The organism is Aphanothece sacrum FPU1, assembly GCF_003864295.1.
Classification (GTDB): domain Bacteria; phylum Cyanobacteriota; class Cyanobacteriia; order Cyanobacteriales; family Microcystaceae; genus Aphanothece_B; species Aphanothece_B sacrum.
Genome location: NZ_BDQK01000017.1, coordinates 115,343 through 173,013, shown reverse-complemented (window position 1 = coordinate 173,013; position 57,671 = coordinate 115,343). Strand labels below are relative to the sequence as shown.

Below are 57,671 nucleotides of genomic sequence, written 5' to 3'. Positions count from 1 at the left end.
AAAGTATCGGTTGTTAGATTAGAAGAAAAAGTCGAAGGCTTGAGTAAACGGGTTGAGTCTCAAGAATTTGTCAGTCGAGGAGTTTTAATTGGATTAATTGTTGCTATCTTAGGAGGGGCTGCTAAATTATTGGGATTTGTTGGCAATCCTTAAATTGATCAAATCCTAATGGTTAAGTAATTATTGTATATTGGAGTCTAAAAAAATGTCAGTCACTATTGAATCAGATTTAAAGGAAATTCTTAATAAGTTTGAGCAAAAATTAGATAAGTTAGATAGCAAAATTGATAAGCTTTCTGAAAATATTGACAAGAAAATTGAGCAACTTTCTCAAGATGTTAATAGTGTCAAAGTATCGGTTGTTAGATTAGAAGAAAAAGTCGAAGGTTTGAGTAAACGGGTTGAGTCTCAAGAATTTGTCAGTCGAGGGGTTTTAATTGGATTAATTGTTGCTATCTTAGGAGGGGCTGCTAAATTATTGGGATTTGTTGGCAATCCTTAAGTTTATCATACCCTAACGGTTAAGTAATTATTCTGTATTGGAATCTAAAAAAATGTCAGTTACTATTGAATCAGATTTAAAGGAAATTCTCAATAAGTTTGATCAAAAATTAGATAAGTTAGATAGCAAAATTGATAAGCTTTCTGAAAATGTTGACAGAAAAATTGATCAGCTTTCTCAAGATGTTGATCAGAAATTTAATAAACTGAGTGAAGATGTTAACAGTGTCAAAGTATCGGTTGTCAGATTAGAAGAAAAAGTCGAAGGTTTGAGTAAACGGGCTGAGTCTCAAGAATTTGTCAGTCGAGGGGTTTTAATTGGATTAATTGTTGCTATCTTAGGAGGGGCTGCTAAATTATTGGGATTTGTTGGAAATCCTTAAGTTTATCAAATCCTAATGGTTAAGTAATTATTGTATATTGGAGTCTAAAAAAATGTCAGTCACTATTGAATCAGATTTAAAGGAAATTCTTAATAAGTTTGAGCAAAAATTAGATAAGTTAGATAGCAAAATTGATAAGTTATCTGAAAACATTGACAAAAAAATTGAGCAGCTTTCTCAAGATGTTGACAAGAAGATTGAAAAATTAGATCAAAAAATTGATAAACTCTCTGAAGATGTTAACAGTGTCAAAGTATCGGTTGTCAGATTAGAAGAAAAAGTCGAAGGTTTGAGTAAACGGGCTGAGTCTCAAGAATTTGTCAGTCGAGGGGTTTTAATTGGATTAATTGTTGCTATCTTAGGAGGGGCTGCTAAATTATTGGGATTTGTTGGCAATCCTTAAGTTTATCATACCCTAACGGTTAAGTAATTATTCTGTATTGGAATCTAAAAAAATGTCAGTTACTATTGAATCAGATTTAAAGGAAATTCTCAATAAGTTTGATCAAAAATTAGATAAGTTAGATAGCAAAATTGATAAGCTTTCTGAAAATGTTGACAGAAAAATTGATCAGCTTTCTCAAGATGTTGATAGGAAAATTGATCAGCTTTCTCAAGATGTTGATAGGAAAATTGAGAAGTTAGACCAGAAAATTGAGAAGTTAGACCAGAAAATTGAGAAACTTTCTGAAGATGTTAACAGTGTCAAAGTATCGGTTGTTAGATTAGAGGAAAAAGTCGAAGGGTTAAGTAAACGGGTTGAGTCTCAAGAATTTGTCAGTCGAGGGGTTTTAATTGGATTAATTGTTGCTATCTTAGGAGGTGCAGCTAAATTATTGGGATTTGTGGGAAATCCTTAAATATTAACTAAATAAACGATGAATAATCATAATTTAATCATAGAAGAAAAAGCTACATTTAGAGTTGGAAATGCTTTCTATCGTCCTCAGAGTAAAGTCACTAGAGATTTAGGGGTTTTAGCTGCCACAATTTATAAACATAAACATGGACAATTACGGGTTTTAGATGCTATGACGGGTTGTGGTATTCGTGCTTTACGTTATTATTTAGAAAGTGGGGCAGATGAGATTTTAGTTAATGATAGTAATCTTGATATTAAACCTATTTTAGAAGACAATTTACAAGATATTTTATTTTTAAATAAAGTTAAAATAAGTTATAAAAATGCTAATCATATCTTTTTTGAATGTTATAACAATAAAGATTATTATGATTTAGTAGATGTGGATGGTTTCGGTTCTCCTTCCCCTTATTTAAGCACTATGTTATGGGCAACAAAAATAGGCGGATTAGTTTATTTAACCAGCACAGATGGACGAACAGGAACAGGACATTTACCAGAAAAAAGTTTACAAGTATATGGATCTTATGCCAGATCACACCCTGCTTGTCAAGAACAAGTTTTACGGTTATTAATTGGGAGTGTGTTACAACAAGCGGCGACAATGGAGTTAGGAATTAAACCAATTTTTTCCCTATTTACAGGTCAAACTTATCGAGTCATGTTACAGTTATTAAATAAGTCTAATTTGACGTTAGATAATTATGGATTTATTGGTTATTGTCATGAATGTGGTCATTATAAAAGAATTTCTTGGCATCAATTAGGTAAAGTTCAGTGTGTTCAAGAAAAAAATATTAATCCTTATGTAATATCGGGGCCAATGTGGTTAGGAAATTTACATGATCGAGACTATTTAGGAGAGATGAAAACTTTAGCTAAAGAATGGAGATGGTTAAAGAGAGTAGAGTTATTGTCAGTGATGGAAAATGAGTTAGATTTTCCTCCTTATTTTTATACTTTAGGGGAAATTGGTAAGCGAGGTAAATTAGATGTTCCCAAGCGATCGCAACTTATTCAATCTTTAAATGATCAAGGATATCGTGCTGCACCAACTCATATTAATGCAGAAGCAATTAAAACTAATGCTGATTTAAACATATGTATTGAGTTTAGTAATGCGATTTCTCGGCAAAAAACTCTGTAGGGGCATGACATTAATAAATTATATAGTCCTACCATCAGATTAATTTTGCCATGCCCATTTAATTTAGGTTGCTAGATATCAACCATATGGACATGGCCTCTTTTAAATTCTGGTTTGGGTGACAAGGTTATGATTGCCATCCCTACAGGGGGAAAAATTGATGTACAAAACCCTAGCACTAGATATTTTTGTCCTGTTTTGTCGGTCATCTTTGGGGTCAAAACCCTAGCACTAGATATTTATCTACTATTGTCGAAAGGGCGATCGCTGATTAAAGGGTTTGTCATAGAAGAATACCGCTAAACATATCGTAGGGTTCAACGGCCGTTGACCCCTACATAACGGGAAAATTTATGCAAAAAAACCCTTGTCAAACTTGACTTGACATGATATTATATAGATAATGGAAAAGCCTTGCGCCTATAACCCCAAACTATAGGGTAAAAAAGTCAAAGAAAAAAACAGCATTTAAGATAGATATATCCAGGTCAAAATGCTGTAGGGGCATGGCATTAGTAACTGATAAAATCCTACCATTACATTAATTTTGCCATGCCCATTTAATTTAGGTTGCTAGATATCAACCCTATGGACATGGCATCTTTTAAATTCTGATTTGGGTGACAAGGTTATGATTGCCATGTCCCTACAGGATGGAGAATTAATAGTTTTTTCAACAACTTTATAATTTATAATTTATAATTCATAATTTATAAATATCCTTCAATTAAAATATCCTCATCAATATGACGTAAACTAATATTTTTTAATAATAAAGCATCCGTCATTTTTTCTAATCCTAAATCTCCCATAGGAGAAGGAGACAAAACACCCCCAATAATTTTAGGAGCAATAAATGCTAAAATTTTCTGGATGCACCCTTGAGCGATCGCTTGTGCGCCTAAAGTTCCGCCACATTCCCATAAAACCGTAGAGAGTTCCCGTTCATAAAGAACCTGCATCACCTCAGCAGGAGTCAAAGGGGTTAACTCAATCACTTCTACCCCTTTATTCCGTAATTTTTCCTGTAATGGTATATTTTTGCCCCATTCCGTAAAAACTACCGTAGGGGCCCCCTCTGTATCCCAAAGATGGGCCTCAGACGGTAAATGCAGGTTACGAGTCATCACCACCCGTAACGGGTTAGGGCCAGATACCTGATGAGTGGTTAAATGAGGATTATCCCGTCGAACCGTATTACCCCCAACAATGACCGCATCACAAGCGGCCCGCAACTCATGCACTACCTGACGAGAGGCCGGCCCCGTCACCCATGCACTATGACCCGTTGTCGTGGCAATTTTCCCATCAAGAGTCATGGCATACTTAAGAATACCAAAAGGCTGTTTATGGACGATACGATGAATAAAACCTTCATTTAACTGACAACAGGCCGCTTCTTCCACCCCGACAATGACCTCAACCCCATTTTGTCGCAATTTTTCCATACCTTGACCCGATACCAAAGGATTCGGATCAATCATCCCTACCACCACTTTAGCCACTTTAGCAGCCAGTAAAGCTTCCGTACAGGGTGGCGTTCGTCCATAATGATTACAAGGCTCTAGATTGACGTATACAGTCGCTCCTGTGGCATTTTCTCCAGCTTGTCGAAGAGCAAAAATTTCTGCATGAGGTTCTCCCGCTTTCGGGTGAAAACCTTCCCCAATAATGGCCCCATTCTTAACGATAACAGACCCCACCAAAGGATTAGGAGAAGTTCGTCCCAAAGCTTGACGGGCCAATGTTAGACATCGTTGCATCATCTGTTGGTCAAAGTTGTCGTGATTCATCCCCCCATTAACCTCATACTTGTAGTAACATATACAAAAAAACCAAACTCTATCGATAGAAATATGACTCAAAAATAATATTTTAGCGTCACACATCAAATGAACTTGACGAAATCTAATTATTATTTGTAAAGTTCATATATTAAGACCATACAAAAGGTTATGTCTAAAAAAATGATATCAACAAGAACGAAAAAAGAGGTTCCCGAAACTTCCTCTTTGTTTTGGGAACAACCTTACTGGCAACCCTTTAGAACAATTGCTAAAAGCTTTTCTGGCTACTGGATAGCTTGTATTCCCTTAACAACAATTATTACCATTGTTTGGCATCAAGCTGTTCTGGCCCAGAATACAGAAATTAAGATCCTCGAAATCACAGAAGTTACTCCTGAAGCCATTATTCAACTTCAGGGAACTTTAAATACTATTTGGGTATTAATTGCCGCGATTTTAGTCATTTTTATGAATGCTGGTTTCGCCATGCTAGAAACTGGTTTCTGTCGTCAAAAAAATGCGGTTAATATTCTCACCAAAAACCTGATTGTCTTTGCCTTAGCTACCATTGCTTATTGGGTGATGGGCTTTTCTTTGATGTTTGGGGGAGATCACCCTATTATCGGCAGTGGGGGTTGGTTTTTGGCTAGTCAAGATCCGGCTACTTATAACCTTAAACCCTTTCCCATCGGACTGCCCATCTCTGTGTTTTTCTTATTTCAGGTAGCATTTGCCGGAACTGCCGCAACTATTGTATCTGGTGCAGTTGCTGAAAGAATTAAATTCGTTGATTTTTTAGTATTTAGTCTTCTTTTAGTCGGTATTGCCTATCCCATTACAGGTCATTGGGTATGGGGTAGCGGTTGGTTAACAACTCTAGGGTTCAAAGACTTTGCTGGTTCGACTGTGGTTCATTCTGTTGGAGGTTGGGCGGCTTTAGTCGGGGCAGCTATTCTTGGCCCCAGAATGGGTAAATACGTTGATGGTCGTTCTCAAGCCATTCCAGGTCATAATATGAGTATTGCTACTTTAGGCTGTCTCATTCTCTGGATAGGTTGGTTTGGCTTTAACCCCGGTTCCCAGTTAGCTGCAGATAGTAGTGTTCCTTACATTGCCGTTACTACTAATTTAGCAGGTGCAACGGGCGGAATTATCGCTACTGTGGTTTCTTGGAAAAAAGACGGTAAACCTGACTTATCTATGGTCATTAACGGAATTTTAGCGGGTTTAGTCGCTATTACGGCCGGTTGTAATGAGGTATCCTATTGGGGTGCTGTAATTATCGGTGCGATCGCCGGGGTTCTGGTAGTATATGCCGTCAGTTTCTTTGACAGTGTTCTCAAAATTGATGATCCGGTGGGTGCGCTTTCTGTTCACCTAGTTAACGGTATTTGGGGAACTTTAGCGGTTGGCTTATTTAGTCTAAAAACCGGCCTATTTTATGGCTATGGTATGGGTCAACTAATTAATCAAGTCATTGGTATTATTGCGATTGCCGCTTTTACCGTTGTCTTTAGTGTGGTTGCATGGATGGTTCTCAAAGCTACTTTAGGTATTCGTGTTAGCCGAGAAGAAGAAATCAAGGGGTTAGATATTGGCGAACATGGCATGGAAGCTTATCATGGTTTCGTCAAGGAACAAGATAGCTTTTCTGGGGGTAGTGACAAAGGGATCAACGATGTAGATGTTCGCGCAAAATCAGGTGTCTAAATTTATGTGAGGTGGGCATTGCCCACCCTACCTTTTCCTCTATAATCAATGATTAATAACCCATAATTAATCATTGATAATGGATACGAAAGCCTTTAAACGTTCTCTACAACAATCCGAACATTACCATCGTAAAGGATTTGGTCATGAAGATGAAGTAATGACGGTAATGAATACAGAGTATCAAAGTTCTCTGATCCAAAAAATTCGTCAAAATAATTATCAATGGCAACAAGGAAATGTAACTATTCGTTTAGCAGAAGCTTTTGGTTTTTGTTGGGGAGTAGAAAGGGCAGTAGCAATGGCTTATGAAACTCGTCAACATTTCCCTCAAGAACGGATTTGGATTACTAATGAAATTATTCATAATCCTTCGGTTAATCAACGCTTAGAAGAAATGAATGTGGGTTTTATTGAATTAGTAAATGGTCATAAAAATTTTTCCGTGGTTGAAAAAGGTGATGTGGTAATTTTGCCAGCCTTTGGAGCAAGTGTAACAGAAATGCAGCTTTTAAATGATAAAGGTTGCACAATTGTAGACACCACTTGTCCCTGGGTTTCTAAAGTTTGGAACTCGGTAGAAAAGCACAAAAAACGTAATCATACCTCTATTATTCACGGTAAATATGCTCACGAAGAAACCGTTGCTACCAGTTCTTTTGCCGGAATTTATTTGGTAGTTCTTAATTTAGAACAAGCTCATTATGTCTGTGATTATATCCTAAATGGAGGCAATAAAGAAGAATTTTTAACTAAGTTTAAAAATTCTCATTCTCAAGGATTTGATCCAGATCTAGATTTACAATGTCTTGGTATTGCGAATCAAACCACTATGCTCAAAAGTGAAACAGAACAAATTGCTAAACTTTTTGAGGGAACTATCCTGAAAAAATACGGTCCGACAGCTTTAAATGACCATTTTATGAGCTTTAATACTATCTGTGATGCCACTCAAGAACGTCAAGATGCAATGTTAAAATTAGTGGAAGAAAAATTAGATTTAATGGTAGTTATTGGGGGATTTAATTCTTCTAATACAACTCATTTACAAGAGATTACTGTTGACAAAGGAATTCCTTCTTATCATATTGATAGTGAAACTCGTATTATGTTAGATAATCGTATTGACCATAAACCGTTAAATAAAGACTTAGAAATTCAAGAAAATTGGCTTCCTGATGGCCCCATTGTTGTTGGTATTACCTCTGGTGCATCCACTCCTGATAAAGTGGTTGAGGCAGTCATTGAACGCATTTTTGCGGCAAAACAAATTGCTGTTACTGTTTAATTTACTCTTAATTTTTAAGATGTGATCAGTCAACAACTAACAATTTTGTATTTATCAAATGTTGACTGATCACTTTCTTAGAAAGCTTGTTCTACTTCAGAAATTTCAGGGATCATTTCTCGTAAACGTCTTTCAATGCCCATTTTAAGGGTCATGGTGGAACTAGGACAAGAACCACAAGCACCTTGGAGACGGAGTTTAACGATGGGGCCGTCTATTTCTACTAATTCAACATTACCACCATCGGCCATCAAATAAGGGCGCATTTCGTCTAAGACTGTTTCGACATTATCGGGATTCAATGTCATAGTTGCCATAATAACCTCTCTTACTGATGATTTCTTGATTGTTCTTTTTATCTTAGCGCAAACCGCTCAACTAAACATTAATTATGTTCAAAGATATCTTTATAATACATTAAATCTAAAGAAACAAAAACAGGAATACAGTCAAAACATTTTTGAGTTAATTCCCAGCGATCTTCTCGTTGTAACATGGTCATTAATTTTTCTCGCATCTTAACCAAATATCTGACATCATTAGCTGCATAACTTAATTGTGCAGGGGATAAATTATTGGCATTTCCCCAATCAGAACTTTGGGAACTTTTGTCTAATTCAATACCTTCTAATTCTTGAACTAAGGATTTTAATCCGTGAGAACCTGTATAAGTTCGAGCGATTTTACTGGCAATTTTTGTACAAAAGATAGGATTAGTTTCAATCTCAAAATTATAACGAAATTGAGCTACATCAAACCGTGCATAATGAAAAATTTTGACAATATTTTTAGCTTCCATTAATTGCTTTAAATTAGGGGCTTGAGTTTGTCCGGGGGCAATGCGAATAGCAGTTACAAATCCACTTGGATCGCATAATTGAACTAAACATAACCGATCTCGTTGAGGAACTAATCCCATTGTTTCTGTATCTACAGCCATAGCTTCAGCAGTTAAATAACGAGATAATGTTTCAGCAGAAAGATCTTGATCACAAACTTGAAAATTATCTAAATTAGTCATGATTTTCAGTAAAGTTTACACTATTATAATAAGCTTAACGCTGTAATAAAAACAACTGAGTAAAATAATATTCGCCTTCAGAATTTTTAGCAATACCCACCCCGGTTAAATTAAAATTACCTTCCATATTTTTACGATGGCCAGGACTATTGATCCAACCTTTAACAGCGACGGATGCCAAATCAGGATATCCTTTAATATAAGCTAAATTTTCAGCAAATGTTTGATAAGGAATCTTTGCACCTATAGTTTTGGCCCGTCCTTCAAACCCATCATGACTAAAGGTTGCTGTTTTATTAGCCATCTTTTGACTATATTGTCTAGCAACATAACTCATTTGGGCATTCATTTGTAACGGAGGTAAATTTTTAGAGAGACGATATTGATTAACTCGTCGATTAATTTCTTCCTCTAAAGCAATTAATAACCCACCATCTTGACCAGCTTTTTCTAAGAGAATATCCCTATTTTTTAAAGGTTCAAGGAATGTATTAATTTCTGGTTCATTCTCAAGAGGAGAAGGAATTATTTTAATAAAAATTTGTGTAAAATAATACTGACCTGTTCGATTTTGAGCAACTCCAATTCCGGTTTCGTCATAATTGCCTTCAATATTTTGACGATTTTGTGCATTTTTTAACCATTGTTTTAGGGTTTCTTTAACCGGGTCATCTCCATTTTTATGAACAATTAAATTTTCAACGCCTTTTTCCAAAGGCAAACTAAGACTAATAATTTTCAGTCTTTCTTCTAATTTATCATGACCTACCGGAATTATTCCGGCCGCCATTCGTTCACTATGAATTCTTGCTTGTTGACTGATTTGGGGGTTAAGCTGAAGGGGAGAAAGATTACGAGACAAACGATATTTATTAATCTCCCGATAAGTTACTTCCTCGATCGCAGTAAGAAAGCTAGGATCAACTAAAGTAGATGATTCAGTATTTTGAGGTGTTTGTGTCTGAGAACTATTTTCCAAAATGGGTAAATTTTCCAAGGACTGACATCCTACAATTGCAGGGATTAGCAAAGGAATAATCATTAATACTCTTGATACACGATAACTCATAGGAATAGGGAAAAGGCAGAACTACTAAGATTCTTGATATGATTAATAATGGTTATAGTTTAACGTTACTTGCAATGAAAACGATCGCACCTCTAATCAAAACTTACCCTATTGTAGAAACCTTCCATTCTATTCAAGGAGAGGGGGCCTACATGGGTGTTAGTGCCTTTTTTATTCGACTCGCTGGATGTGATGTCTATTGTCCCTGGTGTGATCAAAAAGAGACTTGGAGTGTTAAACCCTATGCACAACAGTCTATTGAAACGTTAGGAAATATGGCTAAAAATGCGAAAGCTGCTATTATTATTATTACGGGAGGAGAACCCCTAATGCACGATTTAAACCCCTTAACAAAAGAATTACAAGACTTAGGGTTAAAAGTCCATTTAGAAACCTCTGGTTCTCATCCTTTTACCGGAGAATTTGACTGGGTAACGTTTTCTCCTAAACCGTTTAAATCTCCCCATGATACTATCTACCCTCATGTTAATGAATTAAAGATAGTAATTGCTCAGGAAAAAGATTTACAATGGGCCCAACAACAAGGGCAAAAAGTACCCGTAGAAACACTTAAATATTTACAACCCGAATGGAATAGTCCCATCAGTCAGTCATTAGTATTTGACTATGTTTTACAACATCCTGAATGGAGAGTGAGTTTACAAATTCATAAGTTTTTAGGGGTTCAATGATCAGTCTGACCCCAAAATTGTCTGTTTACTGTGTCGTAGTTGTTCCCACAATGCCTCAATTTGAAAATAAGCTTCCTCACCGGACATTTTACCTCCTGTATAGAGATTGGAGATAAAACCTACTTTTTGCGAGAATTCTTGTAAATTAGCGTTAAAAATCAAATTTTCTGCGGTTAATTTACCATAATAAGAACTTCGAGGGTAGAGAAAGTTCTGTTTGTTGATGACTCTGGGATCTTCCATAGTATGTTGGGTAGACAATTATCCCATTGTAATCTAAATTTTATTAACCGCAAGTTAATCTAATCTTAATTTGATGACAATTTTAATCTTTCTTTAAGTTTAGTTAAATCATACTTGAATTTTTACGGGAGAAAGGACAGGAATTGGCTCATCTTTTGCACTACCCTCAGTAAGGACTAAAACTACACCAAATAACATCAATAAAGCCCCAATAATTCCTTGATATCCAAAGGTTTCACCCCGCACCAAAAAGGCAATCATTGCCCCAAATAAAGGTTCTAGGGCGATAATAAAAACAGCTTGGTAAGCAGGAACCCATTGCATTCCTACGGTATAAAGTAAACACAAAACGGCAGTGGCTATAATACCTAAATAGTGAAGAATCTGCCAATGTTCTTGAATTAAATGAAATTGTTGTACAATATCAGGAGCCGCCCATAATAACCCTAGAATGGCCACACACCAAACCCGAACAGCTGATAGGGAAACCGCCGAATATTGAGGGGCAAATTTTTCGAGTAAAATGATACTGGTGGCATCACATATAGCCCCAAGGAGTAACCAAAGATTACCAATTCCGGGTTCTCCACCTTCCCAAGACATCAAGGCAATGCCACCAAATGCTATCCCACTTGCGACAACTACCCGCATAGTGATTCTTTGGCGAAATAATAGTTCAAATAAGGTAACAAATACGAAATTTAAGCCAAAAATAAAGGCGGCGCGGTTGGCAGAAATTGTTTGTAATCCCAGGGTTTCGCAAGCAAAACAACCAAATACTACTAATCCAATCATTGAACCGTCTCGTAATAATCGTAGATTGAACTCACGAACAAAAGGAGTTAAAGCGACGGCCCCAATTAAAAATCGAATTGCTAATTGTACTGAAGGATAAAAATCGACCATTGCTGCTTTGAGTGCGGTGGGAATTGAACCAAAAATTAGACCAGCACAAAGCAAAGACAAAACCCCTAGAGGATAACGAAATTTCTGTACCATAGGAATTTTATTACCTTAATTTTACTTGACTTGACATAAATAAAACATTATGTAACTTTTCTTATAATCTCATAAATTAGGTTCTACCGAACCTAGTATGTAAAACTATTAGAAATTATGGGCTTAAACCCGCTCAGAGTTAAGCTATAAAAACAAAACCCGCCTACGCGGGTTTAATTTAGCCGGACGAAGGGAGGCTTTGTTTCTATAGTATCAGACATAAGGTCTGTGGTGTAGACGTTGATTTAACATAACTTGTCCGGTAGAACAATATTTGTTGGGTTTCGTGCCTCAACCCAACCTACAATTTATTCATGAAAATAATTATAAATTTCTCTTGCTAATTTTTCCCCAATTCCTGATACTTGTTGTAATTGTGCTAAAGAAGCTTCTCGAATATAATCAACGGAATGAAAATGAGCTAATAACTCTTTTTGTCGTTGAAAACCGAGGCCAGGAATCTGATCTAAACGCGATCGCCGACTCTGTTTAAGTCGTTGTTGACGATGAAAACTAACCGCAAAGCGATGAGATTCATCTCGAATTCTTCGTAATAATTGAACTCCAGGTTGTTCCGCATCAGTTGCTAAGGGTTGAGACTCTCCTGGTAAGAAGATTTCCTCTCGTTTTTTAGCTAAACTAATTACTTGTAATGGCGGGAAAATATTCATATTTTCTAATATTTTAATAACTGAAGAAAGTTGTCCTTTACCCCCATCAATCATAATTAAATCGGGATAATCTTCTAACCTTAATAAGTCTGCTTCTGATTTATTCTGATAAGCCCGAAAGCGACGACTAATCACCTCAGCTAAACTAGCAAAATCATCAGAATGACCGCTCGTCACATTAGGATTTTTAATCTTATAATGACGGTAATTTTGTTGAGCAGCAACTCCATCAATAAAAACCACTTGAGAAGCTACTGCATTTGACCCTTGAATATGAGAAATATCATATCCTTCAATACGTCGAGGTAAGTCAGGTAAATCTAACAGTTGGGTTAAATCTTCTAAAGCAGTTAAATTACGAGAATTGGTTCTTTGTATACGTTCCAATTCATAATTAGCATTCCGTTCCACCATCTCAATTAAATCTGCTTTTTGTTGGCGTTGAGGCACAGTAATAGTCACTTTACGCCCCTTGCGATCGCTCAACCATTCCGTGAGAATTTCTGCCTCTGGTAAGGCATATTGCACTAAAATTTCTTTAGGAATTTCTAGGGGGTCAGCTTGCCAATAATGTTCTTCTAATACCCGTTGTAAAATTGCGCCAGGAGATTGAGATTGACTATCCGCAAAAAACCCTAAACGCCCCACTAAACGACCCGCCCGAATTTGAAATAATTGAATACAACTATGTTGATCATCGGCAGCCAATCCTATAGCATCCCGTGATATAGTATCATCAGATAAAGAGACTTTTTGTTCAGTATTTAGGGATTGAAGCGCATTAATTTGATCTCGAATTAATACAGCTTGTTCAAAGTTTAATTCACTGGCCGCTTTTTCCATTTGTTCCTTCAAAGTATTGAGTAGTTCTTCACTTCTTCCCTGAAATACCATAGCTACTTTTTCTACAATTTTATGATAATCAGAAGAAGTGATTAACCCTTGACAAACCCCTGGACATTTACCAATATCATAATTCAGACAAGTACGCTCTTTAAATAATGGTTTAGGGCGTTGACGTAACGGAAAAATATTCTTAATTAAATGTAAAGTACGACGCAATAGATAAGTATCCACATAGGGGCCATAATAGCGATCGCGGGGATTATTTAACCGTCGTTTACGAGTGATGAAAATGCGCGGATAATTCTCAGACCAAGTAATACAAACATAGGGATATTTTTTATCATCCTTGAGTAAAACATTAAAATAAGGTTGATGTTCTTTAATCAGATTTGCTTCTAAAGCCAAGGCCTCGGCTTCCGTATCAGTAACAATAAACTCAATATCTCTTACTTGTTGCACCATCAAAGCAATGCGAGGACTGTGGGGTTGAGAATCTCGAAAATAAGAACGAACCCGCGATCGCAATTTTTTTGACTTACCAATATAAAGAATTTGTCCTTCAATATCCCGCATTAAATAAACTCCGGGTTCGGAGGGGAGAGACTTGAGACGATTTTCTAAAGTTTCCGAAATGGGTGGTAAAAAAATAAAGTTAGTCACTTAAAATATGGGAATATAGTAGTAAAATTAGAAAAACTATTCTAACTCAGAACTGAAAATAAAGATTTTGCGTCATTGCGATCGCTAGGGAAGCAATCTCAAACCCTGATTAAATATAACTTAACAGTTCAAGTAATGGCCTTTAACTGTACCCAATTTCAGAAAAATGAATAATATAGATTAAACTGTATAATCAAAAGTGTGATCAAATCTCACCGCTAACACTAAGACTATGCCAAGAACTCAGCGTAATGATAACTTTATCGATAAAACCTTCACGGTAATGGCAGATATTCTTCTCAAAATTCTGCCCACTAACCAAAAGGCAAAAGAAGCATTTGTCTACTATCGAGATGGAATGTCAGCACAAGCTGACGGCGAATATGCCGAAGCTCTCGATAATTACTATGAGGCCTTAAACTTAGAAGAAGATTCTCATGATCGCAGTTACATTCTCTACAATATCGGTATTATTCATGCCAGTAATGGAGAACACGAAAGAGCTTTAGATTATTATTATCAATCTATTGATCTTAATCCTCAAATGCCTTCAGTTCTTAATAATATTGCCGTTATTTACCATTATCAAGGAGAAAAGGCCAAACAAGAAGGGCAAGAAAACGAAGCTGAAGCCTTATTTGATAAAGCGGCTGAATACTGGAAACAAGCTATCCGGTTAGCTCCTAATAATTATATTGAAGCTCAAAATTGGCTCAAAATCACCGGACGTTCAGAAATGGATATCTTTTTCTAGAGGAATAACTAATGCTTGATCGTCAACAAGTTGAAAAAATAGCTCATTTAGCTCGTTTGGAAATTACAACTGAGCAAGAGGAGCAGTTTGCTGGTCAATTAAGTAGTATTTTGCAGTATTTTGAGCAGTTGAGTCAATTAGATACGGAAAATGTCCCCCCAACAACTCGGGCCATTGAACTTAGTAATATTACTCGTAAAGATACTTTTGAACTTTATGGTGATCGTGAATCTTTACTTAAGGAAGCTCCCGCTCAAGAAGGAGATTTTTTTCGGGTTCCTCAAATTCTCAATACAGATGAAGACTAATCACTAATAAGTCGGATTTGTGTGTTATACTAGCAATTGACTCGGACTTACGCGATTATAACGCCCAAACTTTGTCAGGACCGGAAGGTAGCAGCAATACGGGATGCTTGTAATAGGCGTAAACTCCGGGTCTTTTTGTTTTTGCCATACTCTAAGCATACAATCACGGATTATGAGAGATGGGTTAAGTAATTTAAACAATTCCCCATCAAAAAATATACCACCAGCATAGCAGCCGCCGCTAAAGCGACCAAAGTACCAGCCAGCATTAAGGAAAATTCCTGCTGTTCAATGGCTTCCTGCATTAGATGTAGCGACCAGGCGACTAGGGCTACGTCGAATATTAAAATAGGGATCAACATATTTTAAAAAATGTTAAGTTTTTTCTATTTTACTACACAATTCTAAGGTAGGAATCCCATTTATGATAAGTCTGTTAAGGATCTCTGTAGATTAGACTTCTTGTAGAAGTCTAAAGTGTTGACTCCAGATATTGCCCTAAATCTTCAATCAGTCGGGTCAATTCTGCTTCGGTAGTCAGTCGAATCCGTTCATCCCGAATCGTTAATAAGACTTTAGCCGCAAAAGGGCTAGGATATATGTTCGGATTACAAAAAACTTCTAAAAACACTTGTCCTGTGTATTGATATTCCATTGATTTTTGAGGTTTTGGCCGGCCACCTGCAGTCATATTAGCGGCGTTCGCTTTGAGACTCTGCATTAATTGATCAATTTCTGCTTTGAGTGCGATCGCTCCTTCTGGGCTAAAACTAAAGGTAACAGCTCCTTGAATCAAGTTTAGTGTAAGTTGGGCCATGAGTTAATAAATGTTAATCCTTCGTCTTGGTGAATTAATAATCCCTGCTAGAGTGACTGTAACAAAGAATCGACCCTCTAGAAAAGTTTTTGAGCATATAATTGTCCCCACCTTCCCGTAGGGGCGGGTTTCTAACAAAATTTTCATATTGTAACAAGCGTGTTAGACAAACCCGCCTCTACACACTCCCCCTCAATAGATACTTTAAATGTCTAACAGCTTATTAGGGGTTTTTCCACAGATGAGGGGTATTTTCCACAGATTTCTCTGGGTTTTCCACAACAGTTAAAGAATTAATTATTATTAGGTTAATAGTGTTTACAGTTTCGGGGAATCAAAAATTTGCTCTATCCGATAGTTTTTGAAGTATCTTTTTTAGGGCAAATTATAAATTATTAATGAACAACCAATCATCATCTAAAATCTGTTCTAAATTAGCAATGGGATAGACAGGGAAAGTATTAGAGGGGAGTCTAGTTTTTTTGTAGGTAACTTTAACTGCATCTTGGTAAGATTTATCTAAAATTTCCCTTAAATAAGGTTTTAAACTAGGACTATCTTCCAATAATTCCTTAATTAAAATCCGAAAATTCTCAATTTCTGCTTCCCATCCTGCTTGATTATATTCCCTTTCTGATTCCCAATAGGCTAATTTTAACAAATGTTCAAATAGTCGAGTCAGAAGACTTTTTAAAGCTCGTTTATCACTTCTGGTCATCCCTTCTATTTCCTCTAATAAATTTTCCCAATCTACATCAGAATATTGACCATTCCGAAGCTGTTCTAAGGTGGTTTCTAACCATATTTGATAATCTATATCATATAATTTGTGTGTCGTTGACTCAGTTTGTTCAATCATAATATTTTCTCTCAAGTGTTACAAAATTTGACGACCAGTTAGAATACCCCTGACTTCTAACATAGCTGAGTAAGTGGGAACAATGTGTAAGGTTTCCTCCGTTGTAGTTAAACTTAAGGCAGTTTGAATAGCTTGATTTAAGTCTTCTTTGATGATTAGGTTAATGGGAGAATTAAGGGTGTCTTGACTATAGGTTAAACGTAATCCCATGTCGTAGGCGCGATCACCACTAACTACTAAATTTCCGCCTAAATTGACTAATTTTTCCGTATCTACATCCCAAATCCAAGAAACATCAGTTCCATCAGGAATTCTATCATTTAAAACCAGTAGAGTGGTTGATGATTTTCCAGTGGCTTTAATGTCATTAACTGCGCGAATAGTTTCGTTCATTCCTACGGGATTTTTTGAAAGTAAAATACGGATATGTTTGCCGTCAACAGTTAATTCTTCTGCTCTCCCAAAGGCGGCTTTAAAGTGTTTAACTGTGTTAAAAATTTGGGGAGTTTCAATGGCTAATTCTTGAGCAACTAATCCAGCAGCTAAGGTGTTATATTTATTATAAACTCCGATTAAAATTTGAGGCCAATCTTTACTATTCAAGGCAAGTTTACTTTTATTAAAACCACAACTTGGACAGTTAAAATCTCCTAAATGAGATAGATAAACCCCTTGATAATCTAAGGGATGACCACAACGGGGACAGTAAATAGAATCAACTGCGTGGGGAATTTCTTCGAGATACAGTGAGGGTTCACTTAAGCCAAAATAGCTAACTTTTTGTGTTAATTTTTGTCCCAAATAGGAGAGAGTTGGATCATCGGCATTGAGAATAATCACCGTATTCTCAGAAAGAGGCGCGATCGCTTCTTGCCACCGTTGACTAATGGTGTCTACTTCTCCATAACGATCTAGTTGATCTCGAAATAAATTCAAGGCTAAAATAATTCGCGGTTGACAATCTTTTAAAACTAAAGGTAAAATATTTTCATCTACTTCTAGAATAGCATAATCAGTATTTAATTGACCAATTAAATTAGTATTATTTAATAAAGCTGTTACTAAACCATTAATTAAATTTGCTCCAGTTACATTATGAGTAACTTTCCAGCCTAGATCTTCTAGGATAGTACGTAATAATAAAGAAGTGGTGGTTTTGCCATTAGTTCCGACAACTAAAATGACTCCTTGTTTTATTTGTTCACAGAGTAAAGATAACAATTTAGGATGAACACGACGGGCAATTTCTCCTGGTAAAACACTTGCTGCGCCTAACCTTAACTGACGCACAATTCCTGTTACTGTTTTGGCAACTCCAACTGCTAAACCTAAACGCATCTGATCAATTAATTTCATAGGTTAATCTAATTTGCTTCCTAATCTATTGTTATAAACAGACGATAAATATTAAAATTAAGTTGCCTTTGCAAAAATAATTATGGTTCTACCGAACAAGTTATGCTAAATTATTACAAATGATAGACCTTAACTCTTAAGAGTTAAGCTATACAAACAAAGGTTGCCTACGCAACCTAGAATGGCTGTCCGCGCAAGCGGACTTAGTCTTTATAGGATCAGACTTGAGTCTGTCATTAATTATTAATTTAGCATAGTAAGTCCGATAGAACCATAATTATTTTTCTTATCATTAATTGCTATAATAGAATTAATGAAATTGTTAATTTAGTTCAAGTTTAATCATGTCGTCTACCCCACTTTTCATCCTAATTGATGGTCATTCTTTAGCATTTCGAGCTTATTACGCTTTCGGAAAAGCTAAAAAAGGCCCATTACGTACTTCAACCGGAATTCCTACCAGTATTTGTTTTGGCTTTCTTAACTCTATTCTGCAGATAATTGAGTCCCAACAACCTCAGTATTTTGCTATTGCCTTTGATAGAGCAGAACCGACTTTTCGTCATGAAGCTGATATTAATTATAAGGCAGATCGTCAAGAAACACCAGAAGATTTTATACCAGATTTAAATAATTTACAAGACTTATTGGCCGCTTTAAATTTAACTATTGTTACTTATCCAGGATATGAAGCAGATGACCTTTTAGGAACTTTAGCAAAACAAGGAAGTGAGACAGGATACCAAGTTAAAATTGTCAGTGGCGATCGAGATTTATTTCAATTAGTTGATGATGAAAAAAATATTAGTGTTTTATATTTAGACAGAAATGCAATTAAAGGAACATCAGGAGAAGGTTATACGGAATTTAAAGAGGAAGAGGTTCAAAAAAAATTAGGTATTAAACCAACTCAAGTAATTGATTATAAAGGTCTTTGTGGGGATACATCTGATAATATTCCAGGAGTCCGAGGAATTGGGGATAAGACCGCAGTTAAGCTATTAACCCAATATGGAACTATCGAAGAAATTTATCTAAATCTTAATGAGATTAAAGGCGCAATTCAAAACAAATTAGCCGAAGGAAAAGAAGAAGCAAATCATTCTCGATATCTAGCTAAAATTGTAGTTGATATTCCTCTTGAAGTTAACATAAAAGACTGTAAATTACAAGGATTTGATATTAATTATTTACAACCTTTATTAGAAAAATTAGAACTCAAAAAATTCTTAAAACAGATTAATCAATTACAACAGCAATTTGGAGGAGAGGTTAAAATTGAACCTCAAATCAATACCCAAAATGTTGTTATTAACGAACCACAGCAACTCTCTATATTTCACACTCAACCTCTTATATTAGAGTCGATAGCAGAAGTTAATCAATTTGCTAATAACTCCTTAATAAATCCTCAAGTTATTCTGACAATAAGCGATTTAGACAAATTAGTTAATCAGCTTAAAAATTATACTGACCATGAAAATCCTGTCGCTTGGGATACAGAGACAACTGCATTAGATCCCAAGAATGCAGAATTAGTTGGTATTGGGTGTTGTTGGGGGAATAAACCGACAGATATTGCTTATATTCCTATCGGACATAAACAAGGAAAGCAATTACAAAAAGAGCTAGTTTTAGATACATTGCGTCCCATTTTAGAAAGTAATCAATATCCGAAAACATTCCAAAATACAAAATTTGATCGTCTAATTTTACGTCATCAAGGAATCAATTTAGATGGAGTTGTTTTTGATACCATGTTGGCTAGTTATTTACTCCATCCCGAAAAAAGTCATAAACTAAGTGATTTATGTCAACAATATTTATCAGGAATAACCTCTCACAATTATAATGAATTAGGAATTCCTAAAGGCAAAAATATTGCTTATTTAGATATTAATACCGTAGCTAATTATTGCGGAATGGATGCTTATGCAACCTTTTTATTAGTGTCTAAACTAACTGCAGAATTAAACTCCATTTCTGAGCTTAAGAAATTACTTTTAGACTTAGAACAACCTCTAGAACCTGTATTAGCCGAAATGGAGAATCAAGGAATTATTATTGATACTGACTATTTACAGGAATTATCACAAAAATTAGAACAAGATTTACACTTACTCGAACAACAAGCTTATCAAGAAGCTGGACAAATCTTTAATTTAGGATCACCTAAACAACTAGGAGAAATTTTATTTGAAAAACTAGAATTAAATTTAAAAAAATCACGAAAAACTAAAACAGGTTATTCAACTGATCATGCTACTCTAGAAAAATTACAAGGAGATCATCCGATTATTGATCACATATTAGAATATCGAACCTTATCAAAATTAAAATCGACTTATGTGGATGCCTTACCGGAGTTAGTGCATCCTAAAACTCAACGTATTCATACCCATTTTAATCAATCTGTTACTGCAACAGGAAGATTATCTTCTTCTGATCCAAACTTACAAAATATTCCCATTCGTACTGAATTTTCTCGTAAAATCAGGAAAGCTTTTGTTCCCCAACAAGGATGGTTATTAGTCTCAGCAGACTATTCTCAAATTGAATTAAGAATTTTGGCACATTTGAGTCAAGAACCCGTCTTATTAGACGCTTATCGTAATAGTCAAGATGTTCATAGTGTCACTGCTAAACTATTATTTGATAAAGAAATAATAACCCCACAAGAACGAAATTTAGGGAAAACTATTAACTTTGGTGTCATCTATGGAATGGGGGCCCAAAGATTTGCTAGAGAAGCGGGGGTAAGTGTTAGTGAAGCCAAGGAATTTATTAATAAGTATCGTCAACGATATGCACAAGTATTTGAGTATTTAGAAGGGACGAAAAAAGAAGCGATCGCGAATGGTTTTGTGACGACTATTTTAGGGAGGAGACGTTATTTTCAATTTAGTACAGGAAGTTTAAATCAATTAAAAGCAACTGATCCCAATACCATTAATTTAGAGCAATTAAACTTAAATTATTTGGATGCTCAATTATTACGGGCCGCTGCTAATGCACCGATTCAGGGGTCAAGTGCAGATATTATTAAAATTGCGATGGTAAAAATGCAGAAGATTTTACAAGATTATCAAGGAAGATTATTGTTACAAGTGCATGATGAATTAGTGTTTGAAATCCCACCCAATGAATGGAAAATATTACAGGAGAAAATAAAAGAAACTATGGAAAATGCGGTTAGTTTAAGGGTTCCTTTAGTAGTAGAAATTCATTCGGGTCAAAATTGGATGGAGGCTAAATAACAATTATAATTCCTGTGATAAATCCATCTCCCCCTGCTTCCTCTGCCTCCCCTGCTCACCTTATCTTAACGTATGGTATTCAACAGGATTTCATATCAATAAAGCCCGCGATCGCGGGCTTTATATCATTAACTGAGACTAATTGACAATAGTCAACTCGGACTATTTGGCTTGTAAGTATTCCTGGATATAGGTTTCAGATGTTCGCCTTATGTCGAACTCAGGTTTGCAAGTGCGGCGGCAACGCCCTTTTATTGTTCCCTAACTTCTATTTGGGGATTCTAACCAATTAAAAACTTCTTCTAACTGATTGATATCTATAAATCCATATTGCCAAAGTACCATAGGCAGGGAACCAACAGAAGATTCCGTATACCGTACTGCCATTTTTAAAGAATCAGTAGGAATTGCTAATTGATTACGTAAAAACTCGATTAGTTGGGGTTGAGATTGAGCATTCATTGTTTTTCCTCATGCCTTTGGGTGTATGGTGTAAGAATATTTACTAGCCTTGATTGTAGATAATTGTTTGCTTTCATACACCCGCACAAACACCAGTTTATGAATGCTCAAATTTGCTATCTCCGTGTTTTCCCCAGGCAAATTATGTATATGGTGTCATAACCTTTAATATTAACTAATATTAACCAATAAATCAGCCCGCTTACGCGGGCTTTGTTTTATTAGCTGCACCTTTGACAGGTGTCAGTTATTTGCATTTTTACTTAGATTGAGCTTTGATCGCATACTCCCGAAATCTTTCTAAATCTGCCATAATTGTAGACTCTACAATTTTGCCCAAAAATAGATTATCCATAATTTTTCCTATCCACCCTGGAATATCATAAGCCACAGTTAGACGCACAATACTACTATTTTGACGATCATAAAAGCGAATTGCTCCTCGATTGGGCAATCCATCCACTGATTCCCATTGAATAATTTGATGAGGAACAATTTTTAATATTTTAGATAACCAAGTAAATTCAAAGCCACTACTAGCTAGTTTCCAACGAGATAATTCGGGATTTTCTTCTAATATCTTAACTGAATCAATCCACTTCATCCAACGAGGCATTTGTTCAAGGTCTGACCACAGATTCCAGACTAAATCTATGGGGACATTGACTTCAATTTGTACGCTATGTTCTAACCAGTTTGACATATTATAATTGAGTTATTATTGAAAGTAGGGTGGGCTATGCCCACCATCTTAACTATTTTAACGAATTGTTGAAGTTTCGGGGTTTCCTTTCAGTTGTTCTGCTTTCTCTAAAATAACTTTAGCTGCTTTTTTTCCTGAAATGGTTGCTCCTTCCATACTATCAATATAATCCTGTTGGGTGTAACTTCCAGCTAAGAAGAAATTCGGGATAGGTGTGTCTTGGGAGGGACGGTAAACGTCCATACCTGGGGCTTCTCTATAGAGAGATTGAGCTAATTTTACCACATTATACCAAGTCATATTTAATTCCCGTGATGAGGGGAAAAGTTCATGAACTTGGTTTAAAACATGATGGGCGATCGCTTCATTACTTTGTTTAATAAAAGGATCACCAGGAGTCAAAACTAATTGTAATAATGAGCCTTCTCCTTGTCTATAATAATCGGCAGGACTACTTAATGCTAAATCAGAAAAGCAAGAAAAATCCGCATCGGATGTATACAATAAATTATCAATTCCGGCGGCTTTTTCTAATTGTTTTCGTTGTTGAGGATTATTTAATTCTGTGACCCAACCATCAAATCTTAATTGTACAGTAGCAACGGGAACCGCTTCCAGTTTATAAATATTATCAAACAGAGAATATTGTCGCCATTTTTCAGGGATTAATCGTTGAATTCCTGGCACATCACAAGCACAAACATAAGCATCAGCCGTAACGTTTTCTTCTGTTTCTCCTTGAGCAATAATCATGCCTGTTACATTAATTTGATGGTCTTTTTCTTCAAATAAAATGTCTCTAACTTGCCGCCGAGTATGAATTTTTACCCCTCTATTTTCAAGATAATTAATAATAGGTTTATGTAAATATTCGTGAGGAGAACCTTCTAACATCCGTAATACTGAAGCTTCAGTTTTAGTAGCAAAAAAGAGGAAAATTGTCAACATACAACGGGCGGAAATATTTTCTGTATCAATAAATCCCAAGGCATAAGCGATGGGGTTCCACATCCGTTTAAGACTTCCGTTGTTACCTCCATGATTACGAAACCAATCAGCAAAACTGATAGAATCAAGTTCTCGGATGGTTTTCATGGCCCCCTCAAAATCAATTAAACCCCGAACAATGGGACTAATACCCAAGGCCAAAGAATTAGCGAGTTTATCGACGGTAGACAGTTGAGAGGTAGTAAAAAAGGCTTTTAACCCGTTAAATGGGGCCCCAGTCAGAAAGCGAAAGTCTAATTCTCCGATTTTTCCTCCTTGGTTAATAAAGGTGTGGGTATGTTGTTTGAGACGTAAATTATCAATTGCACCTACTTTTGTCATTAACTCAAATAGATTGTAATAGCAACCAAAAAAGACGTGCAACCCCATTTCAATATGATTACCGTCATTATCTACCCAACTACCGACTTTTCCGCCAATAAAGGGGCGAGATTCAAAGATTTCGACTTCGCAACCTGCATCCACTAAGTCTATCGCGGTAGCCATTCCGGCTAACCCTGCACCAACAATCGCAACTCGCATTCTCTGTTCCTTTTCTGAGATTCCTTTACATATTGTAATAAGTATAGCAGTCAGCCATCAGCCATCAGCTTTTTTATTTTCCTTTAATGGTAGGGGTTTCCTCCATTTTATGTCTTAACCGCCTTGGTTGTTGCTATCTTAATCCTATTTTACAGCCTTATAATTGACCTAATTCTCGTAATTTTTCCTCTAATTCTTTAACTCTTGCCTCTGCTTGTTCAGCGCGTTGATATTCCTGTTCGGCCCGTTGTTCTGCTGCTTGTTTCAATTTTCCTAATTCCACATAAGTTAAAAACATTTGTCCTGTTGGGCTAAATATCTGTAAATTGCCCTGATTAATCTCAAAGCGAATACTTAAACGCGGACTTATCCATCCTTCCATTGTCTCAATAACACTGAGGCGATTTTCTTGTCTTATCCAACCACTCAAATCCACTTTATCAGGATCATAAATATAATATTCTTCTACCCCATAACGGTCATAAAACTCTAATTTTTGTCCCATTTCCTTTAAAGTATTACCAGGAGAAAGAATTTCAAACACAACCTGCGGCGCAATTTGATTTTCTTCCCATTGTTTATAAGAACCTCTGTCACCTTTAGGACGACCAAATGCTACCATAACATCGGGCGCACGACGTAATTTATTATTGCCTTGAATGGGATACCATAACAAATCTCCAGCAATAAAAACATCTGGGTTATCAGCAAATAATAACTCTAAATTCTCTTTAATTGTGACAATTATACGAAATTGTTGGGTATTATCTGCCATGGGTTGACCGTCACTGTCAGGATAGATAATATCGGGATTAGTTTGGGGAATTATCTGTTGTACCATTTGTTTAATTGGGGGATAATTCGGTGATCTATTTCTATTATATTAAAATAACATTTTTTTAGTTATTATCAGATGTGGACACCTTGAAAGGTGCAGCTACAAAAACAAAGCCCGCCTTCGCGGGCTGAGAGATTAAAAGCCTACTTTGGTAGGCTTTGTTTGTATAGCCTCAGCCTTTAGGCTGAAGGCTTTTGAATATTAAACCCTTATTTTAAACGTTTAAATTAACAATTTATCTGCAAATTATCTACTAAAAATGCCCACTTATCTGCAATTTCTTCGATAATTTTTGTGGTAGGTTTTCCTGCCCCATGACCTGCTTTTGTTTCGATACGAATTAACACAGGATTCTCACCTACATGGGCATTTTGTAACGCCGCAGCAAACTTGAAACTATGGGCAGGAACGACTCGATCATCATGATCTGCGGTTGTAATCATTGTAGCAGGATAAGACGTTTCTGGCTTCAAATTATGCAGGGGAGAATAAGCATAAAGTGTGTCAAAATCTTCCTCATTTTCGGAACTTCCATACTCTGCACACCAAGCCCAACCTATTGTAAATTGATGAAAACGTAGCATATCTAAAACTCCAACAGAGGGTAACGCAGCCCCTAATAAATCGGGGCGTTGTGTCATACAAGCCCCCACTAATAAACCTCCATTACTTCCCCCTCCAATGGCTAATTTTTTAGGGGATGTATAGTTATTTTTAATTAACCATTCTGCGGCACAAATAAAGTCATCAAAGACATTTTGTTTCTGACTTTTCATTCCTGCTTGATGCCATGCTTCTCCATATTCTCCACCACCTCGTAAATTAGGAACTGCATAAACTCCCCCCATTTCCATCCAAACTAGATTACTTAGGGAAAAATTGGGAGTTAAAGACACATTAAATCCACCATATCCATAAAGATAAGTTGGGTTATTTCCCTCTAATTTTAAACACTTTTTATGAGTAATAAACATCGGAATTTTTGTTCCGTCTTTACTTGTATAAAAAACTTGTTTCACTTCAAACTCATCAGGATTAAAGTCTACATTAGGTTGACGGAAAAGTTTACTTTCTCCTGTTATCATATCGTAATGATAAATGGTTGAAGGGGTAGTAAAACTGGTATAACTATAAAAGGTTTCAGTCTCGTATCTTTTGCCGTTAAAACCTCCTGCTGATCCAATTCCAGGTAAAGTTACTTCTCGAATAAAATCACCTTGTAAATCAAATATTTTAATAGAAGAATAAGCATCTTTAAGATAATCACAAATAAATTGATTATTTAAGATTCCAACCCCTTCTAGAGTTTCTTCCGTTTCAGGAATAATTTTTAGCCAATTTTCTTTTTGACGATCATTAATATCTATCCCTATCACTTTACCTTTTGGGGCGTTTAAATCCGTTCTAAACCAAAAGATTGAACCATCATGATCAATGAAACTATAGTTAGCTTCAAATTCGTTAATTAATTCAATTACTTGAGAGTTTTGAACTGTTAAATCTTTATAAAAGATAAGATTTTTGGGATCTGTTCCTTTCCCAATACTAATAATTAAATATTGTCCATCTTCCGTAACTCTACCACTAAATCCCCATTCTTTTTCATCAGGACGATGATAAATTAAAATATCTTCAGATTGAGGGGTTCCTAAACGATGATAATATAATTTTTGATAATAATTAATTTCTTCTAATTTTGTTTTTTCCTTGGGTTCATTATAACGACTATAGAAAAATCCTTGATGATCATGTATCCAAGATGCACCAGAGAATTTAATCCATTTTAACTGATCAGATAGATCTTTTCCCGTTTCTATTTCTTTGACTTTCCATTCTACCCAATCTGATCCCGCTACTGATAACCCATAGGCTAAATATTGGGCATTTTTAGAGATAGATAATCCTGATAAAGCTACTGTCCCATCTTCTGATAAAGTATTGGGATCTAATAAAATTTTGGGTTCATCATCAAGATTTTTTAAAGTATAGAGTACATTTTGATTTTGTAAGCCATTATTCTTAAAATAAAAATAGCGATCGCCTTCTTTAAAGGGGATACCATATTTTTCATAATCCCAGAGTTTAGTTAAACGCTGTTTAATGGTGTCTCTAGCTGGAATTTGGGATAAATAATCAAAAGTAATTTGATTTTGTGCTTCTATCCAAGCTTGACTTTCTTTTGAGTCCGGGTTTTCTAACCAACGATAAGGATCTTTAATTTCTCTACCATGATAATTATCAATGATATCTTGTTGAGGAGTGTTGGGATAAGAAAATTTAGAGAACATTGTTAGTAATTTAATCACAGATAAAGATTAAAGCTAATTATATCATAAATGTTATAATATAATTCATCAATACTTTATTATAAATAAAAAATCATGAATAATATAATTTTGGATAAAACGATAAAAGTTGCTTTAATTGGGGAATATAACCCCGCTTTTAAACCGCATATTGCTACTGATAATGCGATTAGTCACTCAGCCAAACAATTAGGAATTAATGTTGAAAGCGTCTGGGTTTCAACTGAAATAATAAAAGAAAAAATTTTTGATACTTATCATGGAGTTTGGATTGCCCCTGGTAGTCCCTATAAAAATCTTAATAAGACTCTTTGGGTAATTCGTTATGCCCGTGAAAATCATCTTCCTTGTTTGGGAACTTGTGGTGGTTTTCAACATATAATTATTGAATATGCCCGTAACGTTTTAGGATTTCAGGATGCCCAACACGCTGAATATGATCCCTATGCTTCAAATTTGTTTATTTCACAACTTGATTGTTCTTTAGTGGGACAGGCAATGAAGTTAAAATTTACTCCAGAATCAAAAGTTGCTAACATTTATAAATCTCTTACTGCTGTTGAACAATACTATTGTAATTTTGCTTTAAATCCTGATTATATTCCTCTAATTAAAAGCAGTGAATTAAGAGTCACTGGTGGGGATAGCAAAGGAGAAGTTAGAGTTATCGAACTACCAGATCATCCTTTTTTTGTGGGAACCCTATTTGTTCCTCAAGTGGGATCAACTGATACAAAACCCCATCCTTTAGTTACAGCATTTTTGCAAAATATTTACCAATTAAAATAATTTTCTACTGATTAGGGACTTGCAGTTAAATAAGATACCAATTGATCCCCCCTAACCCCCCTTAAAAAGGGCAGGGCTGTTTCATTGTTTTAAATTCCCTCAGCCTAAAGGCTGGGGCTATACGCACGAAGCCTGCCTTCGCAGGCTTTTTCATCTAATATTAAATATTAATAAATAATTCAGCCCGCGCAGGCGGGCTTTGCCCTTGTAGCTGCACCTTTTAAGGTGTCAGTACGAGGGAAAATGAATCAGCCCTGCCTTAAAAAGGGGGGAATTATTCCTAAGCGGGTACATGATTTTTTTGCACATTCCTTAACTAGGTATCCAGTTACCATGAAAACCACTAGGAACACGAACAGGTAAATGAACAGTGGCTATAGGTTCTTGTTCAAAATTAGCGGGATCTATAATTAATAAATCGCTGGTGTTAGTATTTTCATTATACGCTAATGTGACAATATAGCCATCTAATTCTGATGTTTTATTGGGATGAGGAATAAATGCGGGTTCTCCACAATAAGAACCGGATTTTAATTGATGAATTTTTTGAGTTTGGTTAACAACATCATATTGAATTAAAGCAGGAAAATAGTTAGGCAGTTGTTTTTGAGATAATAATTCAGTATCGATATGGGGTGCATAACCAAAGCGATAGGGGTTTGCTAATTTACGACTATCAATAACAGGAAAGTCTATATAATGATCGTCTAAGGGTTGTTGACTAATCTTTTGAGTTGGTAAGTCAATAGTCATTCTTTGTAAGTTTGATTTATTGGCTAAAATCACTTGCCAATTACTTTCTAACTTCATTTTAGGATAGTAAACATAATCAATCATAACTTGATTATTTTGTTCATAAGCATTCATAAAATGCCATACCCAAAATGCCTCTGTTTTAATATAAATTGGTTTTTTATTAGGATTATGACGATCTACTAAAATAATTGTACTTCCTGCTTCTGGTTCCCAATTAAACGGTGTATTATTTTCTTTGGCTTTTTGCATATTAAATGCTAAGGGACACTGAAAAAATATGGCATAATTTTGAGTAATTGCCATATCATGTATGAGTACGGGTTGAGAAATTTCTATGGGATAATTTCTAATTATTTTTCCTTGTTTATCGGCAATATAATAATGTAAGTAAGGAGTATTAAAGAAAGAATAACGATAAAAATGTAGTTCTCCCGTGATAGGATCTACTTTAGGATGGGCAGTCATCGATTGTTCTAATTTACCATTAAAATCCCATTTTCCAACTGTCTCTAAGTCTTTATTTATTTCATAGGGTAAACCAATTTCATATAGGGCTAAAAGTTTACCTCCATGAGCCATAATATTAGTATTAGCATAATTCTTGAATTTTAACTCAGATAATTCTTTACCTTCAAACATTTCATAGGTTAGTCCACTGGTTTGAATCCAACGATTTTTATAACTAACTTTTCCTTGATTAAAATAAATTCCGTGTAACATTCCATCCCCTTCTAAGGGATAGTTATAAGCACTAGGTTTAAACATCGGGTTTGGGCCATTACGGACATACATTCCCTGTAATTCTTTGGGAATTGTTCCTGATACTTTTAAATTATTAATATCAAGTTCTTGAAAAACTGGAGCATTAATTCCAGTTAAAAAACTATTATCACTTTTCCAACTTTTATATGATTGTTTAGTTTGATAAAGAGGTTGAGATTGCACAGGAAAGTCATGAAAAGCGACAGTAGCAAGACTAGAAAGCATGGATTGAATTAAAAAGTCTCTTCGTTTCATATTGGTTCCTTTAATTAAAATTTACTATCTTTGAGTATTTCTGTAGCTAGTTGTGTATCAAGAGAAATTGATTCAGTAGGAAAATGTCTCATAACATCAATTGCTGTCCATCCTTCTTTATCTTGATGAAGTGCAGCAGAAATTAAAGCTCCACGAATGGCATAAAATCCATTAGAATTAGGATGGGTACTAAAAATATTTCCCATACTTTTCAACAAATCTTCCATGAGGGGAGTTCTTAACAAACGAGAAAATCTGACCCCATCAATAGTATGACGTTTTTGTAAAGTATGACGCAATCCAATTAATGTTTTTTCATCAAATTGACTGGCATAAAATGCAAATTCTTTGGTGATTCTGCCTTCTTTGGCATATATTTCTAAAGAGTCTATAGACAAAGGAAAATTGAAGGGGCCATAAATAAAATACAGCTTATCTGCACTCAAAGCAGGTTGAGCAATTAAAGGAATTATTAATCCCCATAATCCTAACCAAAAACCAGGAATTTTGTTCATATTTATATAAAGTTAAGTTATCTTAACAATCAGAATGCGTCGAATTTCTATTTACGTTACTTCAACTCTCAGATTAAAATGCTTTTAATTAATCAAATATTAAGGAAGTCAAATTGATCAGGGAAAAGGTACTAAGTCTCTTTACAAATTTTAAGTTTAAATTTATAGTTAAAGTATTCATTTGTTAATTATGTAACAGAAAAAATTTGTAACTATGACTAATCAATCAATAACGATGATTAAAATTGAACATCAACCTAGTGAAGCGCGTTTGCAAGAATTAGGGGTCAAAACTTGGCCCATATGGAGTAAGGAAGTGTCACAGTTTCCTTGGACATATGATGAGTCAGAAACCTGTTATTTTCTTGAAGGAGACGTAATTGTTACTCCTAATCAGGGAGAACCTGTTATTATGAGTCAAGGAGATTTAGTGACTTTTCCGGCGGGAATGTCTTGTACTTGGAATATTCGCCGTGATGTGAGAAAACATTACAACTTTGGCTAATCCTAGCTCATTGCTCAGAAGTGGCACGCCGCATCTTGCCTGTGATAATCTATATAATAATTAATTATGAATTTTATTCACTATTTACAGGAATTACAAAATAATCTGACTAGAGGTAGTGAACGGACTCATTACCCAAACTTGAAAAATCTTGTAGATAGTGGGATGTTAGGAATTACTACTACTATAGAAGAAACGGGAAATCAAGCAGGTATACCTGATTTTACTGTGAGAAAAAATGATAATTTGTTAGGGTATATTGAAGCTAAAAAGATAGGTGAAAATTTAGATAAAATAGAACAAAGTGAACAGTTGCAACGGTATTTTGACTCAGCAATTGGACAAAATCTGATTTTAACTAATTACTTAGAGTTTCGCTGGTATATTGATGGTAAATTACAATTAAAAACTACTTTAGGAAAGATTGAGAAAGAGCAAATTATTATTGTTGATGATGCAGCAAAAACTGAGGAATTAATACAGTCTTTTTTAAACCGTCAAGAAAGAGTTATCAATGATTATTATGATTTAGCTAAACAAATGGCCGCAGCAACGAAAGCGGTTAGATATGGTATTACAGAATCGTTAAAATTAGAAGATGAACAGGGAGAGTTAACCCAACTTAAGTTATTGTTTCAGGATTTATTATTGCCTGATTTAGATAATAATAATTTTGCTGATATGTATGCTCAAACTATTGCTTATGGGTTATTTACTGCTAGGGTTGGTCATGCACAAAATCCAGGACAAGAGATTTTTGGTCGCAAAACGGCAAGTATATATATAAGTGATAAAATTCCATTTTTAAAAGGTTTATTTACTACGGTTATTGAAACGGATATTGTTAGTAAAATTAATTGGACAATTGAGCAATTAGTGGAACTTTTAGCTAAGGTTGATATGAGTAATATCTTAGAAAACTTTGGCAGGGAAACGAGACAAGAAGACCCCGTTGTACATTTTTATGAGACGTTTTTAGCTGCTTATGAAGCTTCATTAAGAAAGAGTCGAGGGGTTTATTATACTCCTGAACCTGTGGTATCTTTTATTGTGAGGGCAGTTAATGATTTATTAGATCAAGAATTTGATTTAGATGATGGGTTAGGTAGTCGAAAAGTGACAATTTTAGACCCCGCAACAGGAACCGGAACTTTTTTATATGAAGTGATTAAACAAATATATTTTAACTTTGAAAAGTATGGGGTTAACCGATGGAATGAGTTATTAAGAGATAAGAAGGTTTTAGAAAGATTATATGGGTTTGAGTTGTTAATGACTCCTTATACTATTGCTCATTTAAAGTTAGTTTTGTTATTGGAAACTTTGGGTTATCGCTTTGCAGAGAAAGAACGACTGAATATTTATTTAACTAATACGTTAGAAGAAGGGGTGAAAAAGTCGGAGGTATTATTAGGGAAATATATTTCAGAAGAAGCAAATAAAGCAGCAGCAGTTAAAACTGAAATTCCTATTTATGTCGTCTTAGGAAACCCTCCCTATTCTGTGAGTTCCCAAAATGCGAGTAAACGAAAAAGAATGGTTAATGAGGATACACAATATTTAGCAGATGTTCAATATACTGGTGAAGTTTGGAACAAAATTTATAAAATAGGTAAAGCAGGTAAAATAATTACAGAGTTAACTCATATTGGGGAACTTTTAGAACGTTATAAGGGTAGAGTAAGATTAGATGGGGAAAGGAATATTCAACCTTTAGATGATGATTATATTAAGTTTATTCGTTTTGCACATAATCAAATAGAAAAAACAGGTCATGGTATTATAGGGTTTATTACGAATCATTCTTATCTTAATGGGTTAATTCATAGAGGAATGCGAGAGGAGTTATTAAAGTCCTTTGATAGTCTTTATATTATTGATTTACATGGTAATTCTTTGTTAAAAGAAACGACACCAGATGGAGAAGTTGATCAAAATGTCTTTGATATTCAACAAGGGGTTGCTATTTTAATTGCTGTTAGTAAAAAGAGTCATCCTGATTATTTTTCAACGGTGTATAAAAAGAGAGAAGGGGATAAGTTAACTGGGGAGGTTTTCTATTATGATTTATGGGGAAAACGAGAAGATAAATATAAGTTTCTAGATGCAATGAATATTAATAATATTGAATGGGTTAAGTTAAATTCTACTCATCCTAATTTTTTCTTTTCTCCTAAAGATTTTGATTTAGAAGACGAGTATACACTAGGATGGAGTATCATAGATATATTCAATGTTTATGCTGCTGGTGTTAAAACAAGAAGAGATAATTTATGTGTAGATTTTGATCAGGATATTCTTGTTAAAAAATTTAAAGATATTGCAGATAATAATAATATTCAAAACTTAAAAGAAACTTATCAAATTAGAGATACAGAGTATTGGACATTATCGAACGCACAAAAACATATTAAAAATTCTATAATTGAATCTCATATCAAAACTTATATTTATCGACCTTTTGATAGTAGATGGGTTTACTATAATCCTCTGATTATTGAAAGAGGTGATAGTCGTTGGAATTTAATGAGACATATGTTATATGAAAACTTAGCATTATTAACAATGAGAGGAATTAGAGAAGGTGAGTACAATCATTTTTTTATATCTGATGACTTAGTTAATAAAGATGCAGTTTCTATCAAAGATAATTGTTATGTTTTCCCTCTCTACACTTACCCTGACACAGAAAACCAACAAACCAACCTATTTAAAGAAAAAAAACCTAACTTATCTCCTGAATTTTTAACTGCTATCAAAGAAAGATTAGGTTATATTCCCACCCCAGAAACCATCTTTTACTATGCTTATGCAGTGTTTCATTCTCCTACCTATCGTCAAAGATATGCAGACTTTCTTAAAATAGACTTTCCTCGTCTTCCCCTCACCAAAAATAAACAACTATTCACCACATTAGCAACTCAAGGAGAAACATTAGTTAACCTCCATTTAATGAAATCTGAACAACTCAATAATCTGATCACCCAATATCAAGGAGATGGGGAAAACCAAGTTACTCAAGTTATATATAGTCCCCAACTTCAACAAGTTTCAATCAATAAAAACTGTCAGTTTACAGGTATTACCGAAAACGTTTGGCAATTTAAAATAGGAGGATATCAAGTCTTAGACAAATGGTTAAAAGACCGTAAAAAAGATAACCGTAAACTCTCCAATGATGATATTATTCACTATCAAAAAATTGTTGTTGCCTTAAAAAATACCATTGAGATAATGCAGGAAATTGATACAATAATTCCCAGTTTTCCCATAGAATAAGTAACAGGTTTTAACAGTGTTAAACCCCTACAATAAATCAATAACTTATAGATTAAACTTTAAGAAACCTTGTCCCTCACCTAATATCTCCTTTGCGTCTTTGCGTCTTTGCGCGAGATAAAACAAAATTATTGTGACAATAAGAGATATTGCCCAAAGATGATAAATAAGATATAATCAAAAAATAAGTAATGTATGACTTGTTAAAATTATGACAACACAATTAATAGAATTAGAAGGAAGTTGGGAAGAAATTTTAAAACAAGCAGATAAATTTATTGGTCATCGCGTTAGAGTTATTATCCTTACAACAGAAGCAGAAATCAAACAAGCAATAACAATTGAATCCCAAAAAGAACTAGATAAATTAAACTCTAATTATCTTATTGGTGGCAATGAAAATATTAGATTTGGAGATTTATCACAGGAAGAACAAGAGTCTATTAAACAAGCTTTAGTATCTCAAACAGAAGGAAAATTAGAACGTTGGAAGTGTAAATAAATAACAATGCCTTACGAAATTTGGCGGTCTTTAATTACAAAATAAAAACTACAAGGCTTAGAACAAAATAATCAAGAAATAGTTCATTCTTAATCATATTGATGTTATCGATATGATTAAATTTTATTAATAGATAGTAATCAAATAGAAAAAGTTAGCTATAATAAAAACATAATTATTGATAATCTTCATCATGAATTCAACAAATTTAACCGTTAAAATTTCCTTTGAATCTTTAGTAGATGCTATTTCAACGTTAAATATTGAAGATAAACAAAAACTTTGGCAAATTATTGATAATCAATTGAATATTAGTGAAAATGAAGACGAACCCTATGATTGGGGAGAAAACGGACAACCAGAAACTAAACCTGTTGAGTATGTTATGGGAAAAGGTGTGATAGTAATTGAGCGAAATAAAACAAAAATGATTATCAACAAAGGAATATTACCTGCTACATAATTTTAAAAAGCTAAAACTTCACAAGGTTGATAAAGTAACGGAATTAACTGTTCTTTAGAAACAGTTTCCATTGCATAAGTAACACCTTCCTCATCAGCAAAATCAATTAAAAAATCTTGTTGATTAAAATCCATTAGCACAGTTCCCACCTGACCCCGACGCAATAAAATAGGTGTATGGTTTTGTTTGTGAATTGCTTGAATATCTTTAGTCAAAACAACTATATCATATTCTCGAATACTGTCCATAGTTTACCTCACTTATCAACAGGATAAACATTAGTTAATCGAGGAAAATCTTCCTCAAAACGAATAATCCATGAACTCAAAAGCCAAGATGAACCAAATTCAGTTTCTAAAAACAACTTGATATCATAATGAATGCCGAATGAATCTTGTTTATATAGCATTGCTTCACACTCTCGAACTGCCGTTAATAAAGCATCTTCTAGGATTTTTTTATTAGTCAGTGTAATTCCTAAACGCTTTTGAAAAATTAGAGCCTTATGTTTTCCTAAACTATGCTGAAAATTCAAACAATAACGCTCCAGCTTATCTCCTAGTATAGCTTTTTCCGGGTTTTTTAGCTTCATCCTGTCATCAAACTTTTTAATATTAAATAAGGTGGGCATTGCCCACCCTACATTATACTTAAGCGTTGACTAAACTACGAGTATGACGTTCTTTTAGATAGGACATAAACTCCCGTCCTTCCCGTAAACGACGCACCAACATTTGAGGGTCTACTAACATTTCTTTGACAATAGGAACAATAGTCTGACGACGGAAATAAAAACGACGATACATCTGTTCAACTGCATCTTCAATTTCCGAGGACGAGAGGTCGGGATATTGTAAAGTAGACAATTGAATCCCAGAACTTGCCACTAAATTATTATTAGTAAACCAGCCATTTTCTTGAGCTTGTTTATACAATTCTGTGCCAGGATAAGGAGAAGCAATAGACACTTGAATGGTATGAGGACTCACTTCACAAGCAAAGCGAATGGTGTCTTCAATGGTTTCTCTCGTTTCATTGGGTAAACCAATAATAAAGGCCCCATGTACCTTAATTCCTAACTTGGTGCAGTTTTCCATAAACTTGCGGGCAACTTCTAATTTAATGCCCTTTTTGACCCCATCAAGAACTTTTTGATTACCCGATTCAAAACCGACTAAAAGAAGCCTTAAACCGTTATCTTTGAGGGTTTTTAAGGTATCATAATCTAGGTTAGCACGGGCGTTACAACTCCAAGTTAGATTTAACTTTTTCAGATGTTCACTGATGGCCATAACCCGCTTTTTGTCAATAGTAAAAGTATCATCATCAAAGAAATATTCTCTGACAGAATCACCCCAAATAGACTTAGCTAAAGCCATTTCTTGACCTACTGCATCAGGACTTTTTGCACGATATTGATGTCCCCCAATAGTTTGAGGCCATAAACAAAAAGTACACTTAGCAGGACAACCTCGACCAGTGTATAAAGAAACGTAGGGATGTAGAAGATAACCGATAAAATAGTTGCGAAAATTGAGATTATCAGCATATACGGGAAAAACACTTGGCATAGCATCCCAATCATGAATTAATTCCCGTTCCTCTGTATGTTTAATATTACCAAATTGATCGCGGTAACTTAATCCTTTAATTTGATCATAAGACTTGCCTTGAGCTAATTCTTGACAAGTATAATCAAATTCATTGCGACAAACAAAATCTAAAATGGGATTTTCTGCTAAAGTTTCAGTCGGTAAAACGGCTGCATGGGCCCCTAATAAACCTATTTGAGTATCTGGATTTTGCGCTTTTATTGCCTCAGCACATTTGACATCATTGGGTAATGTGGGGGTACTTGTGTACATAATTACCAATTCATAATCCTTGGCAATTTTCAGCACATCGTCTACTGTTTGATAGTGTGCTGGTGCATCAATTAATTTACTACCAGGAACTAAAGCGGAGGGTTGGGCTAACCAAGTCGGATACCAAAAAGAAGTTATTTCCCGTTTTGCTTGATATCTTGCCCCTGCACCACCATCAAAGCCATCAAACGAGGGGGGGCTAAGAAATAAAGTCTTTTTCATCGTGTTTCCTCACTCTACCACTTAATTTGTTATTCCTTCCAGTTTAATGTAACACTTGATAAATGGGCCTTAAAACAATGAGTAACTGTAGTTAAACTGTCTAAATCTGCACATTTACCGGCCGTTAACTCCTAAGTTGCATTTAAGCCTTGTTCTTGTTGCCGTACCAATTCTATGCCACGAGAAGTGCCTAAACGGGTAGCCCCTGCTTCAATTAAAGCTATAGCTTGTTCTATGGTGCGAATACCCCCAGAAGCTTTAATTCCCACTTGTCCCTTAGAAATTTGTTTGAGGTAACGTACATCTTCAACGGTGGCCCCCCCAAACCAACCTGTATTAGTTTTGAGATAGGTTGCCCCTGCATCCATACAAATTTGTGCTGCTAGTCGGGTTTCAGTCTCTGTTAATAAGCTAGTTTCTAAGATAGCCTTGACTTTTTGTCCAGTTTCTTCGCAAATTGAGGAAATTTCTTGGTAAATAGCTTCTGAACGTCCCATTTTTAACCAACCTAAGTTAATCATCACATCGAGTTCTGTCGCCCCATTTTCCGCTGCTTCTTGCGCTTCATATAGTTTAACTGCGGATGTGGTGGCCCCTGTAGGAAACCCAATAACCGTACAAATTTTAGTTTTTTTCCCGTGAAGTAGTTGAGAAGCGTGACGTACTGCCGACGGATAAACACAAACAGTGGCAAACCCAAAACGTTCAGCTTGTTCACAACACTGGTCTATTTCTGGAGGGGTAGCAGTAGGATTGAGTAAAGCATGATCGATATAAACAGCAATATCAATATCTGAATTAGCCATCGTCATAATAACTCCTTTTTTTTAATGTGTAATTCTGAGAGAATTATCCTATTGATGACTTAATTCATCAATTTTGAGAATATAAGGTAAACGACAAGGAGAATTTTCTGAGATTTCGAGTAATTGTTTAGCCACTTCTGCGACTCGTTCCGGTTCAGTTTGTTGGAGATAAAAAAGAAGTTGTTGACTCACTTGTACAAAGTCAGTTACGTCCACCCCTTCATAGTCTGGTTGATACTCCCTGAGTCGTCGTACCCCTTCTCCTAACAAAATAACTGCACCACGCCAATTATGGTTTTCCAAATGATAACAACCCACAGCCACTTGTAAGATACCCTGATAAAAACTTTTATGAGGTTCTGCTGATTCAGACCATAAAGCCTCTAGGGTATCATGACAAGCATAAAATTGTCTTTGGTTAAACTGTTCAACCCCTTGCCAAAATGGGTCTAATAACATAATTTTCTCTAATGAGCCATACTTTCTCGGACTTCTTTGATAAAATCCAAAGAAATCTCTTGTTGTTCTCCAGCAAACTCATTATCTGGGGTAATAAATAACATACAGTGACATTCTTTGCGTTCTCGCATGGGGACACAAGGACAGTTCCAAAAGGTATTTTTAACTTCTGCTTCCTTATCCTCATAATGACGACAAGGACATAGGGGGGAACCTAACTCCTCTTTATGTTTAGCCAGTCCTTCAATAACTACTGCTGTCACAGATAGTTCACTGCAAAAATAAGTATCAGTGCGTTTGGCATACTGTTCAGCAAAATTTTTCATCGCCTCTAGGGCTTTATCTGTATGTACTGAAGTCATAAGATTTTAATCAGATCAAGTGTCTAAGGTTTTTTCGGTAAAGTAACATTGTGACATATTCTGTGCTTTCTGTCTGAATATTAACTTTAAATGGTTCATTCGGTTTTTTACAATTGTTCAATCTTGTTATTCGCTGATTTACGTAAAGCCCTTGTCTGTTCTAAAATATCCTCCACATCTTCTTGGGACAAACTTTGAACATAATTCAGTTTAATCTCTTCTAGAAAATCATTGAGAAGAGATTCAATTTGTTCCATACTATGTTCTTTTTGTAGTCCATTTGCCATTGAAGTTCTAAATTTTTCTACCAAGATTTTTAGCAATTCATTAAATCTATAATCTTCTACTAACAGTCCCTGAAGTCCTGCTGATAAATTTTGATATAATTGAGACACTAATCTCTCAGTCACTTGAATTTGTAATGATTTAAAGCCTGGAATATTTTCTAATCCTTGATAACCAGGAGACTGAGTTAAAGCTTTTTCAAAATTATACAGAAGAAATGCTTCAGCTTCAGAACTAATTTCTGGTAAAACTTTGTTAATCACTATATTAGCCGCTAATTTAATAAGTTCTGTTATTTCATCTAAATCATTAATATCGATATATTGATTAACATTACGTTGTAAAACTAGGTTACGAACACTTCCATCAATAATTGAACTTTGTATTTGATTAATAATTTGAATAGCTAGGACTTCTGTTAAATCTTGAGCTATTCCCGCAATAAAACCTTGACTTGCTTGCTTTTTAATCGCTTTTAGATCAATTAATTTTGCTTGGTCTAAACGAATTGTTAAAGGAATAATTCGTAACCAACGAATAAAAGGAATGATCAGAAAAATATCATACCAACGCCATAACATGGCATCAAACCAACTAACCCCAGTATAACGGCGACTAATCAAAAAAGTTCTTCCTAAAAATTCTAACAGAAAAAATAAGGAAAAAGGAAAATCAATCAGTCCAAAATTATTGATCATTTCTCCATTTTGTCCTACCGGTCGAAAATAATTAGTAGCTATTAAGGGTCGGATTTCTTCATCAAAAAAATTTAACTGCGATCGCCAACCTTTTTGACTCAAATATTCTTGACTCCAAAAAGTATTAAAAGCCTCTTTAGCCGAACTTTCCCTATTATCAGAAATATGCTTTCGCATTTTATCTTTAATGCGTTCTAATGTTCCCGTTTTATTAGCAATTTGAAAGGGATTTTGTTCGATCATTTCGGTGCTACGTCGTCTCAGATCAGCTAAAATACTATCAATACTTTCTTGGTCAGATGCTTTAGTATTATAAGACTTTGAAGAAGAAAATGATTGTTGATTAATAGTTAAATTAATAGCATTATTAAGATTATCTACCAGTTCTAAATATTTTTTGGTATCCCGGTGGGGTTCAATTCCTTTAATTAGATCATATTTCTGAATTACTTTAGAAATAAAATTAGGTAAAATTTGGAGAGGGGGATCAGGTATTTCTTTTTCAAATGTGCCAAATTTAATATAAAGTTGTACTCTTCCCTGTAACCAAAAATCTCGTAAAGGAATATAAGTTAAATCAAAGATCACGACTACATAATTTAGGAGTATTAGTAACGCCATAATTTTTTCAAACCAGAGACGCATACCAGAAGATTTTTGTTGGGAACGAGAAGAAATTTTTGTTAAAGTCATTAGGGTTTAACAGAGTACAATAAACAACAGATTGTTCAGGTTGCCTGACACACAGTTAGGAAAATTATACGCTATATTTAAGTTAACTTTGCATTAACTAAATCAATAACTTATCTCAATCAGGCAAACTTCTTCTATTTTATCGGGTCAGTGACATTATCTCTCATGAATCAAAATCTAAAACAATCTTATACTTATAAAGTTGGCGGAAGTTTATCATTTGATCATCCTACTTATGTAGAACGTAAAGCGGATAAAGAATTATTATCAGCCTTAGAAGCTGGCAAATTTTGCTATATTTTTAACTGTCGTCAGATGGGAAAATCTAGCTTACGAGTCCGCACTATGCACCAACTTCAACGAGAAGGAATGAGTTGTGCATCAGTTGATATTACAAGTTTAGGCAGTGATATTAGTCAACAACAATGGTATAGCGGAATTATTACTCAATTATTTTTAGGATTTAATTTAGTAGGTAAAGTTAATTTAAAAGTTTGGTTACGAGAAAGAGATGAGTTATCCGGTGTACAAAAATTTAGTCATTTTCTAGAAGAAATACTTTTAATTCATTGTCCTGGTGAGAAAATTTATATTTTTATTGATGAAATAGATAAAGTTCTCAGTCTTAATTTTTCTCTTGATGATTTCTTTACTTTGATTCGATTTTGTTATAATCAACGGGCCGAAAATGCTCAATTTAATCGACTGGTTTTTGCTCTATTTGGAGTTGCCACTCCTTCAGATTTAATCAGGGATAAAACTCAAACCCCTTTTAATATTGGTCAACCTATCGAATTAACAGGATTTACCCCGGAAGAAATTAGTCCTTTAGTCTCTGGTTTAACCCCCATTACTGACAATCCTCAAGAGGTTTTGAATGCCATTTTAGACTGGACAGGGGGACAACCTTTTCTTACTCAAAAAGTCTGTCAGTTACTATTTAATTCACTAGAAAAAATTACGGCCGGTCAAGAAATTCAATTCATTAAAAATATTGTTGAATCATTAATTATTAATCATTGGGAATCTCAAGATGAACCAGTTCACTTAAAAACCATTAGAGATCGTCTTTTTCGGCATGAGAAACGAGTCGGACGACTCTTAGGACTCTATCAACATATTTTACAAGAAGGGTCAGTACAAGCAGATGATAGCCCCGAACAAACCGAAATACGTTTATCAGGGTTAGTCGTTAAAAAAGACAGTAAATTATTCATTTATAACCGTGTTTATCAAGAAGTATTTAATCAAAAATGGGTCAGTAAACAACTAGAAAATATTCGTCCTTATTCAGAATCAATTAGTGCTTGGATCACTTCTAATTATGAAGATAACTCCCGTTTATTACGAGGAAAAGCCCTCAAAGATGCCTTAGTTTGGGCCCTAGATAAAAGTTTAGGAAATATCGATTATCAATTTTTAAGTGCTAGTCAAAACTTAGATAAACGAGAAGCAGAATTTAACTTAGCTACCGAAAAAGAAGCTAACGAGATTTTAACACAAGCGAATCAAAAAGCCCAACGCATGATCCGTTTAGGAATTGGGGTATTAATCATCTCATTAGTAGGTGCAGTCATTGCTATTAGTCAAACTAGATATGCCTTTGAAAAACAGGAAGAAGCACAAAAAGGTACTCAATTAGAACAAACGGGAGATAGTGCCTGGCGACAATTTGAATTTGAACAAATTGAAGGGTTAATGTCTGCGATACAAGCAGGACAAGAATTAAAATATTTGGTCAAAGATCAGCGATTTTTACAAGATTATCCCGCCACTAGTCCCATTTTAGCCTTAGAACAAATTCTCGATCACATTCAACAAAAAAATAAGTTAACTGGCCATCGAGATACGGTTAATAGTGTTAGTTTTAGTCCCGATGGACAATTAATTGCCACTGCTTCTAATGATGGGACAGTTCGTTTGTGGAACTGGCAAGGAAATCAACTTAAACTATTAACAGGTCATCAAAAAAATGTGTACAGTGTTGCTTTTAGTCCCAACGGACAATTAATTGCTACTGCATCCCAAGATGACACGGCCAAAATTTGGAATCGAGAAGGGAAACAATTAATAACACTTAAGGGACATTACGCATCTGTTTACAGTGTTACTTTTAGTCCCGATAGTCAACGTATTGCTACTACTTCTAGAGATAATACTGCAATAGTTTGGGACTTACAAGGACATTCATTAGCTATTCTCAAAGGTCATCAAAAATCCGTAGATGACGTAGCATTTAGTCCCGACGGAACATTAATTGCTACTGCTTCTCGTGACGGAACGGTTAAAGTTTGGAATAATCAAGGACGATTATTAAATACAATTAGACAAGATTCTTTACCTTTTTATAGTATTAGTTTTAGTCCCAATGGAAAGCAATTAGCGGCGGCCGCTGATGATGGAACCGTCAGAATTTGGGATCAACAAGGACACCCTCTCTTAACCCTTAAAGGTCATCAGGGATTAGTCAATAGTGTCAATTTTAGCCGCAATGGACAATGGATAGTTACTGCAGGAAATGACGGAACAGCGCGACTCTGGAACGTTCAAGGGCAAACCGTAGCCATTTTTAGGGGTCATCAAGATCCTGTCTATGATGTGGCTATCAGTGCCGATAGTCAGAGAGTGGCTACCGCATCTGGCGATGGAACCGTTAAGCTTTGGCAAGTGAAATCTCCTCAGCAACAAGGGTTTGATACCTTTGATAATTATGTTACCAGTGGAGATGTATCAAGTAAGGAGAAAATATTGGCGATCGCCTCAGAAAATGGCATGGTTTATCTATGGAATTTAGAGGGGAAAAAATTAACACAATTTCAAGCTCATGGGAGTAGCATTAATAGTCTCAGTTTTAGTCCTGATGGCCAAACAATAGCAACAGGAGCGAGTAATGGAATTGTTAAATTATGGGACTTACAAGGAAAATTATTAGCTACATTATCAGACAATTTTGTACAAATTTATAGTCTTACTTTTAGTGGGGATGGACATTGGTTAGCTATGGCCACAAGAGAGGGGAAAGTCTGGTTGTGGAATGTGCAAAGCATACCCCCTAAATTAGTCAAAAACTTTACCGCTCATGAAGATACTATTTATCATCTTAGTTTTAGTTCAGATCAACAATTTTTAGCCACTGCATCAGGAGACGGAACAGCTAAATTATGGGACTTACAAGGACATCTTAAAAAAGAATTTTCTGGTCATCAAGATCGAGTTAATTGGTTGAGTTTTAGTCCCGATGGACATTATTTAGCCACGGCCTCCAAGGATAGTACTGTAAAATTATGGGATATTAAAGGTCAATTATTAAGAACCCTAAAAAGTGATTTATTTCCCGTTTCTTTAGTAAGTTTTAGTCCCAATGGCAATTATTTAGCTACTGCTTCACGGGATGGAACTATCAAATTGTGGGATATTAATGGCAACCTTCATACTAAAATGAAAGGACATCAAGAGTCAATTGAAAGTTTACAATTTACCCCTGATAGTCAACAAATGATCACGGTAGCTAGAGATGGAACGGTCAGAATTTGGACTGTTCAAGAAGAATTTGCTCGCTTAAACTATCTGTTAAATCAAGGATGTAAATGGCTTCAAGATTATGTAGCAAATCGTCCTCAAGAAAAAGTAAAATTATCCGGTTGCTTTGATTAATTAATACCTTTACCCATCTTGAAGATTTAAGGTTCTACCGGACAAGTTATGTTAAATCAACGTCTATAGACAGACCTTATGTCTGATACTATAGGAACGAAGCCTCCTTCGGGAGGCTAAATTAAACTCGCGTAGGCGGGTTTTGTTTTTATAGCTTAACCCTGAGCGGGTTTAAGCCCATAATTTCTAATAGTTTTACATACTATGTTCGGTAGAACCAGATTTAATTATTCTACGAGTGAAGTTTCATGACGACAACTACCCTTATACCACCTTCAAAAAGAAAACTCTGGTTAGCCGCTATTAAACCTCCCATGTATAGCGTTGCTATTATACCAATTACAGTGGGAACTGCCGCCGCTTTTTCGGAGACTAAACTATTTGATCTCAAAATATTTTTGACTTTTTTACTGTCAGCTATTTTGATTATTGCTTGGCTTAATATTAGTAATGATGTTTTTGATTCTGAAACAGGAATTGATAAAAATAAAGCTCATTCTATTGTCAATTTAACAGGCAATAAATCTCTCATGTTTTGGTTAGCTAATTTATTCTTAGCATTAGGCATCTTAGGCATTTTCTTAATTGCTTGGTGGCAACAAGACTTAACAGTATTAGGAATTATCTTCCTATGTTGTGCTTTAGGATATAGTTATCAAGGGCCTCCTTTTCGTTTAGGATATCAGGGATTAGGAGAAATTATTTGCTTTTTTACATTTGGCCCGATGGCTATTTCTGCTGCTTATTATTCTCAGACTCAACAGTTTTCTTTATCGAGTTTAATTCCTGGAACAATAATCGGAATTAGTACCTCGATTATTTTATTTTGTTCCCATTTTCATCAAGTAGAAGATGATATGGCAGCAGGAAAACGTTCTCCTATTGTTCGTTTAGGCACAAAATTAGGTTCTCAAGTGTTAACAGGGTCAACTATTCTTATATTTGTTTTAACCCTTGTTTTTGCTTTATTGGGGACAATTTCTCTATGGAGTTTACTGATCTTTCTGAGTTTTCCCGTTGCTTATCAATTAGTTAATCATGTTCGACAATATCACGATCAACCTGAGAAGGTAAGTAATTCTAAGTTTATAGCAGTAAACCTTCATTTTTTGAGTGGCATCTTATTAGCTTTAGGATTGATTTTACCCAGATTATTATAAGCCGTAAACTCCCCCTTTTTAAGGGGGATTTAGGGGGATCTAGAAAGTCTAAATTTATCCCTAGCAATTTACGTTACAATAGAAAAGATTTTGTACTTTATTATTGAAATACCCATGTTACAATATTACGATCCTCGCTCCTGTTTACCCTCTGCTGAAGATTTACCTGATTCTGATGATACCCCTGTGGATAATCAATTACAACATTTAATTCCTGGATTGCTTGAAGTTGTTCTGGCCTTGATTTGGTCAGAAAAAATGAATTGGTTTTTTGGGGTTGATATGGGAGTTTATTATGATCCTAATCAACCTGCTATTGTCCCTGATGGATTTTTAAGTATTGGGGTTCCCCGTATTATTGATGAAGATTTACGCTTATCCTATGTGTTGTGGGAAGAACAAAAACTTCCTATTTTTGTCTTAGAAGTGGTATCTCAAACAAGACGGGGAGAATATAGCACGAAGAAAAAATTTTATGCTGAAATGGGAATTTTATACTATGTTATTTATAATCCCTTACGCAAAAGAAAACCCCGTTTAGAAGTCTATAAACTCAACAATGGACAGTATATATTACAATCAGGTGAAGTCATTTGGTTGCCAGAATTAGAATTAGGAATAGGCAAAGAATTAGGAAGTTATCAAGGAATTTATCGAGAATGGTTATATTGGTATGATCTCACAGGTAAACGTTATGAAATTCCTGAAGAACGTATTAAAAATTTAGGTCAACAACTCGATCAAGAACGTCAAGAAAAAGAAGAATTAGCTGCTTTACTTAAACAATATCAATCACGGTTTGGTAATTTAGAATAAACCGCGATCGCTCAATATCATTTACTTATGTAAAACTATTAGAAATTATTGGCTTAAACCCGCTCAGGGTTAAGCTATAAAAACAAAGGTTGCCTACGCAACCTAGAATTTAGTCCGCGCTCGTCGGACTTCGTTTCTATAGCATAAGGCTTTAGCCTTTTATTCATTTTTTAGGGAACAAATAATAAGTTTTATTACGAAGTTATACATCGCTTACATAAACGCTTACATAGGCTAAATAAAATAATTTTGTAAATTATCTGTTTTCACCGCTTTGCGCTGAAATGCCTGAATGTTAAGCCCCGATTTACTAAAACTGACTCAATCAACGAAGGAAGTCTCTCAGTGGGGGAGAATGCTCTGTTTTGTGAGCTATGGTTTATCCATAGGGATTCACATCAGTGACAGGGCAATCTTGGAAGCACTACCCAACTATCTCCCCCCTAATTGGCAACCATTTTCCTCAGCGAGACTAGATAAACTTTACTCCATCATGGCTGTGTCGGACTCTCCCGATTATCTCCTTTCTGATGAGACAGGAGAATTAGCCAAAAGTCAGGATTTAGAGGATATCTTTGAGGTTTTCGATTCTGAATTGCGTTTGTGGTTGGGGGTATCAGTCCAAAACCGCTTGTTTGTTCATGCAGGGGTGGTGGAATGGAAGGGTAAGGCGATTGTGATTCCGGGGCGCAGTTTTAGCGGAAAAACGACTTTGGTTGCTGCTTTAGTGCAAGCAGGAGCAACCTACTACTCGGATGAGTATGCATTAATTGATACGGATGGCTTGGTTCATCCCTATCCGCGAGCCTTATCTATCCGTCAAGGAGAAGGGCAACGAACAAAACGCTGTCCAGTAGAAGTTTTGGGTGGTCTTGCTGGGGAAAAGCCTATACCTATTGGGTTAATAGTGCAAACTCAGTATCAGTCTGAAGCACAATGGAGTCCTCAAGAGATTTCTGGAGGACAAGCAGTGTTAACACTTTTAGATAATACTTTAGTTGCTCGTCTCCGTCCTGAATTTGCTTTACCTATTTTAGGGAAGGCTGTTTCGGGTGCTGTTATCCTCAAAAGTCAACGAGGAGAAGCAGAGGAAACGGCAAGGGTATTATTACAACATTTCGATAATTTGATTAATTTTAATAGAGAGGAGAATCACCATGATACCAGTTGCTAGAACTACAAACATCCTGATTACAGAAGTAGATAATGAGGTAATGATTTATGACCGTGAAAGGGATGCCTGTCATTGTCTTAATCCTATAGCTACCAAGGTTTATTATTATGCTGATGGTCGGAATACAGTAGATGATATTGCTACTTTTCTAGAACAAGAGTTGGACTTATCCGAAGATGTAGATATTCGTGGCTTGATCTGGTTAGCTTTAGAGGAGTTAGAACGATGTCATCTGATTCAAGAGTATGTCAGGGAACCTATTGCTGATGAGGTGGGGGTTTCTCGACGTAAGGTATTGGGGAAAACAGCAAAGTTGGCAGGAGCAGCAGCAATTGGGGCTTTATTTCCGATGATTCAGTCAGTAATTGCACCAAAACCAGCATTCGCAGCATCAACACCAACACCTAATCCAACACCTAATCCAACACCAACCCCAACCCCAACCCCAACTCCAACCCCATGTGACGGGAGGGCATGTTCACCTGGTAGTGACGTAGCACCTTGTGATCCTGGCTGCACTTGTATTTACGTGCCTTTGACATCATTTGGAGTTTGTAAATAGTCTAGTAGGTTGGGTCGAGGTCACAATACTCAACATTGAACTTTTGCTCAACCCAACCTACAATTTTCTGAACTTATACAAACTTTTAATGTAAATAAATGATTTCATATTTCAGCACATTCATTGTCGGTACAATCTTCCTGATAACCGGCCTTATTAAAGCCTTTAATTAATTTTAATAGTGAGGAGAATCACCATGATACCAGTTGCTAGAACTACAAACATCCTGATTACAGAAGTAGATAATGAGGTAATGATTTATGACCGTGAAAGGGATGCCTGTCATTGTCTTAATCCTATAGCTACCAAGGTCTATTATTATGCTGATGGTCGGAATACAGTAGATGATATTGCTACTTTTCTAGAACAAGAGTTGGACTTATCCGAAGATGTAGATATTCGTGGCTTGATCTGGTTAGCTTTAGAGGAGTTAGAACGATGTCATCTGATTCAAGAGTATGTCAGGGAACCTATTGCTGATGAGGTGGGGGTTTCTCGGCGTAAGGTATTAGGAAAAACAGCAAAGTTGGCAGGAGCAGCAGCAATTGGGGCTTTATTTCCGATGATTCAGTCAGTAATTGCACCAAAACCAGCATTCGCCGCATCAACACTAACACCTAATCCAACACCTAATCCAACACCTAATCCAACACCAACACCAACACCAACGCCAACACCTACGCCAAAACCTACAGGTAGGTGTCAACAGAGCAATGGTAAGTGTTACTCAGATCCAACTGATCCATGTACAGGCACATGTCAAAGTGGATTATTAGGCTCTAATTGCACTTGCGTTTGATAAACACCTTATTGTGGGGTTTTTTGCATAACCCCCTGAAAATTAGTCTAGTAGGTTGGGTCGAGGTCACAAGACCTAACATTTAACTGTCGAGGTCACAAGACCTAACATTTAACTAAGGTATTTAGTTGGGTTTCGCTTTTGCTTAACCCAACCTACAACTTTCTCAACTCATACAAGCATCAAGTAAATAAATGATTTCATATTTCAGCACCTTTATTGTCGGTACAATCTTCCTTATAACCGGCCTCATCAAAGCCTTCAGTTCCAAAGATTTCATCACCCAAAACTATCGTTATGGGCTTTTTTATTCTCCGATTGTCCCCTACATAGCCATTGCTTTTATTGGCTTAGAAACCGCCTTGGGAGTTGCCCTAATTGTGTATGAATTCCCCCAATGGATAATCCCTAGCTCAATCTTTTTGCTAGTAGCATTAACCATTCTCAACTATTGGTCAACTTCCACAGGAAGAACAGAAGATTGTGGTTGTTATGGGGGAGTTGTCATAATTACTCCTCAACAAAGTCTACTATTAAATCTAGGCTATATCCTCTTACTTATTATTGCTTGGCTGAATCCTATCCCCAACCATCACACAGAAACCTGGCAATGGATACTAACCTTAATTGTTATGGTATCTGCTAGTACCTTTGGTTGGCAGTCTCAACAGCAACCAATTTTTAACTTTTCTCGTCTTAAAGAAGGCAATCGCTGGAAACCAAGCTGGTTAAAAAATAGCCCCTACGATTTACAAGAAGGCTCTTACTTTATCGTCTTTCTCAGTCAAACCTGCGGCTACTGTAAGCGATGGATTCCTTTTTTGAATATGATGCAAACACAGAAAAAATTACCCCAAGTTCTGGGAATTTTATCCATAAATGATGAAGCCATAGAAACCTTTAAAACCGAACAAAGAGCGCGATTTCCTGTTGTTTCGATGGATAAGTTACTTTTTAGTTATATGGCTGATGCTTTCCCCACAGCAGTATTAGTGGAAAATGGGAAAATTGTCAGTAAATGGATTGGGGAAATTCCGCCAGAGTTTCTTGATAAAATTAAACAATCCTATGAAGGAGCAATTGTCGGAAAATCGACAACTGTTAAACAACCAGAATATGCTACTGTGGGAACATCTCAATCCTCGAATGTCGCTACTTTAACAGAATCTTCTATTACTCCTCAAAAATTTTCGGAAAGTAGTTTTTTTGAGAGATTAAGAAATAAATCTATCGAAATAGAGCGGAGAAATAGCCTTTCTGGAGAAGATTTTTATGTAAACTATTATGCCAAAAACAAGCCTGTCATCATCACCGATATGATCACTGAATGGCCTGCCTTATCTTTGTGGACTCCCAATTATCTAAAAGCCAATTATGGAGATACAGAGGTTGAAATAATGGCTAATAGAAATTCAGATGATCAATATGAAATTAACATGGAGAATCATAAAAAGAAAATCCAACTTGGAGATTATGTCAATATAGTCGTTAATCAAGGAGAAAATAACGACTACTATATGGTTGCTAACAACAGAAATTTGGAAACAGGTGAATTAGCAAGATTATTAGAAGATATTATCATGCCTCCTGAATATCTAGATAAGTCTAATAGTTCTGGTAAAGTCTTTTTTTGGTTTGGTTCTGCTGGTACTATTACCCCTTTACACTATGACGAAGTTCCTCTCATGATGGCACAAATATATGGTCGCAAACGATGGCAAATTATTCCACCGATTTATACACCTTTCTTATACAACCATGTTGGTGTTTTTAGCGAAGTTGACTGTGATAAACCAGACTATGATAAATATCCTCTGTTTGAAAATGTAAAGGTCATAGAAGTTGTTCTAGAACCAGGAGAAATTATTTTTGTTCCATCTGGATGGTGGCATCAAGTCAAGGCTTTAGACATCAGCATTTCTCTGTCTTTTACTAATTTTGTTTTTTCCCAAAAAAATCTCTGTCAATAATGTCATGAATTGTAGTTCGGACAAATACCTTTTGTACAAAAATTATGAGTCTGGTTTTAATAACCAACTTATGTCCTTAGAATTAGCTGTGGGATTAGCTTATCTTACTAATAGGAAGTTAGTCTATTATGGTTCTGGAGAAAAAAATCAAAGCTTAAAACCAATTCCAGGTGTCTATTCTGACTACATTTCCGCTAAGAGAAAAAATGTAGTCAGTAATCATCGAATTCCTAATATTTTTGACCTGATGGATGAACTTCCTATTGAATTAGTTGATTATCTTCAATTTAAGGAAGCGTTAGAAACCAAGAAAATGACTATCCATCACAGCGAAGTAAAACTGGTTAATTCAGTTTTTGTACCTGACAAAATATATGTTAATCCTAACTCCCTTTCTGAGTTTGCAGATGGAAGACAAATTTTTCAAGATGTAAATGCAGAAGTTTTACATATTCATCAGTGTAATCTTGGATATTACTCTAGATGTTTTTATTCCCTAAATTCATCGCTATATGAAATTATGGAAGCAGTTAACCCACAAAAAAATTATAGAGATTTAGCTGCTGAAATAAGTAAAAACTTGAATAAATTTAACGGAATTCATATCAGATTAACTGACTTTCGCAGCTTTTTACCTCAAAGATATCACTCTGATCCAGAAAAGATACTCAAGACTCTTAGAGCCATTATTCCAACTGAAGAATTGTTTGTAATTTGTACTGATGAACCTGAAAATAAAGAATTTTTTTCTAAAATTATATCTGAATACAAAAATCATATTTTCTTAGATGATATCATTGTCAATGATTTTTCTTCTCAATTTAAAACCTTACCTTTTACAGATGAAGTGACTCTAGGATTAATATGTAATTTAGTGATGAGTCATTCTCAAATTTTTGCGGGAACTCCAGGAAGCAGTTTTACTGGAATGATTCACAGAAATTGGTTGAGAAATAAGATTAAGGAAAACATCAATCCATTGACCCTAGATTTTAAATATATTACTAGCGGATTTGAAGAAACAAAAGTAGCTTTTAAAGATGGCTCTTTTTTAGAAACGAAACCAGGCTTATTTAGCTGGAATAGAATCGAATTACCGCTTCATACAGAAACAAAATCTTGGTATCGAGAATGGGTAGAATCAGTAATTTTACCCCATACAACAACGATAAAACAACAAAAATTTCAAGTAAATTTGCCTGTTAATTTATTCCCAATTTGGGAAACAGGTAAGCGTATTCAGCAAAAAATAACCAATCTTAACAAAACAACAGCAAAAGAAATTGACGCTTATGATAAAAATAATGAAAATAAGCTATTACTTTGTTATGCTCATAATTTAATAGATAATAAAGCAACCGATCAAATTAGCAAGTTACTATCAGAAGATATTGACTGGAAATATATCATCCAAACAGCACAACAACATCGAATTCTCCCACTTTTATACCACAAGTTAAAAAATCATGATCCAGGAGCTATTCCTGAATCTATCTTCAAAGAACTTCAAGATTATTTTTATAATAATACTCACCGTACATTATTTCTCACCCAAGAACTGCTCCGATTATTAGATATTTTTCAACAAAATAATATTATAGCTATTCCCTTCAAAGGACAAACCTTAGCCGTTACTGCTTATGGTAACTTATCCCTGCGAATGTTCGGAGATCTGGATATCCTCGTACAAAAACAGGATATGTTAAAAGTTCAAGAATTATTAACAACTGATGGATACGTTTTACAACGCAAAAACAATCACTTAACCCAAGCTAATCATAAACGTTATTTAAACTCTCAATATGTCTATGATGAATGGTATTGGAAAACTTTAGATCACAACAGCAAGTTTGGAGCTAGAGTAGAAATTCATTGGATAACAAACCCACAACACACTATTTTCCCCCTGAATTCTGAAGACCTTTTACAAAACATTGAATCCGTTTCATTAGGGGGTGTTGATGTCCCTAGTCTATCCCCAGAAACTCTCCTGGTTGTTCTGTGCTTAAACTATACAAAAGATCACTGGACACAACTTAAAATGATTTGTGATATTGCCACACTTATTGACAGCCATAAAAACATGAATTGGGAAAAAGTTATAGCTCAAGCTAATCGTGTAAGGAGACAACGCACTCTTTTTTTAGGTCTTTATCTTGCTCACAATTTGTTAGATGCTCCCATCCCATTAGAAATCTGGCAAACAATCCAAGCTAACTCAGAGATACCATCTTTAGCCAAACAAATCAGCCAAAGACTATTTGCTAATTGTGGCTGTGATCCTAGTTTAGTAGAAAAAACACTCTTCAATTTTAGATTGAGAGAAACCCTACAGGATAAACTTCTTTATATTATTTTTAGTGTGGCTAAGATAGTCGAACAACAGACTAATATTTAGAGGGCGATCGCTAAAAATTGATCACCAAAAAGTAAAACATTAGATCTAAACAATATTTTTGGCATAAACACGCCTGGGATTATCAATTTTAATGTTATCACAGGAGGCTCAAACGGCGCAACCTCGTAGACCAATTTTCCAGAATTTTTCCTCTGGGAAGGTAAATTGATGGATTTTGAGAGACATTAGAAAATTAAAACTAAATAGATTATATAATTATCAAAAATTATGACTCACGGTTGTAGGGTGGGCATTACCCACCTTCCCCAACATTAATACATTAATATTGTTGTCGAAATTGTTCAACCACTCGGTTTAACCCCACAGAATTAGAAGCTTTAAACAACAAGCGATCGCCAGACTTAACCACCTTAATTAAAGTTTCCACCAATTCCTCATGAGTTCCCAGACACTGCGTTACAATACCCGTCACCCCTCTCGCTATCGCCTCAGCTTCAGGATCATCCACTAAAATATAAAGGGCATCAAGCCCTAATTTTTCTGCCATTGACCCCACTTCCCGATGTAACTCGGTGGACTTTTCCCCTAACTCCTTCATCGTTCCGAGAACAGCAATATGACGCTTACCAGGAGTATCCTTAAGCAACTGTAACGCAGCCTTCATCGACTCTAAACCTGCATTATAGGTTTCATCCAAGAGTAAAACATCATTAGGTAACTGATATTGTTGTGATCGCCCTTTAGGAACATCAACCGAGATCCCTTGAGTTAAAAACCCCCAATCTAATTTTAAATACTTAGCCACTGCCAACGCCCCCAAATAATTTAAAGCATGATGACGGCCCGGCAAAGGAACAGGAAAAATCATACCTTCTACCCGTACCCTTTGATTATCCAGCAATTCTCCACGAATATCGCCCCCTTCCAAACCATAAGTAATAGTTTCACCCTGCCACACCCTAGAAGCCGTATCAAGCAACCGAGCATTATCATGATTTAAGATAGCCACAGCCCCTTGAGGCATTTGGGCTAATAACTCACATTTAGCGATCGCGATCGCTTCTTCTGAACCGAGTCTACCAATATGAGCCGTTCCCACATTAGTAATTACCCCAATCGTAGGACAAACAATATCAGTAAGCAAAGCAATTTCTCCTGATGCGCGCATGGCCATTTCAATGACTCCATAATCATGGTCAGAAGTCAAAGCCAGTAAAGTTTTAGGAACCCCAATTTCATTATTATAATTAGCCTGAGTCTTATGAACCTTGCCATAAGTGCCTAAGACAGCAGCAATGAGTTCTTTCGTGGTTGTTTTTCCCACCGAACCAGTTACACCAATAATAGGAATTGTAAACTGATTACGCCACCAATGAGCAATTTGTTGATAAGCCTTTAAAGAATCTTTAACTTGTAATTGTGGAATATCCGTAGGAAAAATTACTGATAAAGGACGTTCAGTAACGAGAGAGATTGCCCCTTGATTAACTGCTACTGCAACAAAATTATGACCATCAAAATTTTCTCCTTTTAGAGCGATAAAAAGCTCTCCTGGCCTAATCAAACGGCTATCTGTATTAATACCACAAACAGATAAATTGTCATTAATATTAATACATTGGTTTAGATTATTACCGAGAACTTGAACAAGATTACTCAGAGAAATTGACAACAACATAGTAGAAATACTTACTTGATATTGATGAAATAAGACCAGAAAAAAAAAGATTACAGTGATCAAGATCACATACAAACTGTGGGCTTGTTAGTTACTTTAAGGAATGTATTTAAAGAAGATAGTTAGAAATGACGAATCTACCAGATAAACTCAATCAATGTCTATTATTAAACAGAGACTGGGCGATAAATTCACTCCCTATTTAACAGGAATTTTACGGCCCCATGTTGAATCTAATCAATAAAGGAGGGCTGACGGCCATGAATACATCATCCCATATTAACAGTGACTATAGACAACAAAGCTCATCAGAAGAACAAGTTCTTTACGATTATTTACTTGAGCAAGTAAAAACAGATTCTCCGTCGCAGTTAATCGAAGATTTTCGCTATTTATTTGTGGAAGGGCGAGGATTTCGGGATGTTCAAGTATACGCTGCTTTAGAAAAAATTGTCAAGCGTAAAAATATTGAATATCAATTTAATTACTTCTTTAACCGTTGTTGTCATATTTTAATCAATTCCTGGCAGATGCAGCCTCAATTACAATCTGCCATCCCAGAATTAATTGCTATATTTGAGAATTTAGCACCTGCTCGTAGCGGTTTTAATAATACTGCTAATCAAATTCGTTATCTGGTCAAGAACTTTGTCCAGTCAGATCAATATGTTAAACTTCAACGTTTAGCACGAGTTATCAATAGTAAGCAAAATACTTGTAACTCAGTTGGTAATTTAATTGATCGTTATCCTTATCTCTACAATCATTGTTTACTAAGTGAAGACAGTAGCCAAGAACATCAACAAACGGTTAGACATATTAAAGCACAGACGGAAAAACGTTTTGAAGTCAATTTATCTCGTTATGTCACCTATAAAGTTCGCTTAGCTCAAGTAGCACGTTCACCTCAAATGTCTGAAGAAGAAGGGCGTATTATTCGTCCGGTTAAAAATCCAACTTTGCTCAATGATAAAGAATTAAATCGTGCGTTAAAACACTTTGTTGGCAATGTTGATGGAGGTTCTAGTTATAAAAGTTTGTCTCAGAATTTTTTGACTCAGAGTGTTCATACTCAAAGTTTCCAAGGGTTCAAAGATGACTTATATGAATATTTGCTCAGTTCCATGGACTCTCAATATGCAAAAGGTCAATTTAATAAGAAAATTTATCAAATTCTGCAAAATACTTTACCTGAATGTAATCATCAGAAACCCAGTGAGTTTCTTATGTTAAGAACATCGAGTCAGTTGTTAAATTTTTTAGTTGTAGAAAGTTCTAACAAACCTGATCACTATGTTTTTGTTGATATGATTTCTAATATGGGGGTAACTCAAACTATGGGAGTTCTATTGAAAGTTATTCTGATTTGTAATAAAGTTAAACCTTATTTAGAAAAGCGGTTTTCTATCCTATTTAATCACTACGAGTCTTTCGCTAGAGAAGGGGTTCCCTGGTTAGTTAAATCTTTAGAAAATCTTCAGTTAGCATTTAGTGTTCATTTTGGTAAAGTAGATTTATCTTGCTTAAATCAAGTGAAATTACAATAAATAAACTGAATTATATAACTCAATTAATGTAAATAATATTTAAAAGTGAAGTTAGCTTGACATATTTTAGGTTAGAATATAATTGACATTTGTAAGTAATATTTGTCATTATGTAGTAATGGGCATCAAATTTAATGGTTTTGATTGGAATCAAGGAAATGAGCAAAAATGTCAAAAACATGGGCTAATAAAGTCAGAAATTGAGGCCTTCTTTCTAGGAAAGCTATGGGTTGCTCCTGATGTTAAACATTCTGATTTAGAAGACCGATATCTAGCTGTTGGCCGTTCTTCTAACGGAAGACCCATGTTTGTTGCTTTTACCTTAAGAAACTATCAAGGAGAAATTTTAATTAGACCCATTAGCGCACGTTATATGCACGAAAGAGAGGTTACTAAATATGAAGAAGCATTTACCAAAAATGAAGACTGATCAAGATGTGGAAAACTTACTAGAACAAGATCTTTCTGATTACTTAAATAAAGAAAACTTTTCTTCTGTAAATTTTGAATTAGTTCCCAAAAATGAAAGTGTTACTATTGAAATGTCTTCTCAACTTTTAGAGAAAGTTAAAGAAGTTGCAAAACAAAAGGGAATTAATTATCATATTTTTATTAAAGAAGCTGTTGAACAAGCTTTACAATAATAATCAGATAAATAATGCAGGGGAAACATGAAAGATTTCAGCTAAAGTTTTAGCTTGAGACTTACTAATAGAGCGTTTTCCATTAACAACTTCTGAAACAACGCCTTTAGACCCTATTTTATCAACTAAATCAACTTGTTTCATGTTATGTTCCTCCATCAAATGTTGTAAAATTTCATGAGGAGCAGCAGGTTCAGGTTGCTCTTGCTTTTGATCATATTCTTTAATTAGAGAAGCAATTAACTTTAGTATCACTGTTTCTTCTTCGCTCCTATTAGTCTTCATCATCAATTCAATCAGAATACTTCTGTACTCTCGATATTCTGCTTCAGTTTCAATGACTTTAGGTTGAAATTTAACTAAGAGTTGGCTATAGTTCCATAAGATGTCTTTATAAGAACTTACTTTATCATGTTCTCATAATGAGAGCTAATTGTCAAGTTATTGCATTAATAAGCAAAGGAGGGTGAACAATGCCACCCTCCTTTATACAGAATACTAAATCTAGTGCTTACGGCGTTCTTTGGTTTGATCGTGTTTTACATTGAAAACCATAAAATCTATAAATTCCATGATATTGATCCTTGTTGAAAAATATGTCTATTTATTAGATAACATAAATTAATATATTTTTTTGTGATCTCAATCACTTCATATTTTTTATTAATGTGAATATTTTTTCTGCAAACTAAAATAGGGTGGGCATTGCCCACCTAAACCCCTAAAAATTGCTATGATTCGTGATAGTATCGGTTAACTTTTCTATCACTTCATCAACAGTCATTATTCCTAATTCTCCTGATGCACGAGTCCGAATACTTAAACTATTAGACTCGACTTCTTTGGCCCCAACAACTGCCATAACAGGAATCTTTTCTTTCTCCCCATTACGAATCATTTTAGCCAGTCTTTCACCAGAAGTATCAACTTCAGCCCGAATGCCTAATAAGAGCATTTTTCGCGCCACTTCTTTAGCATAATCTAACTGAGTATCACTCACAGGAAAAAGACGTACTTGAATAG

The 57,671-nt window shown here is 35.3% G+C and carries 57 protein-coding genes and 1 other RNA gene (2 of these 58 running past the window's edge); 30 read left to right on the top strand and 28 right to left on the bottom strand.

Features of this window, described 5'->3' with window-relative positions; translation table 11 throughout:
• From AsFPU1_RS20670 to AsFPU1_RS22815, 7 genes are all read left to right on the top strand, one after another.
• Positions 1–153, top strand: partial view of a coiled-coil domain-containing protein gene (locus tag AsFPU1_RS20670; protein ID WP_124976662.1) — the 3' end only. The gene continues 165 nt to the left of window position 1, outside the view; 153 of the gene's 318 nt are visible here — the last part of the coding sequence; its start codon lies beyond the left edge, outside the window; the stop codon is at positions 151–153.
• 52 nt (positions 154–205) lie between these two features.
• Complete coding sequence (locus AsFPU1_RS20665) at positions 206–502, top strand: hypothetical protein (protein ID WP_124976664.1); 297 nt, start codon at positions 206–208, stop codon at positions 500–502.
• Positions 503–554: 52 nt separating this feature from the next.
• Positions 555–884 (top strand): coiled-coil domain-containing protein, encoded by a 330-nt coding sequence (locus tag AsFPU1_RS20660; RefSeq protein ID WP_124976666.1) that lies wholly within the window; start codon positions 555–557, stop codon positions 882–884.
• A gap of 52 nt (positions 885–936) precedes the next feature.
• Positions 937–1,287, top strand: coding sequence for a coiled-coil domain-containing protein (locus tag AsFPU1_RS20655; RefSeq protein WP_124976668.1), 351 nt, complete (start codon positions 937–939; stop codon positions 1,285–1,287).
• Between the two features lie 52 nt (positions 1,288–1,339).
• A complete protein-coding gene (locus tag AsFPU1_RS20650) occupies positions 1,340–1,744 on the top strand; it encodes a DUF1640 domain-containing protein (protein WP_124976670.1) in 405 nt (134 codons plus the stop codon).
• 18 nt (positions 1,745–1,762) lie between these two features.
• A complete protein-coding gene (locus tag AsFPU1_RS20645; protein ID WP_124976673.1) occupies positions 1,763–2,893 on the top strand; it encodes a class I SAM-dependent methyltransferase in 1,131 nt (376 codons plus the stop codon).
• Positions 2,894–3,022: 129 nt separating this feature from the next.
• Positions 3,023–3,196 (top strand): hypothetical protein, encoded by a 174-nt coding sequence (locus tag AsFPU1_RS22815; protein ID WP_172957550.1) that lies wholly within the window; start codon positions 3,023–3,025, stop codon positions 3,194–3,196.
• Positions 3,197–3,603: 407 nt separating this feature from the next.
• Here the strand turns inward: AsFPU1_RS22815 and ribD are convergent, their stop codons facing one another.
• A complete protein-coding gene (gene ribD / locus AsFPU1_RS20640) occupies positions 3,604–4,686 on the bottom strand; it encodes a bifunctional diaminohydroxyphosphoribosylaminopyrimidine deaminase/5-amino-6-(5-phosphoribosylamino)uracil reductase RibD (RefSeq protein WP_124976676.1) in 1,083 nt (360 codons plus the stop codon).
• 174 nt (positions 4,687–4,860) lie between these two features.
• Here ribD and AsFPU1_RS20635 point away from each other — a divergent pair, with 174 nt between their 5' ends.
• Both AsFPU1_RS20635 and AsFPU1_RS20630 read left to right on the top strand, forming a co-directional pair.
• The gene (locus AsFPU1_RS20635) at positions 4,861–6,390 is read left to right on the top strand and encodes an ammonium transporter (protein WP_124976678.1); all 1,530 of its coding nucleotides are present in this window, start codon (positions 4,861–4,863) and stop codon (positions 6,388–6,390) included.
• A gap of 79 nt (positions 6,391–6,469) precedes the next feature.
• A complete protein-coding gene (locus AsFPU1_RS20630; RefSeq protein ID WP_124976680.1) occupies positions 6,470–7,678 on the top strand; it encodes a 4-hydroxy-3-methylbut-2-enyl diphosphate reductase in 1,209 nt (402 codons plus the stop codon).
• Positions 7,679–7,755: 77 nt separating this feature from the next.
• On the opposite strand, the gene AsFPU1_RS20625 is transcribed toward AsFPU1_RS20630, so the two are convergent.
• From AsFPU1_RS20625 to AsFPU1_RS20615, 3 genes are all read right to left on the bottom strand, one after another.
• Positions 7,756–7,995, bottom strand: coding sequence for a NifU family protein (locus AsFPU1_RS20625; RefSeq protein WP_172957551.1), 240 nt, complete (start codon positions 7,993–7,995; stop codon positions 7,756–7,758).
• Between the two features lie 68 nt (positions 7,996–8,063).
• Positions 8,064–8,699 (bottom strand): ribonuclease D, encoded by a 636-nt coding sequence (locus AsFPU1_RS20620; protein ID WP_124976682.1) that lies wholly within the window; start codon positions 8,697–8,699, stop codon positions 8,064–8,066.
• Between the two features lie 34 nt (positions 8,700–8,733).
• Positions 8,734–9,768 (bottom strand): CAP domain-containing protein, encoded by a 1,035-nt coding sequence (locus AsFPU1_RS20615; protein WP_124976684.1) that lies wholly within the window; start codon positions 9,766–9,768, stop codon positions 8,734–8,736.
• A 74-nt stretch (positions 9,769–9,842) separates the two neighbouring features.
• Between AsFPU1_RS20615 and AsFPU1_RS20610 the strand changes: the two genes are divergently transcribed.
• A complete protein-coding gene (locus AsFPU1_RS20610; RefSeq protein ID WP_124976708.1) occupies positions 9,843–10,460 on the top strand; it encodes a 7-carboxy-7-deazaguanine synthase QueE in 618 nt (205 codons plus the stop codon).
• Here the strand turns inward: AsFPU1_RS20610 and AsFPU1_RS20605 are convergent, their stop codons facing one another.
• From AsFPU1_RS20605 to uvrC, 3 genes are all read right to left on the bottom strand, one after another.
• Positions 10,461–10,703 carry a DUF7219 family protein gene (locus AsFPU1_RS20605; protein ID WP_124976686.1) on the bottom strand — a complete coding sequence of 81 codons (243 nt, stop codon included), beginning with the start codon at positions 10,701–10,703 and terminating at the stop codon, positions 10,461–10,463.
• 108 nt (positions 10,704–10,811) lie between these two features.
• Complete coding sequence (locus tag AsFPU1_RS20600; protein WP_124976688.1) at positions 10,812–11,702, bottom strand: DMT family transporter; 891 nt, start codon at positions 11,700–11,702, stop codon at positions 10,812–10,814.
• A 308-nt stretch (positions 11,703–12,010) separates the two neighbouring features.
• Entirely contained in the window at positions 12,011–13,792 is a 1,782-nt protein-coding gene (gene uvrC / locus AsFPU1_RS20595) for an excinuclease ABC subunit UvrC (RefSeq protein WP_438357532.1), read from the bottom strand.
• Positions 13,793–14,111: 319 nt separating this feature from the next.
• Here uvrC and AsFPU1_RS20590 point away from each other — a divergent pair, with 319 nt between their 5' ends.
• From AsFPU1_RS20590 to ffs, 3 genes are all read left to right on the top strand, one after another.
• On the top strand, positions 14,112–14,633 hold the full coding sequence (locus AsFPU1_RS20590; RefSeq protein WP_124976692.1) for a photosystem I assembly protein Ycf3: 522 nt from the start codon (positions 14,112–14,114) through the stop codon (positions 14,631–14,633).
• 11 nt (positions 14,634–14,644) lie between these two features.
• A complete protein-coding gene (gene gatC, locus AsFPU1_RS20585) occupies positions 14,645–14,941 on the top strand; it encodes an Asp-tRNA(Asn)/Glu-tRNA(Gln) amidotransferase subunit GatC (RefSeq protein ID WP_124976694.1) in 297 nt (98 codons plus the stop codon).
• 38 nt (positions 14,942–14,979) lie between these two features.
• An RNA gene (gene ffs, locus AsFPU1_RS20580) (signal recognition particle sRNA small type) lies at positions 14,980–15,076 on the top strand.
• Between the two features lie 35 nt (positions 15,077–15,111).
• Here ffs and AsFPU1_RS20575 read toward each other — a convergent pair.
• The 4 genes from AsFPU1_RS20575 to AsFPU1_RS20560 all read right to left on the bottom strand — a co-directional run bounded on the left by AsFPU1_RS20575 (position 15,112) and on the right by AsFPU1_RS20560 (position 17,973).
• Positions 15,112–15,303 (bottom strand): hypothetical protein, encoded by a 192-nt coding sequence (locus AsFPU1_RS20575; RefSeq protein ID WP_124976696.1) that lies wholly within the window; start codon positions 15,301–15,303, stop codon positions 15,112–15,114.
• A gap of 110 nt (positions 15,304–15,413) precedes the next feature.
• Entirely contained in the window at positions 15,414–15,758 is a 345-nt protein-coding gene (locus tag AsFPU1_RS20570) for a hypothetical protein (RefSeq protein WP_124976698.1), read from the bottom strand.
• A 385-nt stretch (positions 15,759–16,143) separates the two neighbouring features.
• Complete coding sequence (locus AsFPU1_RS20565) at positions 16,144–16,617, bottom strand: DUF29 domain-containing protein (protein WP_124976700.1); 474 nt, start codon at positions 16,615–16,617, stop codon at positions 16,144–16,146.
• A gap of 18 nt (positions 16,618–16,635) precedes the next feature.
• Positions 16,636–17,973, bottom strand: a complete 1,338-nt coding sequence (locus tag AsFPU1_RS20560) for a Mur ligase family protein (protein WP_124976702.1) — start codon at positions 17,971–17,973, stop codon at positions 16,636–16,638.
• Between the two features lie 344 nt (positions 17,974–18,317).
• On the opposite strand from AsFPU1_RS20560, the gene polA reads away from it, so the two are divergent.
• Positions 18,318–21,230, top strand: coding sequence for a DNA polymerase I (gene polA / locus AsFPU1_RS20555; RefSeq protein ID WP_124976704.1), 2,913 nt, complete (start codon positions 18,318–18,320; stop codon positions 21,228–21,230).
• Positions 21,231–21,491: 261 nt separating this feature from the next.
• Here polA and AsFPU1_RS20550 read toward each other — a convergent pair whose 3' ends face one another.
• The 5 genes from AsFPU1_RS20550 to AsFPU1_RS20530 form a co-directional block, all read right to left on the bottom strand.
• On the bottom strand, positions 21,492–21,692 hold the full coding sequence (locus tag AsFPU1_RS20550) for a DUF2949 domain-containing protein (protein ID WP_125061179.1): 201 nt from the start codon (positions 21,690–21,692) through the stop codon (positions 21,492–21,494).
• Between the two features lie 259 nt (positions 21,693–21,951).
• Positions 21,952–22,395: an SRPBCC family protein gene (locus AsFPU1_RS20545; RefSeq protein WP_124973798.1), complete on the bottom strand. Its 444-nt coding sequence runs from the start codon at positions 22,393–22,395 to the stop codon at positions 21,952–21,954.
• A gap of 57 nt (positions 22,396–22,452) precedes the next feature.
• Positions 22,453–23,925: a 9,9'-di-cis-zeta-carotene desaturase gene (zds, locus tag AsFPU1_RS20540; RefSeq protein ID WP_124973796.1), complete on the bottom strand. Its 1,473-nt coding sequence runs from the start codon at positions 23,923–23,925 to the stop codon at positions 22,453–22,455.
• A 157-nt stretch (positions 23,926–24,082) separates the two neighbouring features.
• Positions 24,083–24,766: a Uma2 family endonuclease gene (locus tag AsFPU1_RS20535; protein WP_124973794.1), complete on the bottom strand. Its 684-nt coding sequence runs from the start codon at positions 24,764–24,766 to the stop codon at positions 24,083–24,085.
• A 224-nt stretch (positions 24,767–24,990) separates the two neighbouring features.
• On the bottom strand, positions 24,991–27,051 hold the full coding sequence (locus tag AsFPU1_RS20530) for a prolyl oligopeptidase family serine peptidase (RefSeq protein WP_124973792.1): 2,061 nt from the start codon (positions 27,049–27,051) through the stop codon (positions 24,991–24,993).
• A 93-nt stretch (positions 27,052–27,144) separates the two neighbouring features.
• Between AsFPU1_RS20530 and AsFPU1_RS20525 the strand changes: the two genes are divergently transcribed.
• On the top strand, positions 27,145–27,858 hold the full coding sequence (locus AsFPU1_RS20525; protein WP_124973789.1) for a CTP synthase C-terminal region-related (seleno)protein: 714 nt from the start codon (positions 27,145–27,147) through the stop codon (positions 27,856–27,858).
• A 312-nt stretch (positions 27,859–28,170) separates the two neighbouring features.
• Here the strand turns inward: AsFPU1_RS20525 and AsFPU1_RS20520 are convergent, their stop codons facing one another.
• A complete protein-coding gene (locus tag AsFPU1_RS20520) occupies positions 28,171–29,631 on the bottom strand; it encodes a carotenoid oxygenase family protein (protein WP_124973787.1) in 1,461 nt (486 codons plus the stop codon).
• A gap of 14 nt (positions 29,632–29,645) precedes the next feature.
• On the bottom strand, positions 29,646–30,146 hold the full coding sequence (locus AsFPU1_RS20515; protein ID WP_124973785.1) for an alpha/beta hydrolase: 501 nt from the start codon (positions 30,144–30,146) through the stop codon (positions 29,646–29,648).
• A gap of 214 nt (positions 30,147–30,360) precedes the next feature.
• Here AsFPU1_RS20515 and AsFPU1_RS20510 point away from each other — a divergent pair, with 214 nt between their 5' ends.
• The 4 genes from AsFPU1_RS20510 to AsFPU1_RS20495 all read left to right on the top strand — a co-directional run bounded on the left by AsFPU1_RS20510 (position 30,361) and on the right by AsFPU1_RS20495 (position 34,895).
• A complete protein-coding gene (locus AsFPU1_RS20510; RefSeq protein WP_124973783.1) occupies positions 30,361–30,651 on the top strand; it encodes a cupin domain-containing protein in 291 nt (96 codons plus the stop codon).
• A gap of 66 nt (positions 30,652–30,717) precedes the next feature.
• Positions 30,718–33,930 (top strand): type ISP restriction/modification enzyme, encoded by a 3,213-nt coding sequence (locus tag AsFPU1_RS20505; protein ID WP_124973781.1) that lies wholly within the window; start codon positions 30,718–30,720, stop codon positions 33,928–33,930.
• A 211-nt stretch (positions 33,931–34,141) separates the two neighbouring features.
• Positions 34,142–34,432, top strand: coding sequence for a hypothetical protein (locus tag AsFPU1_RS20500; protein WP_124973779.1), 291 nt, complete (start codon positions 34,142–34,144; stop codon positions 34,430–34,432).
• Between the two features lie 193 nt (positions 34,433–34,625).
• The gene (locus tag AsFPU1_RS20495) at positions 34,626–34,895 is read left to right on the top strand and encodes a hypothetical protein (RefSeq protein ID WP_124973777.1); all 270 of its coding nucleotides are present in this window, start codon (positions 34,626–34,628) and stop codon (positions 34,893–34,895) included.
• 2 nt (positions 34,896–34,897) lie between these two features.
• On the opposite strand, the gene AsFPU1_RS20490 is transcribed toward AsFPU1_RS20495, so the two are convergent.
• The 7 genes from AsFPU1_RS20490 to AsFPU1_RS20460 form a co-directional block, all read right to left on the bottom strand.
• Positions 34,898–35,143 carry a DUF4926 domain-containing protein gene (locus AsFPU1_RS20490; protein ID WP_124973775.1) on the bottom strand — a complete coding sequence of 82 codons (246 nt, stop codon included), beginning with the start codon at positions 35,141–35,143 and terminating at the stop codon, positions 34,898–34,900.
• 8 nt (positions 35,144–35,151) lie between these two features.
• Positions 35,152–35,526, bottom strand: a complete 375-nt coding sequence (locus AsFPU1_RS20485) for a DUF6883 domain-containing protein (RefSeq protein WP_227873467.1) — start codon at positions 35,524–35,526, stop codon at positions 35,152–35,154.
• Between the two features lie 19 nt (positions 35,527–35,545).
• A complete protein-coding gene (gene hpnJ / locus AsFPU1_RS20480) occupies positions 35,546–36,982 on the bottom strand; it encodes a hopanoid biosynthesis associated radical SAM protein HpnJ (protein WP_124973773.1) in 1,437 nt (478 codons plus the stop codon).
• A 131-nt stretch (positions 36,983–37,113) separates the two neighbouring features.
• Positions 37,114–37,794, bottom strand: coding sequence for a deoxyribose-phosphate aldolase (deoC, locus tag AsFPU1_RS20475; protein ID WP_124973771.1), 681 nt, complete (start codon positions 37,792–37,794; stop codon positions 37,114–37,116).
• Between the two features lie 42 nt (positions 37,795–37,836).
• Positions 37,837–38,247 carry a DUF309 domain-containing protein gene (locus AsFPU1_RS20470; protein ID WP_124973769.1) on the bottom strand — a complete coding sequence of 137 codons (411 nt, stop codon included), beginning with the start codon at positions 38,245–38,247 and terminating at the stop codon, positions 37,837–37,839.
• An 8-nt stretch (positions 38,248–38,255) separates the two neighbouring features.
• Positions 38,256–38,609, bottom strand: a complete 354-nt coding sequence (locus AsFPU1_RS20465) for a ferredoxin-thioredoxin reductase catalytic domain-containing protein (protein ID WP_124973767.1) — start codon at positions 38,607–38,609, stop codon at positions 38,256–38,258.
• A gap of 107 nt (positions 38,610–38,716) precedes the next feature.
• A complete protein-coding gene (locus tag AsFPU1_RS20460; protein WP_124973765.1) occupies positions 38,717–40,285 on the bottom strand; it encodes a hypothetical protein in 1,569 nt (522 codons plus the stop codon).
• Positions 40,286–40,450: 165 nt separating this feature from the next.
• Between AsFPU1_RS20460 and AsFPU1_RS20455 the strand changes: the two genes are divergently transcribed.
• The 8 genes from AsFPU1_RS20455 (at position 40,451) to AsFPU1_RS20420 (ending at position 52,818) form a co-directional block, all read left to right on the top strand.
• Positions 40,451–43,939, top strand: a complete 3,489-nt coding sequence (locus tag AsFPU1_RS20455; RefSeq protein ID WP_124973763.1) for a WD40 domain-containing protein — start codon at positions 40,451–40,453, stop codon at positions 43,937–43,939.
• Positions 43,940–44,187: 248 nt separating this feature from the next.
• On the top strand, positions 44,188–45,099 hold the full coding sequence (menA, locus tag AsFPU1_RS20450) for a 2-carboxy-1,4-naphthoquinone phytyltransferase (RefSeq protein WP_124973761.1): 912 nt from the start codon (positions 44,188–44,190) through the stop codon (positions 45,097–45,099).
• A 114-nt stretch (positions 45,100–45,213) separates the two neighbouring features.
• Complete coding sequence (locus tag AsFPU1_RS20445; protein WP_124973759.1) at positions 45,214–45,915, top strand: Uma2 family endonuclease; 702 nt, start codon at positions 45,214–45,216, stop codon at positions 45,913–45,915.
• A 292-nt stretch (positions 45,916–46,207) separates the two neighbouring features.
• On the top strand, positions 46,208–47,089 hold the full coding sequence (locus AsFPU1_RS20440; protein ID WP_124973757.1) for a phosphoenolpyruvate carboxykinase (ATP): 882 nt from the start codon (positions 46,208–46,210) through the stop codon (positions 47,087–47,089).
• Positions 47,073–47,651: a PqqD family protein gene (locus AsFPU1_RS20435; protein WP_124973755.1), complete on the top strand. Its 579-nt coding sequence runs from the start codon at positions 47,073–47,075 to the stop codon at positions 47,649–47,651. The genes AsFPU1_RS20440 and AsFPU1_RS20435 overlap by 17 nt, the downstream gene beginning before the upstream one ends.
• A gap of 196 nt (positions 47,652–47,847) precedes the next feature.
• Positions 47,848–48,450 carry a PqqD family protein gene (locus AsFPU1_RS22865; protein WP_124973753.1) on the top strand — a complete coding sequence of 201 codons (603 nt, stop codon included), beginning with the start codon at positions 47,848–47,850 and terminating at the stop codon, positions 48,448–48,450.
• Positions 48,451–48,644: 194 nt separating this feature from the next.
• Positions 48,645–50,420, top strand: coding sequence for a cupin-like domain-containing protein (locus AsFPU1_RS23215; protein ID WP_227873466.1), 1,776 nt, complete (start codon positions 48,645–48,647; stop codon positions 50,418–50,420).
• 70 nt (positions 50,421–50,490) lie between these two features.
• Positions 50,491–52,818 carry a nucleotidyltransferase family protein gene (locus AsFPU1_RS20420; protein WP_368665964.1) on the top strand — a complete coding sequence of 776 codons (2,328 nt, stop codon included), beginning with the start codon at positions 50,491–50,493 and terminating at the stop codon, positions 52,816–52,818.
• A 280-nt stretch (positions 52,819–53,098) separates the two neighbouring features.
• Here the strand turns inward: AsFPU1_RS20420 and AsFPU1_RS20415 are convergent, their stop codons facing one another.
• Positions 53,099–54,457 carry a UDP-N-acetylmuramoyl-tripeptide--D-alanyl-D-alanine ligase gene (locus AsFPU1_RS20415; protein WP_124973749.1) on the bottom strand — a complete coding sequence of 453 codons (1,359 nt, stop codon included), beginning with the start codon at positions 54,455–54,457 and terminating at the stop codon, positions 53,099–53,101.
• Positions 54,458–54,717: 260 nt separating this feature from the next.
• Here AsFPU1_RS20415 and AsFPU1_RS20410 point away from each other — a divergent pair, with 260 nt between their 5' ends.
• The 3 genes from AsFPU1_RS20410 to AsFPU1_RS20400 all read left to right on the top strand — a co-directional run bounded on the left by AsFPU1_RS20410 (position 54,718) and on the right by AsFPU1_RS20400 (position 56,648).
• Entirely contained in the window at positions 54,718–56,004 is a 1,287-nt protein-coding gene (locus AsFPU1_RS20410) for a Sll1247 family protein (protein WP_124973747.1), read from the top strand.
• A gap of 82 nt (positions 56,005–56,086) precedes the next feature.
• The gene (locus AsFPU1_RS20405; RefSeq protein ID WP_227875731.1) at positions 56,087–56,434 is read left to right on the top strand and encodes a BrnT family toxin; all 348 of its coding nucleotides are present in this window, start codon (positions 56,087–56,089) and stop codon (positions 56,432–56,434) included.
• Complete coding sequence (locus tag AsFPU1_RS20400) at positions 56,424–56,648, top strand: CopG family antitoxin (RefSeq protein ID WP_124973743.1); 225 nt, start codon at positions 56,424–56,426, stop codon at positions 56,646–56,648. The genes AsFPU1_RS20405 and AsFPU1_RS20400 overlap by 11 nt, the downstream gene beginning before the upstream one ends.
• Positions 56,649–56,651: 3 nt before the next feature.
• Here the strand turns inward: AsFPU1_RS20400 and AsFPU1_RS20395 are convergent, their stop codons facing one another.
• Together AsFPU1_RS20395 and thrS are read right to left on the bottom strand one after the other, a co-directional pair.
• Positions 56,652–57,035, bottom strand: coding sequence for a helix-turn-helix domain-containing protein (locus AsFPU1_RS20395; RefSeq protein WP_124973741.1), 384 nt, complete (start codon positions 57,033–57,035; stop codon positions 56,652–56,654).
• Positions 57,036–57,369: 334 nt separating this feature from the next.
• Positions 57,370–57,671, bottom strand: partial view of a threonine--tRNA ligase gene (gene thrS / locus AsFPU1_RS20390; protein ID WP_124973739.1) — the final stretch only. The gene runs 1,525 nt beyond the window's last position; 302 of the gene's 1,827 nt are visible here — the last part of the coding sequence; the start codon falls outside the window, past its right edge — the gene reads right to left on this strand; it ends in the stop codon at positions 57,370–57,372.

Bases quoted from the DNA above. Each gene is read 5' to 3' on its own strand.
- AsFPU1_RS20445 (WP_124973759.1), top strand. From the start codon at position 45,214: ATGTTACAATATTACGATCCTCGCTCCTGTTTACCCTCTGCTGAAGAT.
- gatC (WP_124976694.1), top strand. From the start codon at position 14,645: ATGCTTGATCGTCAACAAGTTGAAAAAATAGCTCATTTAGCTCGTTTG.
- AsFPU1_RS20560 (WP_124976702.1), bottom strand. From the start codon at position 17,973: ATGAAATTAATTGATCAGATGCGTTTAGGTTTAGCAGTTGGAGTTGCC.
- polA (WP_124976704.1), top strand. From the start codon at position 18,318: ATGTCGTCTACCCCACTTTTCATCCTAATTGATGGTCATTCTTTAGCA.
- AsFPU1_RS20545 (WP_124973798.1), bottom strand. From the start codon at position 22,395: ATGTCAAACTGGTTAGAACATAGCGTACAAATTGAAGTCAATGTCCCC.
- AsFPU1_RS20605 (WP_124976686.1), bottom strand. From the start codon at position 10,703: ATGGAAGATCCCAGAGTCATCAACAAACAGAACTTTCTCTACCCTCGA.
- AsFPU1_RS20465 (WP_124973767.1), bottom strand. From the start codon at position 38,609: ATGACTTCAGTACATACAGATAAAGCCCTAGAGGCGATGAAAAATTTT.
- AsFPU1_RS20630 (WP_124976680.1), top strand. From the start codon at position 6,470: ATGGATACGAAAGCCTTTAAACGTTCTCTACAACAATCCGAACATTAC.
- AsFPU1_RS20400 (WP_124973743.1), top strand. From the start codon at position 56,424: ATGAAGACTGATCAAGATGTGGAAAACTTACTAGAACAAGATCTTTCT.
- deoC (WP_124973771.1), bottom strand. From the start codon at position 37,794: ATGACGATGGCTAATTCAGATATTGATATTGCTGTTTATATCGATCAT.
- AsFPU1_RS20490 (WP_124973775.1), bottom strand. From the start codon at position 35,143: ATGGACAGTATTCGAGAATATGATATAGTTGTTTTGACTAAAGATATT.
- AsFPU1_RS20455 (WP_124973763.1), top strand. From the start codon at position 40,451: ATGAATCAAAATCTAAAACAATCTTATACTTATAAAGTTGGCGGAAGT.
- AsFPU1_RS20530 (WP_124973792.1), bottom strand. From the start codon at position 27,051: ATGTTCTCTAAATTTTCTTATCCCAACACTCCTCAACAAGATATCATT.
- AsFPU1_RS20510 (WP_124973783.1), top strand. From the start codon at position 30,361: ATGACTAATCAATCAATAACGATGATTAAAATTGAACATCAACCTAGT.
- AsFPU1_RS22815 (WP_172957550.1), top strand. From the start codon at position 3,023: ATGATTGCCATCCCTACAGGGGGAAAAATTGATGTACAAAACCCTAGC.
- AsFPU1_RS22865 (WP_124973753.1), top strand. From the start codon at position 47,848: ATGATACCAGTTGCTAGAACTACAAACATCCTGATTACAGAAGTAGAT.
- AsFPU1_RS20525 (WP_124973789.1), top strand. From the start codon at position 27,145: ATGAATAATATAATTTTGGATAAAACGATAAAAGTTGCTTTAATTGGG.
- AsFPU1_RS20440 (WP_124973757.1), top strand. From the start codon at position 46,208: ATGTTAAGCCCCGATTTACTAAAACTGACTCAATCAACGAAGGAAGTC.
- AsFPU1_RS20665 (WP_124976664.1), top strand. From the start codon at position 206: ATGTCAGTCACTATTGAATCAGATTTAAAGGAAATTCTTAATAAGTTT.
- AsFPU1_RS20645 (WP_124976673.1), top strand. From the start codon at position 1,763: ATGAATAATCATAATTTAATCATAGAAGAAAAAGCTACATTTAGAGTT.
- AsFPU1_RS20660 (WP_124976666.1), top strand. From the start codon at position 555: ATGTCAGTTACTATTGAATCAGATTTAAAGGAAATTCTCAATAAGTTT.
- AsFPU1_RS20565 (WP_124976700.1), bottom strand. From the start codon at position 16,617: ATGATTGAACAAACTGAGTCAACGACACACAAATTATATGATATAGAT.
- AsFPU1_RS20620 (WP_124976682.1), bottom strand. From the start codon at position 8,699: ATGACTAATTTAGATAATTTTCAAGTTTGTGATCAAGATCTTTCTGCT.
- AsFPU1_RS20485 (WP_227873467.1), bottom strand. From the start codon at position 35,526: ATGCCCACCTTATTTAATATTAAAAAGTTTGATGACAGGATGAAGCTA.
- ribD (WP_124976676.1), bottom strand. From the start codon at position 4,686: ATGAATCACGACAACTTTGACCAACAGATGATGCAACGATGTCTAACA.
- AsFPU1_RS20500 (WP_124973779.1), top strand. From the start codon at position 34,142: ATGACAACACAATTAATAGAATTAGAAGGAAGTTGGGAAGAAATTTTA.
- AsFPU1_RS20520 (WP_124973787.1), bottom strand. From the start codon at position 29,631: ATGAAACGAAGAGACTTTTTAATTCAATCCATGCTTTCTAGTCTTGCT.
- AsFPU1_RS20635 (WP_124976678.1), top strand. From the start codon at position 4,861: ATGATATCAACAAGAACGAAAAAAGAGGTTCCCGAAACTTCCTCTTTG.
- AsFPU1_RS20460 (WP_124973765.1), bottom strand. From the start codon at position 40,285: ATGACTTTAACAAAAATTTCTTCTCGTTCCCAACAAAAATCTTCTGGT.
- AsFPU1_RS20550 (WP_125061179.1), bottom strand. From the start codon at position 21,692: ATGAATGCTCAATCTCAACCCCAACTAATCGAGTTTTTACGTAATCAA.
- AsFPU1_RS20655 (WP_124976668.1), top strand. From the start codon at position 937: ATGTCAGTCACTATTGAATCAGATTTAAAGGAAATTCTTAATAAGTTT.
- AsFPU1_RS20575 (WP_124976696.1), bottom strand. From the start codon at position 15,303: ATGTTGATCCCTATTTTAATATTCGACGTAGCCCTAGTCGCCTGGTCG.
- AsFPU1_RS20615 (WP_124976684.1), bottom strand. From the start codon at position 9,768: ATGAGTTATCGTGTATCAAGAGTATTAATGATTATTCCTTTGCTAATC.
- AsFPU1_RS20600 (WP_124976688.1), bottom strand. From the start codon at position 11,702: ATGGTACAGAAATTTCGTTATCCTCTAGGGGTTTTGTCTTTGCTTTGT.
- hpnJ (WP_124973773.1), bottom strand. From the start codon at position 36,982: ATGAAAAAGACTTTATTTCTTAGCCCCCCCTCGTTTGATGGCTTTGAT.
- AsFPU1_RS20420 (WP_368665964.1), top strand. From the start codon at position 50,491: ATGTCCTTAGAATTAGCTGTGGGATTAGCTTATCTTACTAATAGGAAG.
- AsFPU1_RS20625 (WP_172957551.1), bottom strand. From the start codon at position 7,995: ATGGCAACTATGACATTGAATCCCGATAATGTCGAAACAGTCTTAGAC.
- AsFPU1_RS20570 (WP_124976698.1), bottom strand. From the start codon at position 15,758: ATGGCCCAACTTACACTAAACTTGATTCAAGGAGCTGTTACCTTTAGT.
- uvrC (WP_438357532.1), bottom strand. From the start codon at position 13,792: ATGCGGGATATTGAAGGACAAATTCTTTATATTGGTAAGTCAAAAAAA.
- AsFPU1_RS20435 (WP_124973755.1), top strand. From the start codon at position 47,073: ATGATACCAGTTGCTAGAACTACAAACATCCTGATTACAGAAGTAGAT.
- AsFPU1_RS20470 (WP_124973769.1), bottom strand. From the start codon at position 38,247: ATGTTATTAGACCCATTTTGGCAAGGGGTTGAACAGTTTAACCAAAGA.
- AsFPU1_RS20515 (WP_124973785.1), bottom strand. From the start codon at position 30,146: ATGAACAAAATTCCTGGTTTTTGGTTAGGATTATGGGGATTAATAATT.
- zds (WP_124973796.1), bottom strand. From the start codon at position 23,925: ATGCGAGTTGCGATTGTTGGTGCAGGGTTAGCCGGAATGGCTACCGCG.
- menA (WP_124973761.1), top strand. From the start codon at position 44,188: ATGACGACAACTACCCTTATACCACCTTCAAAAAGAAAACTCTGGTTA.
- AsFPU1_RS20650 (WP_124976670.1), top strand. From the start codon at position 1,340: ATGTCAGTTACTATTGAATCAGATTTAAAGGAAATTCTCAATAAGTTT.
- AsFPU1_RS20535 (WP_124973794.1), bottom strand. From the start codon at position 24,766: ATGGTACAACAGATAATTCCCCAAACTAATCCCGATATTATCTATCCT.
- AsFPU1_RS20590 (WP_124976692.1), top strand. From the start codon at position 14,112: ATGCCAAGAACTCAGCGTAATGATAACTTTATCGATAAAACCTTCACG.
- AsFPU1_RS20610 (WP_124976708.1), top strand. From the start codon at position 9,843: ATGAAAACGATCGCACCTCTAATCAAAACTTACCCTATTGTAGAAACC.
- AsFPU1_RS23215 (WP_227873466.1), top strand. From the start codon at position 48,645: ATGATTTCATATTTCAGCACCTTTATTGTCGGTACAATCTTCCTTATA.
- AsFPU1_RS20495 (WP_124973777.1), top strand. From the start codon at position 34,626: ATGAATTCAACAAATTTAACCGTTAAAATTTCCTTTGAATCTTTAGTA.
- AsFPU1_RS20415 (WP_124973749.1), bottom strand. From the start codon at position 54,457: ATGTTGTTGTCAATTTCTCTGAGTAATCTTGTTCAAGTTCTCGGTAAT.
- AsFPU1_RS20410 (WP_124973747.1), top strand. From the start codon at position 54,718: ATGAATACATCATCCCATATTAACAGTGACTATAGACAACAAAGCTCA.
- AsFPU1_RS20505 (WP_124973781.1), top strand. From the start codon at position 30,718: ATGAATTTTATTCACTATTTACAGGAATTACAAAATAATCTGACTAGA.